Below are 56,774 nucleotides of genomic sequence, written 5' to 3' on the forward strand. Positions count from 1 at the left end.
AGCCGAAGCAGTTTCCCGGCCTCGAACGCGACCTCAAGGAGAAACTCCAGGATCGCGGCTGGTTGAGCCCGGCGGGTTCGAAGCTGGCGAAAAGCGAACTGGCCGTCGGCCAGGGCAAAGGCAAAGTGGTGCTGCAAACGTTCGAGAAGAGCAGCCTCGAACTGCTGGAAAAGGAAATGCCGCAAGTGCCGAAAATCCTGTTGCTGTGGGTGGGCGCCGGCAGCATCGAACCTAAATCCAAAGTGACCTTCGCCGAGTCGGGCGACAAGGACAAAGCCACTTATTACGCCAAGCAGGAACCGAAGGACAAAGCCGAATTCCAGCAATGGGTCGAGTACGCCAAGGCCCAGGGCGCGATCGGCACCGGCCCGTCGGCCGTGCTGACCAAGGGTGGCGATCAGAGCTATATGGACCTGGTGAAACCGTGGATGAACCAGTACACCCACGATCAGGGCCTGCTGGTGCACGTGTACACCGTCGACGATGCCGTGGATTACCAGAAAGTGACGGACGCCGGCGTCGACGGCATCTTCACCAACCGCGCCAGCGAACTGCTCAAGTTCTACAAGCGCCCGGCGGCGGCCAGCGTGGCGCAATTGCTGCAGAACAACGGGTATTAATTCGGGACCGAGGCGCCGCCATCGCGGGCAAGCCCGCTCCCACAGGTTTTGCATCAATCCTGTGGGAGCGGGCTTGCCCGCGATGGCGGCACTACTGCCTGCGGAGGAATTAAGGGTGAATTAAGTTGCCACAGTTAATCTGATCCCACTTAAACAGCACACCCAAGGAAAGAAGCTTATGAAAACCCTGACTGCTCTGTTCACTGCCGCTGCCCTGACCCTCACCGCTGGCCTGGCCCAGGCCGATGTTCGTGTCGACCAGATCCCTGAGCTGGTCAAAAGCGGCAAGATCAAACCGTTGGAAGAAATGAACCAGGCTGCTTTGAAACTGCATCCGGGTGCGACCATTACCGACACCGATCTGGACAACCACTTCAACGGCTACGAGTACGAAGTCGAACTGCGCACCGCTGAAGGCGTTGAATGGGACGTGGATTTCGATGCCACCACTGGCAAAGTCCTGAGCAACAAACAAGACACCTGATGCACGTACAAAAAAGCCGCACGATTTTCGGATCGTGCGGCTTTTTTGCGTCCTGCATCAGGCCGATGTACTGACCATCGATCCCGAGGTGCTGCTGCCCTCTTCTTGCAGCGCCGCCAACAACGCTGCCGTCGCTGTCTGCAACGACCCCGACGTCGTCGCGATCTGCGACTGGGCCGCGGCCACATCGGCAGCCTTGGCGTCTTCACTTTCCTGTTTGGTCTGGGCTGCTTGCAGTTGCTGCTGTTGCTCCTGCAACTGCTTTTGCAGCTCGGCGATCTGTTTGCGCAGGGCTTTCACCGCATCGGATTCTTCGCTGCTGCTGGAACTGCTGCTCGATGCGGGCGCGCCGCCAGCAGACACCTTGGTGCTATCGCCTGAGGCGTCGGCGGTTGCCGTGACGGAAGTGTCTTCGGTGCTGTCGCTGGAAGCGACTTTGCTCGAAGCGGTCGAGAGGGGCTGGGTGATCGAAACGGACGTGATGCTGACCATGGCTATTTTCCATTGAGGTGACGGGGATACGGTCATCATCGACATCACGTGCACGGACTTGAGATCGACTGTGTACCGACTCGGTAAGCAAACCGGTACACAGCCATTTCCACTAAGCGCCCAGGCGCGCCGTCACTTCATTCAACTGCCCCGACAACCCGTGCAGGTTGTAGCTGGCCGCTTCGGTACGCTGCACGTTGTCCAGGTTGGTACTGGCGATGCTGGTGATTTCGGTGAGGTTGCGCGAGATGTCTTCTGCCACCGACGTTTGCTCTTCGGCGGCGGTGGCGATCTGGCGGTTCATGTCGCGGATGGCTTCCACGGCATGGGTGATGCGCTCCAGCATGGCGCCGGCCTGGGTCACTTGCTCGACGCTTTCCTCACTGCGTGACTGGCCACTTTCAATGGCCTGGGCCGCGTCCACCGCACCGGTTTGCACGGTTTGAATGATCTGGTTGATCTCGATGATCGACGCCGCCGTGCGTTGGGCCAGGCTGCGCACTTCATCAGCCACTACCGCGAAACCGCGCCCGGCTTCACCGGCGCGGGCCGCTTCGATGGCCGCGTTGAGCGCCAGCAGGTTGGTCTGTTCGGCGATGCCACGAATCACTTCCAGCACCTTGCCGATGCGCCCGCTGTCGGTTTCCAGTTGGCGAATGACCGTCGCGGTGTTGGCGATTTCGCCACGCATCCGGGTGATGGTGTGGATGGTGCCCTGCATGACTTTTTCGCCCTGCTGGGCAGACTGGTCGGCGTCGTCGGCGGCACGTGCTGCATCGGCAGCGTGGCGCGCAACTTCCTGTGCGGTGGCGGACATTTCGTTCATCGCCGTGGCCACCTGATCGGTGCGGCTGAACTGCTCGTTGGTGCCACAGGCCATGAGGCTGGCGATCGCTTTCAGCTCACCGCTGGCGCTGTCCAGATCCTTGGCACTGACCTGCAAACGGCTGAAGGTGTCGGCGAGAAAATCGCGAAGTGTATTGGCGGCGGTCGCCAGTTTGCCCAGTTCATCCTGACGGGTGCTGGCCACGCGCTCGGCGAAGCGGCCCTGGCTGAGTTGCGCCACGTACTCAATCAGTTTGCGAATCGGTTCGACCAGGTTGCGGTTAACCAGCCACAGGCTGAACAAACCGATCAGCAGGCCCGAAGCGAGCATCACCACGATCCCCAGCAACACGGTGCGATCGGCGCTGGCGCTGATCAGCTTCGACTGCTCGACGCCCTGCTTGCGCAACTCGCTGACCAGTTCGCTCATCTGGTCGCTGGCCGCACGGTCCACGCCCTTGACCGAGGCATCACCGACCGTTGCATCGGCACCCGCCGCCACATAGGCATCGCGGCCCTTCTGGTAAGCCGTGCCCAACAGGCGATGCTCGTCACGCAAGCGTTCGATGCGGGTCTTGAGTTGCGGCTCGATGCCCTTCTGCCCGGCCAGTTCACCCAGGATGCCCTGCACATCGCGCTGCCGTTCTTCGAACTGCTTCCAGTATTTGTCCAGGTCCGCGGGTTGTTTGCCACGCAGCAGGACGTTTTTCCATTCCTGTACCTGCACCTTGAATTGCAGGTTGGCTTCATCAATCAATTGTGAAGTGTGCAGCGGGCCTTCGATCAGATTCGCGTAGCTCTGAACGCCGCTGGACAGAAAGTGAAAACACGCCAGGGCGATCAACAGCATCGCGACCAGACTGCCGCTCAGCAGGGCGAGAATTTGCGCTCTCAAGGACTTTTGCAAAAACATCGGAAGGTACTCATGACAGGAATGAGGCACGCCCGGGTAAGGCGTGAAAGAAGTCCGGACATCCCTGTCTGCGACCTTGGTTGATGGCCGAAGGCGCGCAACTTAACCTAAGCGTCATCGGCGTGCCAGAGCGGTTCTTGAGATTAATCCGACCATCGGTCGAGCAATCGTTTGCGTTATTTAACTGTCACAAAAACGTCATCCTGGCTTGCGAAGATGCGGCTCAAGTGAACCTGTGAAACCCGCGACAGGCGCCTCCTCACAGCGAGACCTCATGAACCACAGCATTGACCAAAGTCATCGCGACCCGGACCTGTTCGGACTGCTTTACGGTTTCAGTTTTCGCTCCGGCGAACGTGGTCGGGAGATTGATTCGGCCAAGGCGCTGCAATGCCTGCAACAACCGGACGACAGCGATGAATTCCTCTGGCTGCACCTGAACCTCGCCCACGCCGCGTGCGAACGCTGGATGAAAAACCATCTGGAATTGCCCGACGAGTTTTTTGAAGCCTTGCACGAAGGCTCCCGTTCGACGCGCATTGAGCATGTGGATTCGGCGTTGCTGGCCGTGGTCAACGATGTGGTGTTCAACCTCAGCAGCATGGTGTCTTCCGATGTTTCGACACTGTGGGTCTGCGCCCGCAGCCGCCTGATCATCAGCGCGCGGCTGCAGCCGCTGCATTCGGTGGATAAGTTACGTTCTTCGGTGAAGGCCGGTGAATGCTTTCGCTCACCGCTGGAATTGCTGGTGCATTTGCTGCGTGATCAGGGCGAGGTGCTGACGCAGATCGTGCGCAAGACCAGCCTCAGCGTCGATCAGATCGAGGATGAATTGCTGTCCTCGCGGCTATCGACCAATCGCGCCGAACTGGGCGCCAATCGCCGGGTGCTGGTGCGCCTGCAACGGCTGCTGGCGCTGGAGCCGGGATCGTTGCTGCGCCTGCTCAATCGGCCGCCCCAGTGGTTGCAGAAAGAGGACGTCAAGGAGCTGCGCAAGTCCACCGAGGAGTTTGCGCTGATCATCAACGACCTCACGGCGCTGGGCGAACGGATCAAGCTGTTGCAGGAAGAAATCGCCGCCAACCTCAACGAGCAGAGCAACCGCACGCTGTTCACCCTGACCGTGGTGACGGTGTTGGCATTGCCGATCAACATCATCGCCGGTTTTTTTGGCATGAACGTCGGCGGGGTGCCGCTTTCCGATGACCCGGAGGGGTTCTGGATACTGGTGGCATTGGTCGCGACGTTTACCGTGATTGCCGGGCGCTGGGCGTTTCGCAAGCGCCAGGATTATTAAGATCAACAGATCGCAGCCTGCGGCAGCTCCTACAGATGAATGCGTTCCCATGTAGGAGCTGCCGCAGGCTGCGATCTTTTGCCTTTGAGCATTCGGATCAACGGCCCCGCAAAAAACCCCAAACACTGACCCAACGCAGCCTCTCTGTAATATTTAGCAACGATCATGGGCGACACTCCTTCCTTGCTCAGGATTGTCCGGCATGGCTACTCCTTCCTTCACCGCCGTCCAGGCGCCCACCCGTAGCGCCACACCGCAGCTCGATAAAAAACCCGGCCTGCTGACCATCGTGATGTTCTTCGCCGTGCTGGGCAGCGGTCTGTTGTTCACCGCCTACAGCCTGATGCACGACATGAACGAACTCGGCACCGTGGTGACCACCTGGACGCCGTTTCTGCTGTTGGGCGTGGCGCTGCTGATTGCTCTCGGGTTTGAGTTCGTCAATGGTTTCCACGACACCGCCAATGCCGTGGCGACGGTGATTTACACCAATTCCTTGCCGCCGAATTTCGCGGTGGCCTGGTCCGGTTTTTTCAACTTCCTCGGGGTGTTGCTGTCCAGCGGTGCGGTGGCGTTCGGCATCATCGCTTTGCTGCCCGTGGAGTTGATTCTGCAAGTCGGTTCGTCCGCCGGCTTCGCCATGATTTTCGCCCTGCTGATCGCTGCGATCCTGTGGAACCTCGGCACCTGGTGGCTGGGCTTGCCGGCGTCTTCGTCGCACACGTTGATCGGTTCGATCATCGGCGTCGGCGTGGCCAATGCCCTGATGCACGGCCGCGATGGCACCAGCGGCGTGGACTGGGCGCAGGCGACCAAAGTCGGTTACGCGCTGCTGCTGTCGCCGCTGATCGGCTTTGCGTTTGCCGCGCTGTTGCTGCTGGCCCTGCGCGCGTTCGTCAAGAATCGTGCGCTGTACAAGGCCCCCAAGGGCGACACTCCGCCACCGTGGTGGATTCGCGGCATGTTGATCCTGACCTGCACCGGCGTGTCTTTCGCCCACGGCTCCAACGACGGGCAGAAAGGCATGGGCCTGATCATGCTGATCCTGGTGGGCACGCTGCCGATGGCCTACGCGCTGAACCGCACCATGCCGGCGGATCAAGCCTTGCAGTTCGCTGCCGTGGCCGAAGTCACGCAGCAAGCGCTGATGAAACACACGCCACTGCCGGCACCTGCCGATCCACGCCCGGTGCTGTCCGATTACATGCGCACCAAGGAAGCCACACCGCAACTGATCCCCGCCCTCGCCGCGCTGGCGGGCAATATCGGTAACGAAGTGAAGGGTTACGGCTCGCTGTCGAAAGTCCCGGCCGAGGCCATGGGCAACGTGCGCAACGACATGTACCTGACCAGCGAAACCATTCGCCTGATGGACAAAAACAAGGTCGGCAACTTCGACGCCGACACCACCGGCAAGCTGCAACTGTTCAAGCAACAGATCGACAACGCCACGCGGTTCATTCCGCTCTGGGTGAAAATCGCCGTGGCGATTGCGCTGGGGCTAGGCACCATGGTCGGCTGGAAACGCATCGTGGTGACGGTCGGCGAGAAGATCGGCAAGACCCACCTGACCTACGCCCAGGGTGCCTCGGCGGAAACCGTGGCCATGCTGACCATCGGCGCAGCGGACATGTTCGGCTTGCCGGTGTCGACCACTCATGTGCTGTCTTCGGGGGTCGCCGGGACCATGGTTGCCAATGGCGGCGGCTTGCAGATGAAGACCATCCGCAATCTGCTGATGGCCTGGGTGTTGACCTTGCCGGCCGCGATTGTGTTGTCGGGGAGTTTGTACTGGTTGTTCACCCGACTATTCTGAAGCGCCGCAATACCCTGTGGGAGCGAGCCTGCTCGCGATATCGGTTTCACATTCAACGATGATGTTGACTGTAGGACCGCTATCGCGAGCAGGCTCGCTCCCACAGGTTGTGCGGTGTCGGTTAGATCGATGATCGGATGACCTCCCCCAACCAATCCATGAACACCCTGACCCGCAACGGTAAATGCCGCTGCCGGGCATAGAGCAGTGAAACCTCCATGGGCGGCGGTTTGAACTGCGGCAACACCGCCACCAAATCACCGCTGAGAAAATGCATCTGCATGCCGATCCTCGGCGCCTGGATCAAACCGAAACCACCCAGGCACGCCGACTCATAACAGTCCGTGCTGTTGACCGTGACGCTGCCAGCCATCGGCACTCGATGCAGCGTGCCGTCCACCTCGTACTCAAAACCTTCCGAGCGCGAACCCAGTACGCCGACGTAATGAACCAGCCGGTGTTGCGCCAGGTCCTCGATCCGTTCAGGCACGCCATAGCGTTCCAGATAGGCCGGGCTGGCGCAGTTGACCATGACAAAATCGCACAAATGCCGGGCAACCACCGATTGATCCGGCTGCGCGCCGACCCGCACCACGCAATCAAACCCTTCGCTGAGCAAATCGACCCGGCGGTCGGTGCTGCTGATTTCGAGTTCCAGATTGGGGTGCAGCGCCATGAATTCGGGCAGGCGCGGCATCACCACGCGACGGGCCAGAATATTCGGCATGTCGATGCGAATTCGCCCGGTGAGCGACGCCGGGTCCTGGCGAAACAACCCTTCGATTTCGTCCATGTGCGACAGCAAATCCTTGCTGCGTTCGTACAACGCCACGCCGTCCTGCGTCGCCTGAACCTTGCGCGTGGTGCGTTGCAGCAACCGCGTACCCAACAGCGTTTCCAGGGCCTGTACATGCTCTGACACGGTAGACCGGGGCAAGCCCAGGCTTTCACCGGCGAGGGTAAAACTCGACATCTCACTGACACGAACGAACGTGCGCAGCAGTTCCAGTTTGTTCATGGGCGACCTTCTATTGTTCGTATTAACCGACCAGTGATTCCGATTTCAGTCTGTTTATCACTGTAGGACGGATAAATAAACTTCCTCCACACCATCACTCACTGTTCTTGAGGAAATCCCATGAACCGTAAAATCGCACTGATCACCGGCGCCAGCCGCGGCCTTGGCAAAAACGCAGCCCTGCATTTGGCGGCTCAAGGTATCGACATCATCGGCACCTACAACAGCAAGGCGGATGAGGCGCAAGCACTGGTCACGGAGATCGAAAGCCTCGGCGGTCGCGCCGCCATGCTGCAGCTCGATGTTGGCCAGAGTGAACGTTTCCCGGGCTTCGCCACGCAGGTTGCAGAGGTGTTGCGCAGCCATTTCGATCGCGAGCACTTCGACTTTTTGATCAACAACGCCGGCATCGGTGTGCATGCGAACTTCGTTGACACCAGCGTCGCCCAATTCGATTTGCTGATGAACATCCATTTGAAGGGGCCGTTTTTTCTGACGCAGAACCTGTTGCCGCTGATCGCTGACGGTGGGCGGATCCTCAACGTTTCCAGCGGTCTGACCCGCTTCAGCCTGCCGGGTTACGGCGCTTACGCAGCAATGAAAGGCGCGATGGAAGTGCTGACGCGCTATCAGGCCAAGGAACTCGGTGCGCGGGGCATTGCGGTGAATACGCTGGCGCCTGGCGCCATAGAAACCGATTTCGGCGGCGGTACGGTGCGCGACAACGCAGACGTGAACAAAATGGTCGCCAGCAATACCGCGTTGGGCCGCGTCGGTCGGCCGGACGATATCGGTGCCGCGATTGCATTGCTGTTGGCGCCGGGTGGCCAGTGGATCAACGGGCAGCGCATCGAGGCTTCGGGCGGGATGTTTTTGTAAACAGCTGCATTCGAGCGGGCTGACGATCAGCCCGCTCGACGTTTCAACTGCGCGACACCAAACCTTCAAGCACCGTCGACAGGGGCACCCTACCCTTGCGCGATTCGCCTTCAAACTCGATCCAGCCTTCGTTGAAGCCATCAATCATCTGCATCCGCGGCAGGGGATTACGCATGCCCTGACTGATGAACAACGCCTCCCACGTCTCACGAGGCACGCTTTGCATCCGCACCGTTTTACCCAGCAGTTCGCTGAAAGCGGCACCCAGTTGCTGCGGGGTAATACGCTGCGGGCCTTCCAGTTCAACGACGCGCTGTCCCTGCCACGATTGCTGCAGCAGCTCGGCGGCGACTCGCCCGACATCCGCCGTGGCGATCATCGGCACCGGTTTATCGAGGGGTTGCAGGAAGCTCGGGATCACCCCTGTTTTAACCGCAGGCTCGACATCCCACAGGGCGTTTTCCATGAACCAGGCGGGTCGCACAAAGGTGACAGGCAGGTCCAGCTCGCCCACCGCCTGCTCCAGCAATTGCAGTTGATTGAGCAAGTTCGGCGCAGTGGCCTGGGCGCCGATGGTCGACAGGCACACCACTCGACCCGGACGCGCCACTTCCAGTGCCTGACGAATGTTCTCCACCACGCGCCGTGTTTCGGGAAAACCCGGTGACGGGTCGAAGTTCGAAGGCATCATCACAAACACGCCTTGTACACCGGTGAATGCCTTTGCCATGGCCTCACGGTTATCGACATCGGCCACGGCCAGCTCGCAGCCCCGTTGTGCCCAGACCGCGCCTTTGTCGACATTGCGCACCACCGCGCGCACGGTCTGCCCGGCGGCCAACAGCGTACGGGCGACTTCGCCCCCCACTTGCCCGGTAATTCCCATCACTGCGTACATGAGCTGTTCTCCTGCTTGAAAACGACGATTGTCGCGATGGGCAGAATTATTCAGCGAAGGGCGAACATACTTCGATAGCATGAATGTCATTAGACAAATGATCCGGAGTCATCAATGAGCTTCGATGCGAGTCTCGCCAGCGGCATGGGCGTGTTCAGCGCGGTGGTCGATGGCGGCAGTTTCGTCAGGGCCGCCGAAGTATTGGAATTGAGTCCGTCCGGCGTCAGCCGGGCTATCGCCCGCCTGGAAAAACGCCTGGGCATTCGACTGTTCGACCGCACTACCCGCACGGTCACGCTTACCGATGAAGGCCGACGTTTCTACGGTGAAATTGCGCCACTGCTGGCCAGCCTCGAAGAAGCCGCCAACTCGGCATCGAGCAGCGCCACGCAAGTGAGGGGACGCCTGCGGGTCAACATGGACCCGTATTTCTCGCGGCTGATTCTGGGACCGGCGCTGGGACAATTCATGGCGCGCCATCCCGAGCTGTACCTGGAGTTGCAAACCCGCGACCAACTGGGTGACATGGTCGCGGACGGCTTTGACCTGGCGGTGCGTTTCGGTCATCCGGCGTCTTCGTCGCTGGTGGCGCGTAAACTGCTGGACGTGCGCGTACTGACCCTGGCCTCGCCAGCCTATCTGAAACGTTATGGACGACCGCTGACTCCGCAGGACATGGAAGACGAACGACATGTGTGCATGCAGTTCCGTGATCCGCTGACCGCTCGCCCGTTCGGCTGGGAATTCCATCGCCCGGGGCGACCGGTGCTGCATGTGCAGCCGCACTGCCGATTGCTGGTCAATGATGTCGGCACGCTGCACAGCGTCTGCGAAAGCGGCCAGGCCATCGCTCAAGTGCTGGACCTCGGTATTGCACCTGCCCTGAAGGAGGGCCGTCTGGTGGAATTGTTTCCCGACTGGCCTGACGAGCGTTTTCCGTTGTATGCCTTGTACCCGTCGCGGCACCTGCCGGCGGCCAAGGTCAGGGCGTTTCTGCAGTTTGTCACTGAACTGTGTCACTCACGGTAGATCAAGATCATAAGATCGCAGCCTTTGGCAGCGCCTACAGGGTTGAGTACAACCAGGATTTTTGCGGTTGGACTCGATCCTGGTAGGAGCTGCCGAAGGCTGCGATCTTTGCTTTTATCCTTCGTAAGAACTGCGCATCACCAGACGCTCACGCACCACGTCATACCCCCAGTGATAGACGTAGGTGTACGGCAGGAAAAACAGCAGCACACCAATGTCCAGCAGGAACGCTTGCCACAGGCTGATGCTCAGCCACCAGGCTACAAACGGCACGCCGAGCGCCACCAGGCCGCCTTCGAACAACAGCGCATGCGCCACGCGGACCCAGGCGTTACGGACAAGGGCGAAGCGTTTGAGCACGCGGTCGAACAGGCCGTTGAAGACCACGTTCCAGGCCAGGGCGAGCGCTGCGATGGCGAGGGTCGCCACCCCCATTTCAAGCATCGGTTTGTCCATGATCCAGGCCAGCAACGGGGTGCAGATCAGTATCGCCAGCAGTTCAAAACCGATGGCCTGGAAAATACGTTCAGTGATGGATTTGTTGATATTCATGGCCAGACTCCTGAGTGACTGTGGTTGCCATGGTCCGTCATCACACCGATACTTCATAACCAATAACCATCGATCAAGGCGATAGTTCATGGCTTCCCACGAAGTGCTGCTCGCATTCGTTCAAGCGGCGACCCAAGGCTCGTTTTCCGCTGCGGCACGCAAGCTTGGCCGCAGTCAGTCGACCATCAGTGCCGCCGTGGCCAGCCTGGAAATCGACCTGAACCTGACCTTGTTTGATCGCAGCAGTCGCAAGCCCAGCCTGACGCCGGCCGGGCACGTCATGCTGCAGCGAGCCGAGGAGATTCTGGCCGCCACCAGCCGACTGGAAATGACCGCCAGCCAATTGTCCCAAGGGGTTGAGGCGAAGCTGACGGTAGCGATTTCCGACACTTATCAGTCCGACCGGTTCGAGGCGGCGTTGACGACTTTCGAGCAGCGATATCCGGACCTGGAACTCGAATGCCTGATCGCCGAATGCGATGACCTGGTGGCGCTGGTGCAAAGCGGTCGCGCGCATGTCGCTTTCGCCGAGATGCAAGACAGCTATCCGCCGGACCTGGTCAGTTCGACGGTGGACGAGCGCACGGAGATTGCGCTGTTCGTCTCTCGTGAACATCCGTTGGCGGCGATGACCGGCATTGATCAGGAGGTGCTGCGGCAACATCGTGAGCTGCGTCTGGCGACCATCGTCAACCCGTACGAAAGCCGCGCGAAAGGCCGGGTCTGGTCGGCGCCGAGTTACTTGATGCTGCTGGAAATGGCCCAGGGCGGATTCGGCTGGGCACCCTTGCCCCGGTGGCTGGTGGGGCGGTTCGGTGCAGGGACGTTGCAGGAGTTGAATGTGCGCGGCTGGCCAAAACCGGTGTTCGTCGATGCGCTGTGGTCACGGCTGCATCCGCCGGGGCCGGCGGGGAGTTGGTTATTGAGCAAGATGTTGGAATGAAGGTCCTTCGGCCTTTATCGCGAGCAGGCTCGCTCCCACCGTTGATCTCGATTGCGCCATAGATCGAATGTGGGAGCGAGCCTGCTCGCGATGAGGCCGGCAAGATTACCTCACTCCAACGCTCGCAGCCTGGCCTCGATAAACCGCCGCTCCGGCACCTGCTGCGTCAACGCCAGCGCCCGTTCATACGCCGCCCGCGCCTCGTCCACCCGCCCCAACTGCCGACAAAACTCCGCCCGCGCCGAATATGCCAAGTGGTAATCCAGCAACTCCCCTCGTTCCAGAATCCCTTCAATCAACGTCAGCCCCGCCAACGGCCCATCCCGCTTGGCCAGCGCCGCCGCCCGGTTCAATTCAATGACCGGCGACGGCACGGCCCGCAGCAACACGTCATACAGACCGACGATCTGCGGCCAATCCGTCTCCTGCGCCGTCGGCGTTTCCGCATGCACCGCCGCGATCGCCGCTTGCAGGCAATACGGCCCGAATCGCCGAGTGTTCAGCGCTCGCTCCACCAGCGCGCAACCTTCGGCAATCATCCCGGCGTCCCACAACGAACGGTCCTGCTCATCCAACACAATCAGTTCGCCGCTCGCCGAGGTCCTGGCCGTGCGTCGCGATTCATGCAACAGCATCAGCGCCAGCAGCCCCATCACCTCCGGTTCCGGCAGCAATTCCATCAGCAATCGGCCCAGGCGAATCGCTTCGCGGGTCAGGTCTTCACGGGTCAGTTCAGTACCGATGGACGCTGAGTAACCTTCGTTGAACACCAGGTAAATCACCCGCAGTACGCTGTCGAGGCGTTCGGGCAGTTCGGCCAGGGTCGGCACTTGATAGGGGATTTTCGCGTCGCGGATTTTCGCCTTGGCCCGCACGATCCGCTGGGCAATGGTGGCCGGTGCCGAGAGAAAGGCTCGGGCGATTTCCTCTGTGGTCAGGTCGCAGACCTCCCGCAGGGTCAACGGCACCTGGGCGTCCGCCGCCAGCGCCGGGTGGCAGCAGGTGAAGATCAGGCGCAGGCGATCGTCTTCCACGTCTTCGTCACTCCAGTCGGCCTGCTCCAGCGCCTCCAGTTGAGCGATCAACATCGGCCGGGACGCGGCGAAGCGTGCGCGCCGACGCAGCACATCGATGGCCTTGAAGCGCCCGGTGGACACCAGCCAGGCACGCGGGTTGTCCGGCACACCGTCACGCTGCCAACGCTCGACCGCGACAAAGAACGCCTCGTGCAAGGCCTCTTCGGCAAGATCGAAATCGCCGAGCAAGCGGATCAGGGTCGCCAGGATCCGCCGCGAGTCTTCGCGGTAGACCTGCTCGACCCGAGCCGTCACCGACACGTCAGGCATCAGTCCGACATGCCTTCGGTCACCAGCGTCACCAGCCGATCCAGACTTTGCCCCCAACCGTCGTGAAACCCCATGGCCTCGTGGGACTGACGATCCTCTTCAGACCAGTGCATGGCACGGGCGGTGTACAGGGTTTTACCGTCCCGCTCTTCAAGCGTCACTTCGGCCGACATGAACGGTTTGCCCGAAGGAATCCAGCCGGGAATAAAGGCATCGGTGAAGACCAGCCGCTCAGGTGCAACGATCTCCAGGAAGACGCCCATGGTCGGATATTCGGCGCCGTCCGGCGCACGCATCAGGGTGCGAAACTGGCCGCCGACCCACAGGTCCATTTCGCACTCGGGGGTGGTCATGCCATGAGGACCCCACCACTGGACCAGCAAGGCGGGCTCGGTCCAGGCGCGGAAGATTTTGCTGCGCGGCGCCTCGATCAGACGGCTGATGGACAGCTCGAATTCGGCAGGTTGTTTTTTATAGGCCTGCGGGCTCATGGGGATCTCCTGTTTTTTTGATTGTTATTCAGGGATTCAACTGGCGAACGGGACGCACCTCGACACAGCCGACCCGGGCCGCCGGAATGTGGCCGGCGACCTGGATGGCTTCGTTGAGGTCCTTGGCATCGATCAGGTAGAAGCCGGCCAACTGCTCCTTGGTTTCGGCGAACGGGCCGTCGGTGATCGACATTTTGCCGTTGCGCATGCGCACGGTGGTCGCGGTCTGCACCGACTCCAGCGCCTCGGCCGCGACCATCCGGCCACTGCCCTGGATCGACTCGGCGTAGGCCATGCACTCCGCGTCCTTGAGGCTTTCGGGCAGCGAGTGCAGTTCGCGCTCGTCGCTGTAGACCAGGCATAAATACTTCATGGAAGCTCTCCGGATCGAACTGATCAACTATGGCTGCAGTTTGGCGTTTTGGCGCCACTTCCCGACGATCAGGGCTGCAGGTCGAACAGGGTCGCGCCGCTCGTCATGTCAAACGGGGCCGACCAGTGTTCGTGGACGATCTGCCACAGCCCCGCTACTTGGCGGTAGCATGCGGTGACGCGCATCCAGCAGGCCTGGGTTTCGCCCTTCTCATTGGTGCCGCCGCAATGGGCCAGCCAGTGGGCGAAGGCGATCTCCTGCGACGGCACGATGTCGATCTCGTGAAACTCGAAGATGTGCGGGCCGGGGCACATTTCCATGCATTCCTGCCAATGCACGCGGTAAGCGGCTTTACCCTTGAATTGCAGGGCCTTGACCGCGTCGAAGGAGACGATGTCATCGGCGTACAGGGCCATGACCTTGTCCACGTCCTTGGCGATGACCGCCTGGCGGTAGTTTTCGATCAGGTTATGGATTTGTGTCTGAGCGTTCATGGTGGTTTCTCCGTGGTTTTTGTTGTGAAGACACCCTTAGTCGACTGGCGAAACGGCAAATCGACAGCCGAAATAAAAATAATCCATGGACGCAAACTCGTTAGAATCCGAAACACATTTGTGTTGGAAAAAGGACACTCCAGTGACAACCCGACTCGTGCCTTACGAAAGCCTGAACGCGCGCCAGCGCCGCCAGGTCGAGGCCATCGAAGTGCACAAGGAACAAATCAAATTCTCCGGCGACATCCACGGTGCGCTGCACACCCTGCTGTCCAAACCCGGCCCTGGCGTCAAAGGATTTGCCCTGCTGGCCGAGGATATTCCCGTCGCGTTCCTGCTGCTCAAGCGCCCACCGGTGCTGCCCGCCTGGGCCGACGAACACAGTGCCACCCTGCATGCGCTGCAAGTCGATCACCGGGCGCAGGGCAAAGGTTATGGCAAGGCCTGCCTGCAAGCCCTGCCCGAGGTGGCGCGCCAGGCCTGGCCGGAAATAAAAGGGCTGGAATTATCGGTGGATGCGGATAACGAGGCGGCCATCGCGCTCTATGCAAAATTTGGCTGGGTCGACAGCGGCGAAGCCTACAAGGGCCGGATCGGTTACGAACGGCGCATGGGTCTGATTTTCTGAGGTGGTTATGCTCGACAGCATCGAAGCACTGGAAGCGATCTACGGCCAACCCCACGACCGCGCCGTGCGCAAGCAAATCCCTTTTCTGAACGAGGACTATCAGGCGATGGTCCGCGCCTCGCCGCTGGTGATCATCAGTTCGGTCGGCCCCGACGGCATGGACGGCTCACCGCGAGGTGACACGCCGGGTTTCGTGCGGATCATCGATGAGCGCACGTTGGCGATCCCGGATCGACCGGGCAACAACCGCGTGGACACGCTGCGCAACGTCGTGCTCGATTCGCGGGTGTCTCTGCTGTTCATCATTCCGGGGATCGGCGAGACGTTACGGGTCAACGGCACCGCAAAGATCAGCGCCGAGCCTGCGTTGCTGGAGAGCTTTGCGGTCAACGGCAAGCCGGCGCGCACGGTGATGCTGGTGACGGTGCAAGCGGCATATTTCCACTGTTCGAAAGCGATTGTCCGTTCGGACCTGTGGAACCCCGAGAAGCATCTGGAACGCTCGGCGCTGCCGACGGCGGGCGCGTTTCACAAGCGCCTGAACGACGGGCAATTCGATGCCAAGACGTATGACCGGGAAGCGCCGGCCCGAGTGCGTGACAGTCTTTATTAAGGCGTTTGTGCCGTTGTCTGGAGGGGTACGGCGGACACTTACTCACAAGATAGACACAATATTCCTACAAAATACGTAGCTCGCTACCTGTCAACGTGGCGAGCTAGCGTATATAAAAGCACCCCATTACACCTTGGCGAGCGAAGAAAGGTCCTTCACCCGCTTCAAGTGTTGACACAAGCGGATCCAATTACGCATTTTGTTTCATTTACGCAGGCTGGGGCTCAAGCGCAGCATATCCAACCCTGTATCGACCCAGCGCTCGGCTTCGGTGTGCAGTTGAAAACTGTCGGGCGCCAACAGCCACTGATACAGGATGCCATCGATATAGGCATGCAGGCTGATCGCCGCGCGGGCCGTGTCGAGGGTTTCCGGCAATTGACCGCGATTCACCGCATTCGTAAGGGCCAGGGCGATTCGCACATTGCAATCGAGGCTGGCCACTCGGCGTTGCTGGCGCAGGTCGCACATTTCATCGGTGAATTCGCACTTATGAAACAGAATTTCATTGATGCGGCGGGTTTTCGGGTCCAGGGCAACTTGATGAAACAAATGAATCAGCAGCTTGCGCATGCAACCCAACGGGTCGAGTTCATCTTCGCTTTCACTGGCCTTGGCCATTTCATCCAGCGGCTCATGCAACGTATCGAGCATGGCCTGCACCAGATCCGCCTTGTTGCTGAAATGCCAGTAGATGGCCCCGCGAGTCACGCCGGCCAGGGTCGCGATGTCCGCCAGTGTCGTGCGCGCCACGCCCCTTTCATAAAAGGCTTTTTCTGCCGCTTCGAGTATCTGGCTACGGGTTTCTTGAGCTTCCTCTTTGGTACGACGGACCATGGCAGTACAACCTCAATCAGGATGCTTCAGCGATGTCTGAATATCAGCTGAATAAAAGTGGGGTGAGCGCTCTTGGGCGTTGTCCCCGGCTTACAATTCGAAACCTTTGATCGGCTTTTGTAACGGTGTGGGTGCGCAGCCAAGGTATTTACAAACAACCATGAACGTAAGTATATTCCTTAGCAAGCTACTTATCCACTCAGCGCACATTTTTTACCCTTCCACATTTCTTGTGCGCATTTTGCGCGCCTGACCCGAGGATTTTCATGCAATTCAAGCCAGCTGTTACCGCTCTGGTCACTGCCGTCGCCCTGGCATCGCTGCTCAGCGGATGTAAAAAGGAAGAAGCGGCACCTGTCGCACCACCTCCTCAGGTCGGCGTCGTAACCCTGCAACCACAAGCCTTCACCCTGACGTCCGACCTTCCGGGCCGTACCAGCGCGTACCGCATTGCCGAAGTTCGTCCGCAGGTCAACGGCATCATTCTCAAGCGTCTGTTCAAGGAAGGCGGCGACGTCAAGGCCGGCCAGCAGCTGTATCAGATCGATCCAGCGGTTTATGAAGCCACGCTGAAAAGCGCCGAAGCCAACCTGCAACAGACCAAATCAATCTCGGATCGCTACAAGCAACTGGTCAACGAACAGGCTGTGAGCCGCCAGGAATACGACACGGCCCTGGCCAACCGTCTGCAATCGGAAGCCGCCCTGCAAAGCGCCCAGATCAATGTGCGCTACACCAAGGTTTACGCCCCGCTCTCCGGCCGCATCGGCCGTTCCACCGTGACCGAAGGTGCCCTGGTCACCAGCGGCCAGGCCGACGCGATGGCGGTGATCCAGCAACTCGACCCGATCTACGTCGACGTCACCCAGTCTTCCGTGGAGCTGCTTGAGTTGCGCCGCGAACTGGAAAGCGGTCGCCTGCAAAAATCCGGCGACAACGCTGCCGCGGTCAAGTTGACCCTTGAAGATGGCAGCCAGTACAAGCTGGACGGCAAGCTTGAGTTCTCCGAAGTCACGGTCGACCAGACCACCGGCTCCGTCATTCTGCGCGCAGTATTCCCCAACCCTGATCACACGCTGCTGCCAGGCATGTTCGTTCACGCCCGGTTGCAGGCTGGCGTGAACGCTGCCGCGATCCTGGCGCCGCAACAAGGTGTGACCCGCGACCTTAAAGGCATGCCGACCGCACTGGTCGTCGGCCCGGACAACAAGGTCGAACTGCGTCAGCTCAAGGCCAGCCGCACTGTGGGCAGCCAATGGCTGATCGAAGACGGTCTGAAGGCAGGCGATCGACTGATCACCGAAGGACTGCAATTCGTCAAACCTGGCATCGAAGTCAAGGCCAGTGAAGCGACTAACGTTGGCGCAAAGAACCCGGCCCCCGCACAGGCAGCTGACAAGGCTTCCAGCGGCAAAGGGGAGTAAACCATGTCGAAATTTTTTATCGACCGTCCGATTTTCGCCTGGGTAATTGCCCTGGTGATCATGCTGGTCGGGGCACTATCGATCCTCAAACTCCCGATCAACCAATACCCGAGCATTGCGCCTCCGGCCATTGCGATCCAGGTGACTTACCCAGGCGCGTCCGCACAAACCGTGCAGGACACCGTGGTGCAGGTGATCGAGCAACAGCTCAACGGTATCGATAACCTGCGTTATGTATCGTCGGAAAGTAACTCCGACGGCAGCATGACCATCACCGCGACCTTCGAGCAGGGCACCAACTCCGATACCGCACAGGTCCAGGTCCAGAACAAACTGAACCTGGCCACCCCGCTGCTGCCGCAAGAAGTGCAGCAGCAAGGGATCCGCGTCACCAAGGCAGTGAAAAACTTCCTGATGGTGATCGGCGTGGTTTCGCAAGACGGCAGCATGAACCGCGACGACCTGGCCAACTACATCGTGTCCAACATGCAGGACCCGATCTCGCGGACGGCGGGCGTCGGTGACTTCCAGGTCTTCGGCGCCCAGTACGCCATGCGGATCTGGCTCGACCCGGCCAAGCTGAACAACTACAACCTGACCCCGGGGGACGTGAAAACCGCCATCGCCGCGCAGAACGTCCAGGTCTCATCCGGTCAGCTCGGCGGCCTGCCCGCCCTGCCAGGCCAGCAACTGAACGCGACGATCATCGGCAAGACCCGCCTGCAGACCGCCGAACAGTTCAAGGCCATCCTGCTCAAGGTCAACAAGGACGGTTCGCAAGTTCGTGTCGGCGACGTGGCCGATGTCGGCCTCGGTGGTGAAAACTACTCCATCAGCGCCCAGTTCAACGGCAAGCCGGCCTCCGGTCTGGCGGTCAAACTGGCCAACGGCGCCAACGCCCTCGACACCGCCAAGGCACTGCGCAAGACCATCAACGACCTGAAGCCGTTCTTCCCGCAAGGGATGGAAGTGGTATTCCCGTACGACACCACCCCGGTGGTGACCGAGTCGATCAAGGGTGTGGTTGAAACCCTGGTAGAAGCGATCGTGCTGGTGTTCCTGGTGATGTTCCTGTTCCTGCAAAACTTCCGCGCCACTGTCATCACCACGATGACAGTACCGGTGGTATTGCTGGGTACGTTCGGGATCCTTGCGGCGTTCGGTTTCAGCATCAACACCCTGACCATGTTCGGCATGGTGCTGGCCATCGGCTTGCTGGTGGACGATGCCATCGTCGTGGTGGAAAACGTCGAACGGGTCATGAGCGAAGAAGGCCTGTCACCCAAGGAGGCCACCAAGAAATCCATGGGGCAGATCCAGGGTGCACTGGTCGGTATTGCCCTGGTGCTGTCGGCGGTACTGCTGCCGATGGCGTTCTTCAGCGGTTCTACCGGTGTGATCTACAAGCAGTTCTCGATCACCATCGTTTCGGCCATGGCCCTGTCGGTACTGGTTGCACTGATCTTCACCCCGGCCCTCTGCGCCACCATGCTCAAGGCGATCCCGAAAGGCGAGCACGGCACGCCCAAACGCGGCTTCTTTGGATGGTTCAACCGCAGCTTCGACCGTGGCGTCAAAAGCTACGAGCGCGGTGTCGGCAACATGCTCGCGAACAAGGCACCGTACCTGCTGGCCTACGTGATCATCCTGGTCGGCATGGTCTGGCTGTTCACCCGTATCCCGACAGCGTTCCTGCCGGAAGAAGACCAGGGCGTGCTGTTCGCTCAAGTGCAGACACCGGCAGGCTCCAGCGCCCAACGCACGCAAGTGGTGGTCGACCAGATGCGGGCCTACTTGCTGGAGAAGGAATCCGGCGCAGTGGCCTCGGTCTTCACCGTGAACGGCTTCAACTTCGCCGGTCGCGGCCAAAGCTCCGGTCTGGCGTTCATCATGCTCAAACCCTGGGGTGAGCGTGACGCCAACAACAGCGTGTTCGCCCTCGCGGCGCGGGCCCAGCAGCACTTCTTTACCTTCCGTGACGCGATGGTGTTCGCCTTCGCACCGCCGGCGGTTCTGGAGTTGGGCAACGCCACCGGTTTCGACGTGTTCCTGCAAGACCGTGCCGGTATCGGTCACGACAAGTTGATGGCGGCGCGCAACCAGTTCCTCGGGATGGCAGCGCAAAGCAAAGTGCTTTATCAGGTGCGTCCGAACGGCCTGAACGACGAACCGCAGTATCAGTTGGAAATCGATGACGAGAAGGCCAGCGCCCTGGGCCTCACCTTGACGGACATCAACAACACCTTGTCGACTGCCCTGGGCAGTAGCTACGTCAACGACTTCATCGACCGCGGTCGGGTGAAGAAGGTTTACGTGCAAGGTCAGCCTGGCTCACGCATGAGTCCGGAAGACATCAAGAAGTGGTATGTGCGCAACGCCAGCGGAACCATGGTGCCCTTCTCGGCCTTCGCCAAGGGTGAGTGGATTTACGGTCCACCGAAGCTGTCGCGTTACAACGGCGTAGAAGCGATGGAAATCCTCGGTGCCCCGGCGCCGGGCTACTCCACCGGTGAAGCCATGGCCGAAGTCGAAGCCATCGCCCAGAAACTGCCGGCCGGTGTCGGTATTTCCTGGACCGGTCTGTCGTACGAGGAACGTCTGTCCGGCTCACAAGCACCAGCGTTGTACGCGTTGTCGCTGCTGATGGTGTTCCTGTGTCTGGCAGCGTTGTACGAAAGCTGGTCGATCCCGATCGCGGTCATGCTGGTGGTGCCGCTGGGGATCATCGGCGCCTTGATGGCGACCAGCCTGCGCGGCCTGTCCAACGACGTGTACTTCCAGGTGGGGTTGTTGACAACCATCGGTCTGGCGGCGAAAAACGCCATTCTGATCGTCGAATTCGCCAAGGAATTGCATGAGCAAGGGCGGAGTCTGCGCGATGCCGCGATCGAAGCCTGCCGGATGCGTTTGCGACCGATCATCATGACCTCGCTCGCGTTCGTCCTCGGTGTGGTACCACTGGCTATTTCCACGGGCGCAGGTTCGGGTAGCCAACATGCGATCGGTACCGGGGTGATTGGCGGTATGCTCACGGCCACGATTCTGGCGATCTTCTGGGTCCCACTGTTCTTCGTCACCGTGTCGTCCATGGGCCAGCGCAAAAACGCCAACCAGGATGACGCTATTGAACCTTCTAAAGAGGCTGGCCAATGAGCAAGTCGCTACTCTCCATCGCAGTCGCCGCCTTCGTGCTGAGCGGTTGCTCGCTGATACCCGATTATCAGCAGCCTGAAGCTCCGGTGGCGGGCCAATACCCGCAAGGTCCGGCCTATTCGCCGGCCCAGGCGCCCAACCAGGCCGCCGCCGAACAGGGCTGGAAGCAGTTTTTCCATGACCCGGCGCTGCAGCAACTGATCCAGGTCGCCCTGGAAAACAACCGTGACCTGCGTGTCGCGGCCCTGAACATCGATGCCTTCGCGGCGCAGTACCGCATCCAGCGTGCGGACCTGTTCCCGGCCGTTTCGGCCAATGGCACCGGCAGTCGTCAGCGGGTTCCTGCACGGGCCTCGCAGACCGGTGAAGCGGGCATCACCAGCTCCTACTCCGCCACGGTCGGCATCAGCGCGTATGAACTCGACCTGTTCGGTCGCGTTCGCAGCCTGAGCGAAGAAGCGCTGCAGCAATACTTCGCCACGGAAGAAGGACGCCGCAGCACGCAGATCAGTCTGGTGGCCAACGTGGCCAATGCCTACCTGACCTGGCAGGCTGACAAAGAGCTGCGCAAACTGACTCAGGACACCCTCGGTGCGTTCGAGGAGAGCTTGAAGCTCACCGCGCGCAGTAACGAAGTCGGTGTGGCTTCGGCCCTGGACCTGGCCCAGTCGCGCACCTCGGTGGAAAACGCCCGCGCGCAACTGGCCCGCTACACCCGCCAGGTCGCCCAGGATGAAAACAGCCTGGTGCTGCTGCTCGGCACTGGCATTCCGGCCAACCTGCAAACCGCCAAGCCGCTGGCCGACGACCTGCTGAGCGACGTGCCGCCCGGTCTGCCATCGGACTTGCTGCAACGTCGTCCGGACATCCTCCAGGCCGAATACAACCTGAAAGCGGCCAACGCCAACATTGGCGCGGCACGGGCAGCGTTCTTCCCGAGCATCAGCCTGACGGCCAACGCCGGCTCCCTGAGTCCAGACCTGTCCGGCCTGTTCAAAGGCGGTTCGGGCACCTGGTTGTTCCAGCCGCAGATCAACCTGCCGATCTTCAACGCCGGCAGCCTGCGCGCCAGCCTGGATTACTCGAAAATCCAGAAAGACATCGGCGTGGCGAACTACGAGAAGTCCATTCAAACGGCCTTCCAGGAAGTCGCCGACGGCCTGGCCGCCCGCCAGACCTACACCGAGCAGTTGCAGGCTCAGCGTGATTTCGTCACCGCCAACCAGGACTACTACCGTCTGGCCGAGCGTCGTTACCGCATTGGTGTCGACAGCAACCTGACCTTCCTCGATGCCCAGCGTCAGCTGTTCAGTGCCCAACAGGCGCTGATCACCGACCGTCTGGCGCAGCTGGTCAGCCAGGTCAATCTGTACAAGGCACTGGGTGGTGGCTGGAACGAGCAGACCGCGAAAGCCGAACCGCTGAAAGAAGAAGCGCCGAAGCTGAAGTTGTTCTGATCGAACGGTAAACACAAGGAGCCCACCTTTTGGTGGGCTTTTTGTTGTCTTTGAAAAAGCGAAGATCAAAAGATCGCAGCCTTCGGCAGCTCCTACAGGTGTACGCGATTCCATGTAGGAGCTGCCGAAGGCTGCGATCTTTTGATCTTTTGCTGTTCGATAACCGCCCAAAACCCGCTTTGCCCGATTGAACCACCCAATCCATTCCCCGCACCATTCGTCGCACAAAACCAATAACAACAGGTTCGACACCATGCCCCCGCGCCCTGCCCTGTCCGGCTGATCCCGTTCGTTTCGCCCCGATTCCGCATCTTTGTCTGCAACCCCAGGTTGCGGCATCGCCCCGTTTCATCCCCAAGAATTAGAGAGACCCGAACCCATGACGCCTTCCACCGCGCAGTATTTCTTCCCCAGTCTGATCGCCATCGCTTTGGCCGCTGCGGCCCTGCCCGCCGTGGCCGAGGAGGCGGGTTTTGTCGAAGGCGCCAAGGTCAACCTGAACCTGCGCAACTTCTACATCAACCGCAACTTCACCAACCCGACCAAGGCTCAGGGCAAGGCTGAAGAATGGACGCAAAACTTCATCCTCGACGCGAAGTCCGGGTTCACTCAGGGCACCGTCGGGTTCGGCCTGGATGTGTTGGGGCTGTACTCGGTGAAACTCGACGGCGGCAAAGGCACCGGCGGTACACAGTTGCTGCCGCTGGACCACGACGGTCGCCCGACGGACAACTTCGGTCGCACCAACGTCGCGCTCAAGGCCAGGTTGTCCCAGACCGAAGTGAAGGTTGGTGAATGGATGCCGGTGCTGCCGATCCTGCGTTCTGACGACGGTCGTTCGCTGCCGCAAACCTTTCGTGGCGGCCAGATCACCTCGAAAGAAATCGATGGCCTGACGCTCTACGGCGGCCAGTTCCGCGCCAACAGCCCGCGCGACGACAGCAGCATGAGCGACATGACGATGACCGGCAAAGCCGCGTTCACCTCCGACCGCTTCAACTTCCAGGGCGGTGAATATACCTTCAACGACAAGCGCACCCAGATCGGCCTGTGGAACGCTGAACTCAAGGACATCTACAGCCAGCAATACGTCAACCTGATCCACAGCCAGCCCATCGGCGACTGGACCCTGGGCGCCAACCTCGGCGTCTTCTACGGCAAGGATGACGGCAGCGCCCGGGCAGGCGAGCTGGACAACAAGACCTGGTCAGGCATGTTCTCCGCCAAGTACGGCGGCAACACCTTCTATGTCGGCCTGCAAAAACTCACGGGCGACAGCGCGTGGATGCGGGTCAACGGCACCAGCGGCGGCACCCTGGCCAACGACAGCTACAACGCCAGCTACGACAACGCCAGGGAAAAATCCTGGCAGGTGCGCCACGACTACAACTTCGTCGCCCTCGGCATCCCTGGCCTGACCCTGATGAACCGCTACATCAGCGGCGACAACGTGCACACCGGCACCATCACCGATGGCAAGGAATGGGGCCGCGAAAGCGAACTGGGCTACACCGTGCAGAGCGGCGCGCTCAAGGACCTCAACGTCAAATGGCGCAACTCGACCATCCGCCGGGACTTCAGCAACAACGAGTTCGACGAGAACCGGTTGATCGTCAGCTATCCGATCAGCCTGCTGTAAACACAGATCAAATGTGGGAGCGAGCCTGCTCGCGATGGCTTAGTCACAGGCAGCACATGTGTTGACTGTCAGACCGCCATCGCGAGCAGGCTCGCTCCCACTGGGGGATCTTCGGTGAACACAAAACCTGCGTTCACACCGGACAACGGTGGGAGCGAGCCTGCTCGCGATGGCGTCAGCTCAGACACCACAAATCACCAGGATCACTCCCGCGATTCAACCCCCAACTCATCCCAAACCGACTCCGCCAAGTGGAATGTGGCGTTGGCCGCCGGGATGCCGCAGTAGATCGCGCTCTGCATGATCACTTCCTTGATCTCGCCGCGGGTCACGCCGTTGTTGGCCGCGGCGCGCAGGTGCAGTTTGAGTTCTTCGTTGCGGTTCATGCCGATCAGCATGGCGAGGGTGATCAGGCTGCGGGTGTGGCGTGGCAGGCCCGGGCGGGTCCAGATGTCGCCCCAGGCGTGGCGGGTGATCATTTCCTGAAACTCCGAGTTGAACTCCGTCAGGGCGGTCAGGCTACGGTCGACGTGGGCGTCGCCGAGCACTGCACGGCGAACTTTCAGGCCCTCGTCGTAGCGTTGTTTTTCGTCCACAACAATCCCCTCAATGAGCCGACAAAAACGCCAGCACCCGCTCGCTGAATTCAGCGCCGGCCTGGACATTGGACAGGTGCGCGGCGTAGAACTCGGCGTACTCGGCGCCCTGCACGTGCTCCTGGATGAAGTGCCCGCCGGACGGCGGCGTGACCGCGTCTTCGGTGCCGGCGATGACCAGCAGCGGCACCTTGATCGTAGACAACTGATCACGGAAATCGGCGTCGCGCACGGCGGCGCAGTTGGCCGCGTAACCCTCAGGCGAAGTGGTCGCGAGCATGTCGGTGATCTTCTTCGCCGACGCCGGATTGGCTTCGGCGAAGTCCGGGGTGAACCAGCGTGCAATCGACGCATCGCGCAGGGCGACCATGGCCGGCGACCCATCGCGCAGCACGGTTTCGATCCGTGGGTTCCACACCGACGGATCGCCGATTTTCGCCGCGGTGTTGCACACCACCAGTGTGTGCAGACGCTGGCCGGCGTTGATCCCCAGCCACTGGCCAATCAGCCCGCCCATGGACAGACCGCAGAAATGCACCTTATCGATGTGCAACGCATCCAGCAGCGCCAACACGTCGTGGCCCAGTTGCTCAATGCTGTAAGGCCCCGGCGTCACCAAGGATTTACCGTGACCACGGGTGTCGAAACGCAACACGCGAAAATGCTCGGTGAACGCCGCTATCTGCGCGTCCCACATGTGCAGGTCGGTACCCAACGAGTTAGACAGCACCAGCACCGGCGCATCAGCCGGTCCATCGAGTTGGTAATTCAGTTCGCCCTCGGCGAGTTGTACGAAAGCCACAGCAGTCTCCTTCAGGCAGTCAACGCAGAATGTTCAGCCACCGCTCGCTCGACCCAGGTATGGGCCTGACCGAGGTAATGGGCGGGGTCCAGCAGATGATCGAGTTCAGCGGCCGAGAGTTCGGCGGTCACTTGCGGTTCGTCGCCGAGGACGGCGCGCAGATGACGGTGTTCCGCCACCGCACGTTTGCAGCAGTGCTCCAACAGATGATGCGCCGTGTCGCGCCCCACCCGTTGGGCGAGGACGATGCTCACCGCTTCGGCCAGCACCAGGCCCTGGGTCAGATCAAGGTTGCGGACCATGCGATCGGCATCCACTTCCAGTCCATCCGTCACCAACAGCGCTTGTTGCAAGGCGCCTGACACCAGGCAGCAAATCTCCGGCAGGGTTTCCCACTCGGCATGCCACAGGCCCAGGCTGCGCTCATGCTCCTGCGGCATGGCGCTGAACAGTGTCGACAACAAACCCGGCACCCGGGTCGCCGCCCCGATCAGCACTGCCGCACCCACCGGGTTGCGTTTGTGCGGCATGGTCGAGGAACCACCCTTGCCCGGCGCCGACGGTTCGAACACTTCGGCGGCTTCGGTCTGCATCAACAGGCTGATGTCGCGACCGAGTTTGCCGAGGCTGCCTGCGATCAATCCGAGTACCGCGCCAAACTCCACCAGACGATCCCGTTGGGTGTGCCAAGGTTGTTCGGGCAACGCGAGTTGCAGCTCCTGCGCCAGCGCTTGGGCAATCGGCATCGCCTGCTCGCCGAGGGCCGCGAGGGTCCCCGACGCACCGCCGAATTGCAGCACCAGCAGTCGCGGTTTGAGTTCGCGCAGACGTTGGCGGCTGCGGGTCACCGCGCCCAGCCAACCGGCGATTTTCATACCGAGGGTGACCGGCGTCGCGTGTTGCAACCAGGTCCGCCCGGCCAGCGGCGTGGCGACATAACGCAAGGCCTGAGTCGCGAGGGTTTCCCCCAGTTGTGCCAGGTCGCTTTCGATCAGCGCCAGTGCCCGCCGCAGTTGCAGCACCAGGCCGGTGTCCATCACGTCCTGACTGGTCGCACCCAAATGCACATAGCGTTCGGCTTCAGCATTGTTTGTTGCGATCTGCTTGCCCAGTGCCTTGACCAGCGGAATCGCCGAATTGCCTGCGGTAGCAATCGCCTCGCCTAACGCAGCGAAGTCGTAATGCCCGGCCCGGCAGGCCGTTTCGATAGACGCCACAGCGGTCTGTGGTATCAAGCCAACCCGCGCCTCGGCCCGGGCCAGTGCCGCTTCGAAATCGAGCATGGCCTGAACCCGGCCCTGATCGCAGAACACTTCACGCATGTCGCGAGCAGTGAAATAAGCATCGAACAATTGATTGCCCGGTCGCTGGTTCATAAACAATCCCTTGGAGGCGTGGGCCGGTCAGGCCCACGGGTAAAGATCAAAGGTCGTGGTGCAAGTATTTCGCCTGTTTCGGCAGACGCAGGCTGAACAGGAACGCCACCGCCATCATCACCGTCACGTACCAGTAGAACGAGTTTTCCATGCCGACAGCCTTGAGGCTCAGCGCCACGTATTCCGCCGAACCGCCGAAGATCGCATTCGCCACCGCGTAAGCCAGGCCAACACCCAATGCGCGCACTTGCGGCGGGAACATTTCCGCTTTCACCAGTCCGCTGATGGAGGTGTAGAAACTCACGATCGCCAGCGCCAGGGTAATCAGCACAAAGGCCAGGAACGGGCTGCTGACGCTTTTCAGGCTCAACAGGATCGGCACGGTGAACAGCGTACCGAGGGCACCGAACCAGAGCATCGAGTTACGTCGACCGATCTTGTCCGCGAGCATGCCGAACAGCGGCTGCATGCACATATAAAGGAACAGCGCGCCGGTCATGATGTAGCTGGCGGTCTTGGCGTGCATGCCGGCGGTGTTCACCAGGTACTTCTGCATGTACGTGGTAAACGTGTAGAAAATCAGCGAACCACCAGCGGTGTAACCGAGCACGGTAATGAACGCAGCCTTGTGGTCACGGAACAACGCCATGATGCTGCCGGCGTCCTTGTTTTCGCGCATTTCCTTGCTGGTGGTTTCCTTCAACGAACGACGCAGGAACAACGAGATCAACGCGGCCACTGCGCCGACCACGAACGGGATCCGCCAGCCGTACGCACGCAGATCCTCTTCGGTGAGGAACTGTTGCAGGATCACCACCAGCGACACCGCCAGCAGTTGCCCGCCGATCAGCGTCACGTACTGGAACGAGGCGAAGAAACCGCGCTGGCCCTTGAGGGCGACTTCGCTCATGTAGGTCGCCGTGGTGCCGTACTCGCCGCCCACCGACAAGCCCTGCAGCAAGCGGGCGAACAGCAGCATGATCGGCGCCCAGACGCCGATGTCCTTGTAGGTCGGCAGGCACGCGATGAGCAACGAGCCGAAGCACATCATCAGAATCGAGATCAGCATCGAATTCTTGCGCCCGTGCTTGTCCGCCAAGCGGCCGAAGATCCAGCCGCCGATAGGCCGCATCAGGAACCCGGCGGCGAATACGCCAGCGGTGTTGACCAGCTGCACTGTCGGGTTATCGGACGGAAAAAAGGCCGGGGCGAAATAGATCGCGCAGAAGGCGTAGACGTAGAAATCGAACCATTCGACGAGATTGCCGGACGAGGCGCCGACAATCGCAAAGATCCTTTTGCTGCGCTCTTCGCCGGTGTAATGCGCTGTAGTAGCGGTGGTCGTTGTCATTGTTTTTCACTCTTTGGGGACTGTCAGAGTCTAGACACACTTTGCAACAATCCCGTTCCACAGTACCGAAACATCAAAAGATCGCAGCCTGCGGCAGCTCCTACAGAGTGCACGCCGAACCAATGTAGGAGCTGCCGCAGGCTGCGATCTTTTGACCTTGATCTCAATAATCGAAGAACACCGTCTCGGCCTCGGTGCCCTGCAGAATCACGTTCCACTGGTAAACACCCGAAGCATCCTGCTTCGCCAGCAACGTACTGCGGCGCTCGGCAGGCACGCATTCCAGCAGCGGGTCCGCCACGTTGGCCGGTTCACCATCAAAGTAGATGCGCGTCAGCAAGTGCTTCACCAACCCACGGGCAAACACCAGCACCACCAGATGCGGTGCCTGGGTCGTGCCCTTCAAGCCTTCCACCGTGCCCGGCTTGATCGTGGTGAACCGAAAGCGCCCTTCGGCATCCACCGGCACCCGGCCAAACCCTTCGAAATTCGGGTCCAGGGGTTTGTCCTGATCGTCTTCGGGGTGGTCGTACTTGCCGGCCGCATTGGCCTGCCAGACTTCCAGCATCGCGTCGTTGACGACATCGCCATTGCCATCAATCACTTGCCCGGTGATCGCCACGCGCTCGCCGAGGGTCTGTTCGACAGTCAGGTTTTCGCGGTTCAGCCAGGTCAGGCCAATGTGGTAATACGGCCCGACGGTGTGGGACGTGGTCGCGTTCAGCGTCATCTTATTTCTCCATCGGCGTGGCTTCGCGGCCGCGCAAAACGATGTCCCAGCGATAACCGAGGGCATAGGAAGGGATGGTTTTTTCCAGGTCGAAACGGGCGATCAGGCGCTCTTTGGCGCTCGTATCCGGTACGCAGTTGTAGATCGGGTCGTACGCCAGCAACGGGTCGCCCGGGAAATACATCTGCGTGACCAGCCGCGTCAGAATGCTCGGCCCGAACAGTGAGAAATGGATGTGCGCCGGGCGCCAGGCGTTGTGGTGGTTGCCCCACGGATAGGCGCCGGGCTTGATGGTCTGGAACTGATACCAGCCATCGGCGTCGGTCACGGTGCGGCCGGTGCCGGTGAAGTTCGGGTCCAGCGGTGCGTCGTGCAGGTCGCGAGCATGATTGTAGCGGCCGGCGGCGTTGGCCTGCCAGATCTCTACCAGGATTCCCGGCACGGGCAGTCCGTCTTCATCCAGCACGCGGCCGTGAATGATGATGCGCTCACCCAGTGGTTCGCCTGTGTGCTGGGCGGTCAGGTCGTTGTCTTTCTCATTAATGAGCTCGGCACCGATGGTCGGGCCGGTAATTTCCGACAACGAATGCGGCAAAAACACCAACGGCTTGGACGGCGAGCGACGGTTGGTGGATTGATAGGCCGGGTGCAGGTATTCGGGCTGAGTGCCCTCCTGTGGGCGGCGGTAACCAGGCTTGTCAGTCATGGGTTATTCCTCAGTTCTTATTAGTCACTTCTGTACGTCAGACGCGTTCGATCGCCAAGGCCAGACCCTGGCCGACGCCGACGCACATGGTCGCCAGACCTTTCTTGCCACCGGTCTTTTCCAGATGATGCAAAGCAGTCAGTACCAGACGCGCGCCACTCATGCCCAACGGATGCCCCAGGGCAATGGCGCCACCGTTCGGGTTGACCTGGGCCGCGTCGTCCGCCAGACCCAGTTCACGCAGCACCGCCAAACCCTGGCTGGCAAACGCTTCGTTGAGTTCGATCACGTCAAAATCGCTGACGGCCAGGCCGAGGCGTTCGGTCAATTTGCGCACCGCCGGCACCGGGCCGATCCCCATCACTCGTGGGGCAACACCGGCGCTGGCCATACCCAGCACTTTGGCGCGGGCAGTCAGGCCGTGTTTCTTCACCGCTTCGGCCGAGGCCAGGATCAGCGCCGCAGCACCGTCGTTCACACCGGAAGCATTGCCGGCAGTGACGGTTTTATCCGGGCCGTTGACCGGTTTCAGTTTGGCCAGGGTTTCCAGCGTGGTATCGGCGCGGGGATGTTCATCCTGGCTGACGACACTTTCACCTTTCTTGTGGGCAATCCGCACTTCAACGATTTCTTCAGCGAAAAAACCTGCGGCTTGCGCGGCTGCCGTCCGTTGCTGACTGCGCAGCGCGAAAGCGTCCTGATCCTCGCGGGAAACTTCGTAGTCGTCAGCCACGTTGTCGGCGGTCTGCGGCATCGCATCCACACCGTATTGGGCTTTCATCAACGGGTTGATAAAGCGCCAGCCAATGGTGGTGTCTTCGAGCTTCATGTTGCGCGAGAACGCGGCATCGGCCTTGCCCATCACGAACGGTGCGCGGGACATCGACTCGACACCGCCAGCAATCGCCAGCTCCATTTCACCGCTGGCGATGGCCCGGAATGCAGTGCCGATCGCATCCATACCCGAAGCACAGAGGCGATTGAGGGTGACGCCCGGAACGGTTTCCGGCAGGCCCGCCAGCAACAACGCCATGCGTGCCACGTTGCGGTTGTCTTCGCCGGCCTGGTTGGCGCAACCGAGGAACACCTCGTCCACCGCGTTCCAGTCCACCGACGGGTTGCGCGCCATCAAGGCTTTGATCGGTACCGCGGCCAGATCGTCGGCGCGAACCGCCGACAGGCCACCGCCAAAACGGCCGATAGGGGTGCGAATCGCATCGCAAATATAAACGTCACGCATCAGGCTTCTCCGGGTGCTTGGCCGTGGGCTGCCGCGGTGCGGGCTTCCAGATCCCTGAGCGCGGTCAATTCGACGACCGTCGGCTCGGCGGTGTTTTCAACAGTGTCGGCGAAGCGAATCGCCCAACCGGTGGCGGCGATCACTTGCTCGCGGGTCACGCCTGGATGCAGCGCGGTGACCACGAATTCATGGGTGTCGGCTTCCGGTTCCATGATGCACAGGTCGGTAATAATGCCGACAGGACCGGCCCCCGGCAGGCCCAGACGCTTGCGTGAATCACCGCCCTCGCCATGGCCGACCGAGGTGATGAAGTCGAGTTTGTCGACAAAGGAACGCGCCGATTGCTTGAGGATGATCAGGACGCTTTTGGCTGAGCCGGCGATCTCCGGCGCACCGCCGGCGCCCGGCAGGCGGACTTTCGGCTGATGGTAATCACCGACCACGGTGGTGTTGATATTGCCGAAACGGTCGACTTGCGCGGCGCCAAGGAAACCGACGTCGATGCGCCCGCCCTGCAACCAGTAGCGAAAAATCTCACCGGTCGGGACGACGGTGTCAGCCGTTTCTGCCAGCTCACCATCACCGATCGACAGCGGCAGTACGCTCGGCTTGGCACCGATCGGACCCGATTCGTAGATAAGGACTACGTCTGGCGAGGAAGTCAGACGTGCAAGGTTGGCGGCTTTCGACGGCAGGCCGATGCCAACGAAGCACACCGAGCCGTTCTTCAGCCGGCGGGCGGCAGCGACGGTCATCATTTCATTCGTGGTGTAAGTCATTACTTGGCCTCCGAAGCATCGGCCAGCTTGGCCTGGAACTCGCTGAAGTCAGCGCAGCCGTGGATGTACTCGTTGATCCACGCGGTGAAGGTTTCACGGTCGCGGGCAATCGGGTCCCAGGCTTGATAGAAACGGTTGTCGCGTTCGGTGTAACCGTGCGCGTAGGACGGATGCGCACCGCCAGGGACGTGGCAGACCGCGCTCAACGCCCAGGTCGGCAGCACGCAGGCGTTCATCGGTGCATTGAGGTCGTCGACGATTTCTTCGACGGTGACGATGCAACGCTTGGCAGCCAGGGCGGCTTCTTTCTGCACGCCGAGAATGCCCCAGAGCAACACGTTGCCCTTGCGGTCGGCCTTCTGTGCGTGAATCACGGTGATGTCCGGGCGTACCGAGGGCACGGCCGCCAGCACTTCGCCGGTGAATGGGCAGGTGACGGTTTTGATCAACGGGTTGACCTTCGGCAGGTCGGAACCGGCGTAGGCGCGCAGCACTGCGAACGGTAGGCCGGAAGCGCCAGCGACGTAGGCATTGGCCAGGTCCGCATGGCTGTGTTCTTCGATTTCCAGCGCATGTGGCCATTGCTTCTCGACAGCGTCCCGTAGACGGTGCAGCGAACCAACGCCCGGGTTACCGCCCCAGGAAAAAATCAGCTTGCGGGCACAACCGGCACCGATCAACTGGTCGTAGATCAAGTCAGGCGTCATCCGTACCAGCGTCAGATCTTTCTTGCCCTGACGAATGATTTCGTGACCCGCCGCCGTCGGGATCAGGTGAGTGAAGCCTTCGAGCGCGACCGTATCGCCGTCGTTAACGAATTGCTTCACCGCGTCGTGCAGCGAAAGGATTTCAGCCATGGGGCAGGCTCCCGTTTTGTGATGAACCGACAGTGGTAGAAAAAGGCGCGATGCGCAGCGCCGGAATGACTGAAGGTTAAGCCTGTGCAAAACGTCAAACAATCCGATAATCGACTGAGCGTTCGGTTATCGAACAGATTGTTGTCTGGCTATCGTTCTGTGTCGGCCCCAAAAAGATCGCAGCTTTCGGCAGCTCCTACTTGGAATGCGTACACCTGTAGGAGCTGCCGAAGGCTGCGATCTTTTCTACCAAGCCGCCATTTCAACCCGGCTCAGGTCGCATCCGCATGACTGACCATGCCCTTGATCACCACCGCCGTGGTCGCCAAGGCCGCCGGAATCACCAGCGCCGTCAGCACTTGCTCGAAATTCCAGCCCAGGCCCAACAGTGTTGCCCCCATCCACGCGCCGAGGATCGCGCCGAAGCGGCCAATCCCCAACATCCACGACACACCGGTCGCCCGCCCTTGCGTTGGATAAAACCGCGCCGCCAGCGAAGGCATCGCCGATTGCGCACCGTTGACACACATCCCGGCCACCAGCACCAGGGTCGCCAACAGCGTGATGTTGCCCAGGCTCTGCCCTACCGCGTAGGCAAATACCCCGGCCAGCAGATAGAAAGTGCCGATAACCTTGTGCGGATTGAACCGGTCCATGGCCCAGCCCACGCCCACCGCGCTCAATACCCCGCCGAACTGGAACAGCGCGCCGATGAACGCCGCCTGCTCCATGCTCGCGCCGCTGTCACGCATCAGGGTCGGCAGCCAACTGGTCAACAGGTAAACAATCACCAGCCCCATGAAGTAGGTCAGCCACAGCAACAAGGTGCCGGCGCTGTAGGTACCGGAGAAAATCACCGCGAACACGTTGCGCGCCTTCACGGTTTTCTGTTCCGGCACGCTGAAGCTTGAAGCCTGAGCGACGACGATCGGATCGATCGGTGCCAGGGTCTTGCGCACTTTGTCCGTGCCGCGATTGCGCACGACAAGGTAACGCGCCGATTCCGGCAGCCAGAACAGCAAAACCACGGCAAGGATCAAAGGCAGAATCCCGCCGATCAGCAGCAGACTGTGCCAACCGAACGCCGGAATCAGCTTGGCCGAGATAAACCCGCCACCGGCCATGCCAAGGTTGAAACCACAGAACATGCTGGTCACCAGCAGGGATTTCTTGCGCTCGGGGGTGTATTCCGACAGCAACGTCGTGGCGTTCGGCATCCCGGCACCAAGGCCCAGGCCGGTGAGGAAACGCAGCACCAGCAATTGATCGACATTGGTGCTGTAGGCCGATGCCAGGCTGAAAGCGCCAAACAACAACACCGCCCCGACCAGTACGACTTTTCGCCCGAACCTGTCAGCCAAGGGACCGGAGCCCAGTGCGCCGAAGACCATGCCGATCAGCGCGGCACTCATCACCGGACCGAGGCTGGCGCGATCGATGCCCCAATCCTGAGACAGCGCTGGCGCGATGAAGCCCATGGCCGCGGTGTCGAGGCCATCGAGAAAGACAATCAGGAAACACAGAATCACCACCCGCCATTGGTAGCGCGAAATGGGTTGAGCATTGATGAAGGACTGCACGTCGAGGCAGTTCCCTACAACAGACTGAGGCTGGTTCATTATTTTTATTCCACGCAAGAACGCAGTCGGGCAGGAGTCAGCCAAGGCTGACGCTGTCGCGACATTAGTGATCCTGGGGAAAGAGCGTCAATTCGCTAAACGCGACTCTGTGCGGTTATCGAACAGCTTAGGCGAAGAGCTGCGCACTGAGGTCGCGGCTGGCGCTCAGAAGGCCAGGCAGGAAACGTTGCTCCAGCTCGTTGCGGCTCACCCGTCCGGCGTGGGTACTGACGTTTAGCGCTGCCACCACTTGCCCGGAAGCGTCGTACACCGGAACGGCAATCGAGCGCAGGCCTTGCTCCAGTTCCTGATCGACGATGCACCAGCCTTGCTGCCGCACTTCTTGCAGGCATTCGAGCAACGCCTCGGGGGTATGCAAGGTACGACTGGTCTTGGCTTGCAACTCCGCATGGTCGAGGTATTCGCGCAGCGAAGTGTCGTCCAGCGCAGCGAGAAGAATCCGTCCCATTGAAGTGCAATAGGCCGGCAGGCGTCCGCCCACCGAAAGGTCGACGGAAATCAGACGCTGGGTGGTGGCGGAGCGGGCGATGTACAAAATGTCATCGCCTTCCAGGGTAGCCATGTTGCAGGCCTCGTGGAGTTGCTCGCTCATGCGGTCCAGATACGGCTGGGCAGATACCGCCAAGGGCGTTGACGATAAATAGGCATGGCCAAGGGTCAGCACTTTGGGCAGCAGCGAATAGGTGCGGCCGTCGGTGGTGGCGTAGCCGAGTTTGATCAGCGTGTGCAGGCAACGTCGCACAGCGGCGCGGGGAATTTCCGTTCGATGGCTGATCTGGGCGATGGTCAGGTGCCGTTTGCGCTCCTGGAACGCTTGCACCACGGCCAGGCCACGGGCCAGGGACGTCATAAAGTCCGGGTCGCCGGTCAGGGCCTGGATTCGCTTGGCTGGCGAGGCGACGATGGGCGGCGCCACTGAAGCGAAGGAATTGCGCATTTGATCGTTCATATCAGGTCCTTTTCCTACACGGATCAGCGGCTATTACAAGCGGCTCCCGGAGCGGCACACAAGCCAGGGGCAGCCAACACCGTGCGATTATCGAACCATTGACCGGTAATCGCAATTAGCCCCCTCGCAGCCACCCGCTATCGGGTCTGTTCGATCCTCCGCTACTACATGTTTTTAACATCCACTTGAACCCGGACTTAAAGCCCCCATGTACTGTCGTAACTTGTTCGACTTAATGGCGCCAGAAAGACATCGCTGCAAAGTGGGGTCACGGGCTCATAGTTACCCGTAAAAGTTGCAAGTAACAAAACAATCACACATCACGATCCATTTTTAACTCTTTGGCGATAGTCTTCTTCAAATCGACCGCTATAATGCAACTCAGTGGTGACCCGGTTTTTACTCGCCGATTCCGCCACCCGGCAGCGTGATGATCCATTGCCGCTGCCCGCAGCAAGCGCCTGACGCTCATTTCATATGCTCCGCCAACGCGCTCGCTGAAACAGGAAACTGATGCTGCGTCAGCTGTTTTGCTCTGGTGCCGTGGCCGCCTGCAACATGGAAGTATTGATCGCACTGCCGTAAAACGAAGCCTTCCCGGGCTTTGTCCTTTCGACGAACGTGGTCAATCGATTTGATGCAGCGCGTTTCACCAGGATTAATCTCAACTCAATCAGGTAGCACTGTGACGAAAGACGAACTGCGCGCGGAACTTGAGCGCCAGGAACAACGTTACAAGGAAGTTTACGGCGGGGAAGTCACCACCTACGCCGCTCAGCCCGAACCGGAACGCAAACCCTGGCGTAAACGCGCCACCGTTCAGGATCAGGCATTCACCCAGGAATTGCAGAAGATGGAAAAGGAACTCAAAGCCGAAGAGCCTTGACCGCCTCGGCCTGAATCCTTTCAAGGGGCCTGCGTCTGCACCCGTTAAAAGCGGGATGCATTGATGTTGCCATTCGTGCCCGCTACGAGCGGGCAGCGGCCACCTCATCGATCGGATGAGGCAAATGGCTCATGTCTGACCCTCTTCTCAGATATTTCACACAAGCGTTCAAGCCTCTCGGCCTTACGAGAGAAACCCTTGTGCCCGTGGGCTTTCCAAAGAAATTCAACGACTTGTAAAACCTGGCCAAAACCCGGAACCAGAGGGATTGCTACAAACTAATTCGTTGAAGAATGTTACCGATGAGCAGCAAGTGCATCGATTTTCAGTCTTTTCTGGCATAATCGCGCCCCCTTACGACCGGGTCAGAAAACCTTCATGATCGATTTATTCAGCGGACTGGATGCTTGGGTGCTTGTGAGCCTCTTGCTCGCCCTCGCCTTTGTCCTCGCCTTCGAGTTCATCAACGGCTTTCATGACACCGCTAACGCGGTTGCCACTGTTATCTACACCAAAGCCATGCCGCCTCATCTGGCGGTGTTCTTTTCCGGTGTGTTCAACTTTCTCGGCGTGCTGCTGGGCGGTGTCGGCGTGGCATATGCCATCGTTCACCTGCTGCCGGTAGAACTGCTGATCAATGTGAACACCGGTCACGGACTGGCCATGGTGTTCTCGCTGCTCGCCGCCGCCATCACCTGGAACCTGGGCACCTGGTACTTCGGTATCCCGGCCTCCAGCTCCCACACGCTGATCGGTTCGATCCTCGGGGTCGGCCTGGCCAACGCCTTGATCAACGATATTCCGTTGGCCGATGGCGTGAACTGGCAGAAAGCGATCGACATCGGTGCCTCCCTGGTGTTCTCGCCGATGGCGGGTTTCCTGGTCGCGGCCCTGATACTGATCGGCCTTAAATGGTGGCGTCCACTGTCGAAGATGCACAAGACACCGGAACAACGCCGCAAGATCGACGACAAGAAGCATCCGCCGTTCTGGAACCGCCTGGTGCTGGTGATTTCGGCCATGGCCGTGAGCTTCGTGCACGGTTCCAACGATGGCCAGAAAGGTATCGGCCTGATCATGCTGGTGCTGATCGGTATCGTCCCCGCGCAGTTCGTACTCGACCTGGGCAGCACGACTTACCAGATCGAACGGACTCGCGATGCGACCCTGCACCTGAGCCAGTTCTACAAGCGCAATGCCGACACGCTGGGTGAATACCTGGCCCTGGGCAAAAGTGTGGAAGGTGATCTGCCGGAGAAATTCCGTTGCAACCCGCAACAGACCGAACCGACCATCACCGCCCTGCTCGGCACCCTCAAGGGTGTAGAAGACTATCACTCGCTGCCGGCGGAAAGCCGCATCGAAGTGCGTCGCTACCTGCTCTGCCTGGACGACACGGCCAAGAAAGTCGGCAAGTTGCCTGGCCTCGCTGCCCGCGAAAAGGCTGACCTGGACAAACTGCGCAAAGACCTGACCACCACCACCGAATACGCCCCGTTCTGGGTGATCCTGGCGGTTGCACTGGCCTTGGGCCTGGGCACCATGGTGGGCTGGAAACGCGTGGTACTGACCATCGGCGAGAAGATCGGCAAGCAAGGCATGACTTACTCCCAAGGCATGTCGGCACAGATCACCACCGCGAGCCTGATCGGCATGGCCAACATCTTCAGCCTGCCGGTTTCCACTACTCATGTCCTGTCCTCAGGCGTGGCCGGCACCATGGTCGCCAACAAGAGCGGCCTGCAAGGCGGCACTGTCAGAACCATCCTGCTGGCCTGGGTCCTGACCCTGCCGGCGACCGTGGCTCTGTCGGCTGGCCTGTTCTGGCTGGCATCGAAAGCACTCGCCAGCTGATACACCGCCGCACAAAAAAGGCGCGTTCCGTAAGGTTCGCGCCTTTTTTATGGCCGTGATCTTCCTGGCACCACAAAACAAATGTGGGAGCGAGCCTGCTCGCGATGACGGAGTTCGGCGCGATGAAAATGTCGACCGATTAACCGCTATCGCGAGCAGGCTCGCTCCCACAGTGGTCTGCATACAACAATAGATTTTTGCAGGCAAAAAAAAGGGTAACCGAAGTTGCCCAAAATGCCTTGCGTGCTCATTGCTTCCAGAAAGTTCTACGGTTTGCGCTTATGTGAATCTTTCCAGATGAAGAATCCAAACCCTGCGAAAAACAGAACCATGAGGCCAACTGTCAGCACTCCGGCGATCACCACGTTGTCGAGAAACATGACCTGGTCTCCTGCTCTTGCCCTGTTGCGATGGGGCTAAGTTAACCAATCAGGCAGGAGATAAAATTGACCGGGATCAATATCGCCCAAGACTGGGCGCAAAGGAGGGGGAAAACTGATCTGCATCAATGGATGCGGGGGGTTTAACGTTTTTTCGGTTTGCTCTTCGGCTTCTTTTTCGCTTTACCCAACGGCATCGCCTGCTCAAACGCATGGCGCACTTCATTCAGGCGCTTTTCGTTGAGGTCATGAACCCGCTTGGCGCGTTCGGAGTTGAGGTCGATCAGCTTGTCGTCTTGGCTCATGGTGTTCAGTACATCGCGTGTGTGAAGTTCAACTGCCGCATCGCTCGGCAGGATTGCGCCAATAATGCGGTCTGGCGCCGGCGCTGACCAGCCACCCGCGCAACGGCGGCTTAACAAAATATGTACTCAAGCCGTTTTTTCACCGCACAATCGCGACGTTGCGATGGACCCAAAGGACCCCCACCGTGGAATTGCACCAGGATCTTCCACCCTTGATGGCCCTGCGCGCCTTCGAGGCCGTGGCTCGTCATTTGAGCTTCATCAAGGCCGCCGATGAGCTGTCGGTGACCCAAAGCGCAATCAGCCATCAGATACAGAAACTCGAGCAGTTCCTCAACCAGCGTCTGTTTATCCGCCGTACCCGGGCCATCGATCTGACGCCTGCAGGCGAAACCTACTACCGGCAGATTCAACCCGCCCTGGAATCCATCGCTTTGGCCACCCGCGAACTGCGGGTTAATGATCAGCAGGAAACCACCCTGCGCATCGGCCTCCTCGCATCGTTCGCCACCCTGTGGCTGGCACCGCGCCTGGCCGGTTTCAACACGCGCCACCCGCACATCCATGTAGAACTGCTGCCTTCGGTGCAACTGGCCGATGTCAGCGGCGGCGAAGTGGACCTGGCGATCCGTTATGGCAAGGGCGGCTGGCCCAAAGTCCAGGCGCGGCGCTTCATGGGGGAAAAGCTGACGCCCGTTTGCAGCCCGGCCTTCAAAGCGCAAGGAGTCGAAAAAGGCCCGCTGCTCATGGCCAAGTCCCATCAACCGTTCGAGTGGACAGACTGGAGCGCGCACAACGGCATCGACCTTGCTCACTACCCCAGCGTGATGCTTCACGACTACAACATCGTCGTCGAAGCCGCCGTGGCCGGCCAGGGCATCGCCATGGGTCGTCATCAGTTGATCGAACGCCGGCTCAAGGAAGGCGCGCTGGTAGAAGCCTTCGACACCCCGCCGTTCATCAGCGAGATCGGTTATTGGCTGGTCACGCCCGACCGCCCACCCAGCCATGCGGCAGAATGTTTCAGCCAATGGTTGTATGAAATGGCCGACGCATGAGCTATTTGAATACGTCGGATTAAATCTATCCGTTTGTCGCACCACTCAGGCCCCCACATGCTGAAGCCTCATTCAGGAGGACTCACCATGACCGACTCACTCACCCACCGCCTCCAGCAACTTGGCCTGACGCTGCCGACTCCGAGCCAGCCGATCGCCAATTACGTCAACCACGTCGTCAGCCAGAACCAGTTGTTCATTTCCGGGCAGATCCCGTTGCTGGACGGTAAACCGGCCTTCATCGGCCGCCTGGGCGAATCGATCTCCGAGGAAGAAGGGGCCAGCGCCGCCGAACTCGCCGCACTGAGTCTGCTTGCGCAATTGAGCGACGCCCTCGGCGATGACCTGTCGAAACTGGGGCGCATCATCCGCCTCGGTGTGTTCATTGCCAGCGCTCCGGACTTCCAGCGCCAAGGTGCGGTCGCCAACGGAGCGTCCAATCTGCTGGTCAATGCCCTCGGCGAGAAAGGCCGGCATGTGCGCACTGCCGTGGGCGTGTCCAGCCTGCCGGCCGGCGTGGCGGTGGAGATCGACGCGATCTTCGAGCTTCAGCCATGAACTCCGCCGAAGTGGAGCGTTTGCGGGCAGCAACACCGGGTTGCGCCAGCGTGATTCACTTCAACCACGCCGGCGCCTCGCTGCCCAGCCAGGCCACCCTCGACGCGATGATCGAACAATTGCGGCGCGAAGCCACCACTGGCCCGATGGAAGCCGCCGATCAGAGCGTGCAGGCCCGAGCCCGAAACGCGGCGGCCACCTTGCTTAATGCCGAGCCCGACGCCATCGCCTTCGCCAGCAGTGGTTCCGCGGCCTGGGGCATGGCATTTAATGCATTGGGACCGTGGCAGAACGGCGACCGGATTCTGGTCGGGCGCCATGAGTGGGGCGGTAATCTGGCCTGCATCGCCCGGGAGGTCAGCGCCGGGGCGCGTCTGGAGGTGATCCCCTGCGATGAGACAGGCGCCATCTCCGTGACCGCCCTCAAGCAAATGATTGACCCGAAGGTGAAGCTGATCTCGTTGACCTGGCTCCCGGCCAACAGCGGCCTGATCAACCCGGCCGAGGCCATCGGCGCCGTGGCGCAAGCGCACGGCATTCCCTACTTCATCGACGCTGGCCAGGCACTGGGGCAATTGCCCTGCGATGTGCAGGCGTTGAACTGCGATGTGCTCAAGGGTGCCGGGCGAAAATTCCTCCGCGGCCCGCGAGGTACGGCGCTGATGTACATCAAACCGGGGTTTCTCGAACGACTCGTCCCCGGCCAACTGGACGTACTGTCCGCGCCCTGGGATGGCGAAGGCTTCCCGCTGCGCAATGATGCGCGGCGGTTCGAAACCAGTGAAGTGTCGGTGGCGTTGCTGGCCGGTTTGGCCAATGCGCTGGAGGAGTTCAACCGGTTGGGTGCAACCCGTATTCGTCAGCGCATCGATGGGTTGTGCCGACGTCTGCGAGAGCGCCTGGGGACGGTCTGCGGGCTGGAGTTCCACAACCTTGGTCCGACGAACCTGCAATCGGGGCTGATCGCGTTCACGCTCAAGGGTTGGGACAGTTTTGACTTGAAGCAGCGGCTGTCACTGCGAGGGATCAACATCGGCGCCAATGGCGTGCCTTATACGCCGCTGGACATGCAGGCCCGTGGGCTGGAGAGCATCGCGCGGATAGCGGTCAGCTACCTCAACACCGAAGAAGAAATGGAGGTATTGCTGAACGCCCTCAACGAGTTGTCCGCCAACAAAGGCTAAATCTGAATGTCGACCCACAAACCCTGACGCGGCTGATCTTCCATCAACGGCGCTACCGGCACGGTGTTGTCGGCGTTGAGCTCATGACCGGGAATCGCCAGGTGTTCTTCAGGATCTTCATCGGCTTCACGGCGACGCCTTTCCCGCTCCTGCTTGCGACGCTGTTCCTCGCGCAGCTGAAAAGCCGCCTCTTCCGGATCGCGCTGCTGCAGGTCGATGGTGCTTTCGTTGGAGCTTTCCTGCACCGACACAACGGGCGGAATATCCGGGCGCTGGCGGATCGGGTCCTGCTGTGAGGTGATCGGCACGGCACTCAAGGGGAGCATCGGTGGCAGCATAATTATTTGTCTCCTGTCAGCAGGCTGTCGGCTGCGGGGATGGCGACTTGAGCCATCGGTCGCAAACTGTGACCCGATTGGCACTGTAGGAGCTGCCGAAGGCTGTCATCTTTATCGGACAACGCTGAGCTCAAGCGTTCCCCCAGATCAAAAGACCGCAGCCTTCGGCAGCTCCTACGCCGTAAACCTTTTGGTCTGGGGGCCCGATTCCGTTAAGATAGCCCGCTTTTTCAAGGTGGGAGTCAGGCAGCATGGCGCAGCAGTATCAACCGGGGCAACGCTGGATCAGTGACAGCGAAGCCGAGCTGGGTTTGGGCACCGTTCTGGCACAGGACGGCCGCTTGTTGACCGTGCTCTATCCGGCCACTGGCGACACTCGCCAGTACGCGCTACGGAATGCGCCCCTCACTCGTGTGCGGTTTTCTCCGGGTGACTCGATCACTCATTTCGAAGGCTGGAAACTGACCGTACAGGAAGTCGACGACGTCGACGGCCTGCTGGTTTACCACGGCCTCAACGCGCAGAACGAAGTGGTCACCCTGCCGGAAACCCAACTGTCGAACTTCATTCAGTTCCGTCTGGCCAGCGACCGTCTGTTCGCCGGCCAGATCGACCCGCTGGCCTGGTTCTCCCTGCGTTATCACACCCTGGAACACACCAGCCGCCAGTTGCAGTCCTCACTTTGGGGCCTGGGCGGCGTGCGTGCGCAACCGATCGCGCACCAGTTACACATCGCCCGTGAAGTCGCCGACCGCATTGCGCCGCGGGTTCTGCTGGCGGACGAAGTGGGTCTGGGCAAGACCATCGAAGCCGGCCTGGTGATCCATCGCCAACTGCTCTCGGGCCGCGCCAACCGTGTGCTGATCCTGGTGCCGGAGAACCTGCAGCACCAGTGGCTGGTGGAGATGCGCCGCCGCTTCAACCTGCAAGTCGCGCTGTTCGACGAAGAACGCTTCATCGAAAGCGATGCTGCCAACCCGTTCGAAGACACCCAGCTCGCGCTGGTTGCCCTGGAGTGGCTGGTGGAGGACGAGAAGGCCCAGGACGCGCTGTTCGCGGCCGGCTGGGACCTGATGGTCGTCGACGAAGCGCACCACCTGGTGTGGCACGAAGACAAGGTCAGCCCCGAGTACTCGCTGGTCGAGCAACTGGCCGAAGTCATTCCCGGCGTATTGCTGCTGACCGCGACCCCGGAACAACTGGGCCAGGACAGCCACTTCGCGCGTCTGCGCCTGCTCGATCCGAACCGTTTCCATGACCTGCACGCCTTCCGCGCCGAAAGCGAAAACTATCGCCCGGTGGCCGAAGCCGTTCAGGAGCTGTTGGACAAAGGGCGGCTGTCCCCTGAAGCGCACAAGACCATCCACGGTTTCCTCGGCAACGAAGGTGAAGCCCTGCTGACTGCGGTCAACGATGGCGACACCGAAGCCAGTGCCCGCCTGGTCCGCGAACTGCTGGACCGCCACGGCACCGGCCGCGTGCTGTTCCGCAACACCCGCGCCGCCGTGCAGGGTTTCCCGGAGCGCAAACTGCACCCGTACCCGCTGCCGTGCCCGGACGAATACCTCGAACTGCCGCTGGGCGATCACGCCGAGTTGTACCCGGAAGTCAGCTTCCAGGCCCAGCCGGACGCCAACGAAGAAGAACGCTGGTGGAAATTCGACCCGCGCGTCGAGTGGCTGATCGATACGCTGAAGATGCTCAAGCGCACCAAAGTGCTGGTGATCTGCGCCCACGCCGAAACCGCCATGGACCTGGAAGATGCCCTGCGCGTGCGTTCCGGTATTCCGGCCACGGTGTTCCACGAAGGCATGAACATCCTTGAGCGTGACCGCGCCGCCGCCTACTTCGCCGACGAAGAATTTGGCGCGCAAGTGCTGATCTGCTCGGAAATCGGCAGTGAAGGTCGTAACTTCCAGTTCTCCCATCACCTGGTGCTGTTCGATCTGCCATCGCACCCGGACCTGCTGGAGCAGCGTATCGGTCGTCTGGACCGGATAGGCCAGAAGCACATTATCGAAGTGCACGTGCCGTACCTGGAAACCAGCCCGCAAGAGCGTCTGTTCCAGTGGTACCACGAAGCCCTGAACGCGTTCCTCAACACCTGCCCGACCGGCAACGCCTTGCAGCATCAGTTCGGCCCGCGCCTGCTGCCGCTGTTGGAAAACGCCGACGATGGCGAGTGGCAAGCGCTGATCGACGAAGCCCGCGCCGAGCGTGAACGTCTGGAAGCCGAGCTGCACACCGGCCGTGACCGCTTGCTGGAACTCAACTCCGGTGGTGCCGGTGAAGGCGATGCGCTGGTTGAGGACATCCTTGAGCAAGACGATCAGTTCGCGCTGCCGATCTACATGGAAACCCTGTTCGACGCCTTCGGCATCGACAGCGAAGACCATTCGGAAAACGCGCTGATCCTCAAACCGAGCGAAAAAATGCTCGACGCCAGCTTCCCGCTGGGCGACGACGAAGGCGTGACCATCACGTACGACCGCAACCAGGCGCTGTCTCGCGAAGACATGCAGTTCATCACCTGGGAGCACCCGATGGTTCAGGGCGGCATGGACCTGGTCTTGTCCGGCTCCATGGGCAACACCGCCGTGGCACTGATCAAGAACAAGGCGCTGAAGCCTGGCACCGTGTTGCTGGAACTGCTTTACGTCAGTGAAGTGGTTGCGCCGCGCTCGCTGCAACTGGGCCGTTACCTGCCGCCGGCCGCCCTGCGCTGCCTGCTCGATGCCAATGGCAACGACCTGTCGGGCCGGGTGTCGTTCGAAACCTTGAACGATCAACTGGAAAGCGTGCCGCGTGCCAGCGCCAACAAGTTCGTCCAGGCCCAGCGCGATCAGCTGACGCCACGGATCAACGCAGGCGAAGAGAAAATCTTCCCGCGCCACGCCGAGCGTGTGGCTGAGGCGCAGCGTCGCCTGGCCGCCGATACCGATGAAGAACTGGCACGCCTGACCGCGTTGCAAGCGGTCAACCCGACTGTGCGCGACAGCGAGCTGGTTGCCCTGCGCAAGCAGCGCGAGCAAGGTTTGGCCATGCTCGACAAGGCTGCGCTGCGACTGGAAGCGATTCGGGTGTTGGTGGCGGGTTAAGCACCCTGCTCCACGGTTAGAAACAAGAAGGCCCGCAGTGATGCGGGCCTTCTTGCATTCTATAGGTATGCGGCGATAGCGATGACGCCAAGATCGCAGCCTTCGGCAGCTCCTACATTTGGATCGCGCGCACCTGTAGGAGCTGCCGAAGGCTGCGATCTTTTGATCTTAAGCTGTTGCCGCTGCAACCCCAGGCTCACCCACTGCCACCAGCCCCTCTTTCATCCGCTTCGCATCCTTCACAAAACACCGCGAAGCCAGGAACAGAAACACCATCGTCAGGAACAGCGCCACCGGGATCAGGTACATCGCGTCATGCAACCCGACCGCCTTGAACGCCTCGGTCATTTGCTCGGCGCCGGCCTCCAGCATGGCCGTATGGGCAAAGTGATCGGACAGAGCGCCCACCACCACCGGCCCCAACCCACCGCCCAGCAAATACAACCCGGCAAAGAAAAGCGCCATGGCCGTCGCCCGCAGGCGTGGCTCGACCACGTCCTGAATCGCCGTGTACACACAGGTATAGAAGTTGTAGGCAAACAACCAGCCCAGACTGAACACCGCGACAAACACCCCGATCTCGATCCGCCCGGCATGCAACGCCCAAGCGGTGCACACCGTCGAGATGATCAGGCTGAACGCCGCAAACAGCAGTCGCCCATTGGCCACCCGCTGGTGAATCTTGTCCGCGACCCAGCCCCCCAACGTCAGGCCGAACAACCCGGTCACACCGACGATCACCCCGGTCGCCACTGCGGCTTCCTGCAACGGCATCAGGAAATAGCGCTGCAGCATCGGCACCAGAAACGAGTTACAGGCATAGGTCGCGAAGTTGAAACACAGCCCCGCCATCACCAGCCACAGGAACGTCGGTACCGCCAATACCCGGCGAATCGGCCGGTCTACGCGTTCCTGCGAGACTTGCACGCTTTCCGCGGCGCCGCGTTTCGGTTCCTTGATGTAGAACATGAAGACGGCCAGGATCAGCCCCGGTACCGCGGCGATGAAGAACGGCGCGCGCCAGCTGTCGAAGGCCTTGACCATCGCACCGATGGTAAAGAACGCCAGCAGCAAGCCCAGCGGCAGACCGAGCATGAAAATGCCCATCGCCCGCGCGCGGCGGTGGGCCGGAAACAGGTCGCCGATCAGCGAGTTGGCGGCCGGTGCGTAACTGGCTTCACCAATGCCGATGCCCATGCGCACGATCAGGAACGCCCAGAAACTGCCCACCATCCCGTTGACCGCGGTCAGGCCGCTCCACGCCGCCAGCCCCCAACCCATCAATTTGCTGCGCGAACCGGTATCGGCCATCCGCCCCAGGGGCAGGCCGGCAATCGCGTAGACGATGGTGAAAGCCGTTCCGATGATCCCCAGCTGAAAGTCACTGAGGTGCCATTCCATGCGGATCGGTTCGATGATGATGGCCGGGATGGTGCGGTCGAAAAAGTTGAACAGGTTGGCCAGGAACAACAGGAACAGAATGCGCCAGGCATTCGCCGCTTGGGTCGAGTTCTGCATGGGTCCGTCTCTTTTTATTGTTTTTGGGGCGTCACTGTCCCCGGAACCTGCAATCTAGTCAGGCGCGCGGCAGCTGTCTGTAATTATTCGTAAGGCTGATATCAACCCATCGCAAGCTCGGCTCCCACCGGTTGTCGCTTGTGCCCGAAAATACCTTTCGCCCCCTCTTCCAAAGCCCGATGCGAAGCCTAGAATAGCGGCCTTGTCCGCCCTACCGTGTCCCCCATTCCTCCTTTGACTATCGCCCATGTCCGAAGCCAGTCCGTGTCTGAATTGCGGTGCCTGCTGTTCTCATTTTCGCGTGTCTTTTTTCTGGGGTGAGTGCACCTCGGCCGGGGGGACGGTGCCCGACGAGCTTGTCGAGCCCATCAGCCCCAGTCGCGTCGCCATGCTCGGCACAGACTGCAAACCCACCCGCTGCATCGGGCTGGTCGGCGAAGTGGGCAGTACCGTACAGTGCTCGATTTACGACCAGCGCTCCAGCACCTGCCGAGAGTTCGACGCCTCCTGGGCCAATGGCGAGGCGAACGTGGATTGCGATGCGGCCAGGGCAGCGTTCGGGTTGCCAGCCCTGCAACCCGAGATCGAAATGCCATATGAGCAGATCGCCTAAGGCTTATCGCCAATCGCTATCGCACTAATACCAAAATCATTGACACCAATGTGCCACTACCGCTTGCGCTCTTGGTATGCCCTCTATACTCCAAAGCATTCGCCAGCATTTATGGCGTCAGCCAGGATGATCAGACGGGGCATGCTATGGAGTGGCTTGGTTTGCATTTCATTACCGAGCTACCAGTGAGCGGGCAGGTAATACTCAATCACACATATGACCCTTTTCTGGTGCTGCTGGCCTACCTGGTCGCCTGTGCAGGCAGCTTTGCCACACTGGACATGGCCGAGCGGGTCGGCCATGCGGAAAAAGCCTCCTCTCAACGGCTATGGCGCTGGGTCGGTGCCGGATGCCTGGCGGGCGGTATCTGGGCCATGCATTTCATTGGCATGCTGGCGTTTCAGGTGCCTGTCGAGATTCATTACGAACTGCCCATCACGCTTATCTCTCTGTTGATCGCCCTGCTCGCCTCGTGGCTGACGATGCACACCCTCAGCCATCCTCGCCTGAACTTCCGGCAATACCTCCAGGCTTCGATCTGCATAGGGCTGGGCATCGCCGCCATGCATTACGTGGGCATGACGGCGATGCGTTCAAACGCGTTGACCTACTACCAACCCACGCTGTTCGCTCTCTCCATCGTGATCGCCATTGGCGCCAGCCTCGCCGCCCTGTTGCTGTCGAGTCATCTGCGCGAGGGCACCGGCCTGCTCCATCAACTGCTCAAATACAGCGCCAGCCTGGTGCTTGGGGCAGGCATTATCAGCATGCACTTCACCGGCATGGCCGCTTTCAACCTGGTGCTGCCCACCGGCAGCCTGCAGACCCTGCCCGGCGAAAACAATCACCTGCAACTGGGGCTGACCGTCGCGGTCATGACGCTGCTGATCATCGGCAGCAGCGTCAGTGCGGCACTGGCGGACAAAAAACTGCAAAACAAGGAGCGCGATCTGCAACGGGTCAACGCCCTGCTCAGTCAGCTGGACCAGGCGCGCATGTCGTTGCAACAGGTGGCGCATTACGATGCCTTGACCAACCTGATCAACCGTCGCGGCTTCAATCAGATCTTCGCCGAGAAGCTCATCGAGAAGACCAATGAAGGCGGCAGGCTGGCGGTGCTGTTCCTGGACATCGACCATTTCAAGCGAATTAACGACAGCCTTGGCCATGACGCCGGCGACGAATTGCTCAAAGTCCTGGCCAGCCACATCAAGGGCGCGGTGCGCAGCCACGAAGACGTGGTGGCGCGCTTCGGCGGCGACGAGTTCTGCATCCTCATCGGCCTGCACGATCGCGAAGAGGCGCGACACATGGCCCAGCGCATCATGCTGAAAATGAAGGAGCCCATCGAGCTGTCCGGGCGACGCATGGTCATGACCACCAGCATCGGCATCAGCCTGTTTCCAGAAGACGGCAAAACCTGTGAAGAACTGCTGAAAAACGCCGACCTGGCGCTGTATCAGTCCAAAGGCAGCGGCCGTAACGGCCTGAACTTCTTCAGTTCAAACCTGAAAACCCGCGCCACGCTTGAGCTGCAACTCGAAGAAGAACTGCGCCACGCCCTGCGTGAAAACACCGGATTGATGCTCTGTTACCAGCCAATCTATGACCTGAAAACCGGTCAGGTCAGCAAGCTTGAAGCGCTGGTTCGCTGGCAACATCCGGTCCACGGCTTGCTGACACCGGAACGGTTCATTGCTATCGCCGAGGCCAACGGGCTGATTGCCGAACTGGACAATTGGGTGCTGCGCAAAGCGTGCGAGGATTTGGGCGAGTTGTCGCGCCAGGGCTGCGAAGACCTCAAGATCGCCGTGAACTGCTCGCCCCTGAACCTGGCGCGAGAAGAACTGGCCGACGAAATCGAACACGCACTGCGGGTCGCCGGGGTGGCGCCGCAGCGGCTGGAACTGGAAGTGACCGAAAACGCGCTGATGGACAACCTCGCCCATACGCTGGTGCTGTTGCGCCAGATTCGTGCCCTCGGCGTGTCGCTGTCGATCGATGACTTCGGCACCGGTTATTCATCCTTGGCCTACCTCAAGCGCCTGCCGCTGAACACGCTGAAGATCGACCGCTCGTTTATCCAGGACATTCCCAAGGCCACCCAGGACATGGAGATCGTTCAGGCGATCATCGTCATGGCCCACACCCTGCATTTGCAGGTCGTCACCGAAGGTGTGGAAACCTTCGAGCAATACGATTTTCTCGAGCGCCACGGCTGTGATTTCGTTCAGGGCTACCTGCTCAGTCGTCCGGTACCGCTGGCTGAATTGCGTCCGGTGCTGAACGAAATCAACCAGCGCAAACACTCGCACAGCGTCAGTCCGTTGAGCCTGGCTCGCGGTACAACCGCACTAACGTCGACGGATCTTTTTCCAGGAAGCCCTGGCTCCCATGCAGTCGCATCAGCTGTGCGGCCAATCCACTGATCGGCGTGGCCGAGCCCTGTTCACGGGAAAATTTCACCGCCGTGTCGAGATCCTTGAGCAGCGTCCGTACGTGCCATTTCACCGGTTCGAAACGACTGTCGGCCATTTGCGGCGCCAGGATCTGCAAGGGTCTGGAATCGGCAAAACCACCGGCCAGGGCTTCGGCGATCAGGCTGGCGTCAACACCGGAACGTTCGGCCAACGCCACAACTTCGGCGATCACCAGCGCGTTGCAGGCGACGATCATCTGATTGCAAGCCTTGGTCACCTGCCCCGCCCCAACGGCGCCCATGTGCGTCACTCGCTGGCCGAGGCTCAGCAGTACCGGCCTGACCCGTTCGAGGTCCGCTGATTCGCCGCCCACCATAATGGCCAGGCTACCGGCCTCGGCACCGACAACCCCACCGGATACCGGCGCATCCAGCCAGCTCATACCGGTTTTGCCGACAAGTTCTGCGGCCATTTCCCGCGTCGCGGTCGGTTCCAGGCTGGAAAAATCCACCAGCAATTGACCTTTTTTCGCCCCTTCGGCGATGCCTGCTGTGCCAAACACCACCTCTCGCACCACCGACGTGTCCGCCAGACACAACATCACCATGTCGGCGTGCTGGCACAGTTCGGCCGGCGCGGCAACTTGTCGCGCGCCAGCCTCAACCAGTGGCGCGCACTTGGCCGGGTTGCGGTTCCATACGGTCAGCGGATAGCCCGCCGCCAGCAGGCGCCGGCACATTGGCAGGCCCATCAGGCCGATCCCGGCAAACCCCAACGAAGGTGGCGTTGACATCATTTAGCCTTCTTTTTCATTAAAGATCCGTGAATATTGGCCGATTCATCATGACTTAGGAAAGGATTCCCCCGAGCGACGCTCAGGCCAAGGCACTGACGCTTGGGCTAAATACGCGCTGATAAAAGACGCGAGTTCCCATTCCGTGATGGTTCGACGACAGCTTGTCGCCCGACCAACCAGTCCAGGTATATGGCGCACAATGACTTCTAAAAACAATCCGACCACTGCGATATCCGATCTGACGCTCCCCGCGGCGAACAGCCCCGCACCGTCGAAGTCATTGACGCCGTCGCGCCCGTTGGCAACTCAGCAATACCTGTACTTCACGGAAACCAACACCGATCGCATCCTCGATAACCTCGACGGCCTGCGCGACATGGTGTTCCCGCGTCCACCGCATCTGGAAGGCGATGCGGAACAGCACAACGCTCAGGAGTTCCCGTCTGTGTGCCTGATTGGCCTGGGCCGCTGCGGGTCGAACATCGCGCTGGACGTCGCGGAGTTGGTGTACAACGCCCGCAAGTTCTACCTCAACGAATTCAACAACGAAGACCGTCCGTCGCCGGACAAGCGCTACGCCGAAAAGGGCTACAGCCCGGCGCAGTGGATCCGCAACAACCTGCGCCTGGGACACAACAAGGCCAGCAAACCGGTGTTCCTGGTAGAACCGCTGGTCATGCTCGGCGACCTCGACAAAGACATCGCCGGTCGCATCCGTTTCTCGCGCAAGGGCGAAAAAAGCGGCTTCCTGCGCGACTACAGCAAAATGAAAATCATGGACTTGTCGGAAGTCCACGCCGGTGGCGCCGGTAACGCGCCGATTCTCGGCCAGTACCTGGCCAAGATCATCCTGAACAAGGACACCCAGCGTTTCTCCAGCCCTGACTGGAAGATGATTCACTCGTACCTGATCGACAGCTGCGGCATCAAGGCCAACCAGTCGCGCCTGTACTTCTCGATCTTCAGTGCCGGCGGCGGTACCGGCTCGGGCATGGCTTCGGAATTCGGGCTGGCCCAGCAGCACTCGTACATGAACAAGACGTTCGACACCAAGCCGATGGACGAGCATGACGGCAAGAGCGGTCATTCCTTTGTCTTCGAGCCGATCTTCACCAGCGGCATTTGCGTACTGCCGAACATTTCCGATCACCGCAGTGAAATGTCCGAGGCGCTGCACATCAACGCCGGTCGCCTGCTGTGCAAATACCTGTCGGAAGAATGGGACTTCTCCTACAACTTCGCTAACGAAGACAGCAGCGAAGCCAGCGTCATGGGCCGTATCCGCCCATGGAACGCCATGATGCTGATCTCCAACGACATCATGCGTTACGCCGAAGAAAGCGATGACGGCAACATCCAGAACATCGACGTCAACGCGATGGAAAAGCACGCGAACCAGTACATCTCGCAGCAGATCTTCAACATTCTGACGGCGCAGGCGGTCACGACCGACTACGACCAGAACTATTTCCGTCGTGCCGGCATCGACATCGGCGAAACCATTCGCCTCGACGCCAACGACCTGTTCATGAGCCTGGCCGGCCCGGTGGCGATTGCCTACGCCGAGTCCGTGGTGCCGGAAACCCCGCCGCCGAGCAACGACAAGTTCAAGGTGTTCGAGAAAGAGCCGCAGCGCCTGAACATCGACGACCTGTTCTTCCGCTCCATCGACTTGCCGCACTTCAACAAAGTCACCCAGGCCATCGAAGGCATCAGCCTGCTGCCGATCGAGTCCAAGCGCTATCGCGCCTCCCTGGAGCAATACAAGAATTCGGGCTATGACGCCGCCGCGTTGCACGACCTGCACTTCTTCAAGAACTGCTCATCGGTGGTGTCGATTGTTTCGCTGCCTAAAGACTACAAGCTGTCCTACATGGACCTGAACCGGTTGAAGACCCACCTCAACAGCCTGTTCCCCAACACCACGCTCAAGCGCTATGCGCTGGTGATCGGTGCCTCGGCCAACTTGTCGCTGACCACCCTGATCGCCAAGAGCCCGTGCCTGTCGGACGACTTCCTGACGCTGATCGTGGCGTTCATCAAGCGTTGCTTTGCGAAAAACCCGTACCGCTTCGACGAGACGCTGGATAACTCGATCCTGGACTTCATCATCAATGAAGAGTTCGACGAAGGCCTGATCGACGATCTGCTGAACGAGTTCGAAAACCCGGCGAAAATCCTCGATACCAACTGGTACGCGATCAAACCGATGTACGAGAAGAAGTACCGCGAGCTGATCAACGACAAGGACAAGTTCGTCTCGATCAATGACATTCGTCTGTCGCGCGATTGCGTGAAGAAGGCAATCAAGTACCTGCGCGAGATCTACCGTCACCGGATTGGCAAGACCAAGGTTATTTCGCTTAATAACCACACCGGTAAAACCTTCTAAAATCGCATCGACCCCATTCGCGAGCAGGCTCGCTCCCACAAGGTCATCACTAGACCCTGTGGGAGCGAGCCTGCTCGCGAAGGCGGCAGTAGATTCACGACAAATCCAACATTCAGAAACAATTAAGCAGCCAGTCGGCTGCTCAATAAACTGTTCCCGTTACGTTTACGTCACCCTCGCCAAGACCCTTCTGTGGCCTTTCTCCACGGCCACATGCCATCACGCTACTCGGCTACACACTTTCCTCTGCGAAAACCTAGCACCAATAAAGTGCACGCATTCAACTCGTCGCCCTTTCCTGGATCAGAATCCACGGCGAAACGACCACTGCCCACAGCTCCGGATCACGCTCAAAAAGATCCAGCGCCCGCGTTTCAGACAGCTTGGCGAGTTTGTCGGCGGCCAGCCAGGCAGCCACTTTCTCGCCTTCATCCGTCGCCACGGCTTCTGCGGCGGCGATCAAATCCAGACCGGGGTCGACCCACAATAGGGCACCCTTGGCGAAGAACGGCTCCAGCTCCTTCCAGGTAATAGATGCGGTTTCACCAAGCAGCTTGGCATAGAGGGTGCTAGGTTCTTGAGTCATGGGTCCTGTCCGGAAAAGAAATCGACGCGAATGATAACGTCGGTGGTCCGGCAGAAAAACCCGGATGCAAATGAGTTACCGATTGAAAAGAGCAGGAAAGCCAAGGATTGCTGTTAGTTCAGCTATAACCCCCGCCGCCATTCTGTCTTTTTCTTTCAATAAAGCGACACCCCCAAGATTTGCCCCCTGGCGCCAGCTTCCCAGGCTAACAATCGGCGCTCTACACTGTACCGGTACAGTTGCCGGGGGCATTTTCCGGAAGGTATCGCAGATATCTGACCCGGTTCTGCCGCTACGGCGCCAGGACTATAAAAACTACAACAGTAAGAGTGGAGCACTATGACTAAGGCTACTAAGCAGATTTCCAAACTGTTTGCCGCTATGGTTCTGGCCGGGGTTGCCAGCCATTCGTTCGCAGCTGACACCATCAAGATCGGCATCGCCGGCCCTAAAACCGGCCCTGTAGCCCAATACGGCGACATGCAGTTCAGTGGCGCCAAAATGGCCATCGAACAAATCAACGCCAAGGGCGGCGTAGACGGCAAGAAGCTCGAAGCCGTTGAATACGATGACGCCTGTGATCCAAAACAAGCGGTTGCTGTCGCGAACAAGGTCGTCAACGACGGCGTCAAGTTCGTGGTCGGCCACCTGTGCTCCAGCTCCACTCAACCGGCTTCGGACATCTACGAAGACGAAGGCGTGATCATGATCACCCCGGCTGCCACCAGCCCGGACATCACCACCCGTGGTTACAAAATGGTGTTCCGCACCATCGGTCTGGACAGCGCCCAGGGCCCTGCCGCCGGTAACTACATTGCCGACTTCGTAAAACCGAAAATCGTTGCCGTTCTGCACGACAAACAGCAATACGGTGAAGGCATCGCCACCGCCGTGAAGAAAACGCTGGAAGGCAAAAACGTCAAGGTTGCCGTGTTCGAAGGCATCAACGCTGGCGACAAAGACTTCTCGTCGATGATCTCCAAGCTCAAGCAAGCCAACGTCGACTTCGTCTACTACGGCGGCTACCACCCGGAGCTGGGTCTGATCCTGCGTCAATCCCAGGAAAAAGGCCTGAAAGCCAAGTTCATGGGTCCGGAAGGCGTGGGTAACGACTCGATTTCGCAGATCGCCAAAGATGCTTCCGAAGGTCTGCTGGTGACCCTGCCGAAATCCTTCGACCAGGATCCAGCCAACATTGCCCTGGCTGACGCATTCAAAGCGAAGAAAGAAGACCCGAGCGGTCCGTTCGTGTTCCCGGCCTACTCGGCTGTGAAAGTGATCGCCGACGGTATCACCGCTGCCAAGTCCGAAGACACTGCCAAAGTGGCTGAAGCCATCCACAAAGGCACGTTCAAGACTCCAACCGGCGACCTGAGCTTCGACGACAAGGGCGACCTGAAAGACTTCAAATTTGTGGTTTACGAGTGGCACTTCGGCAAACCTAAAACTGAAGCAAAACCTCAGTAAGGCGTTGCCTGACTGACTGCCAACAAAGCCCACGGCGTGCCGTGGGCTTTGTTTTACGAATGTACTGGGCCGCGCTGGCGTGATCCGCCAGTCTCCCCACCTGAAAATCTCAAAACCGTCATCAGCGGTTCGCTGGCAAACCTCGAATTCGAAGTGGATACAGATCCACGGGGCTCGAGCGGGAAAATGACTCCACCAGTGAAATGCGTATCAGGTTTTTAGGAGCGCTGTAATGCCTGACATCTATCACTTCTTCCAACAGCTGGTTAATGGCCTGACCATTGGCAGCACGTATGCCCTGATCGCCATCGGCTATACGATGGTTTACGGCATCATTGGAATGATCAACTTCGCCCACGGCGAGGTGTACATGATCGGCTCTTACGTGGCGTTCATCGCCATCGCCGGGCTTGCCATGCTGGGACTCGACAGCGTGCCGCTGTTGATGACTGCCGCTTTCCTGGCAACCATCGTTGTTACCAGTGCCTACGGTTACAGCATCGAACGGATCGCCTACCGCCCCTTGCGTGGCAGCAACCGTCTGATCCCGCTGATTTCCGCCATCGGCATGTCGATCTTCCTGCAGAACACGGTTCTGCTGGCGCAAGACTCCAAGGACAAATCCATCCCCAACCTGATCCCCGGTAACTTCTCCATCGGGCCAGGTGGCGCACATGAAGTGCTGATTTCCTACATGCAAATCGTGGTGTTCGTGGTGACCCTGGTCGCCATGCTCGGCCTGACGCTGTTCATCTCCCGCTCTCGCCTGGGTCGCGCCTGCCGCGCCTGTGCCGAAGACATCAAGATGGCCAACCTGCTGGGTATCAACACCAACAACATCATCGCCCTGACCTTCGTCATCGGTGCCGCACTGGCGGCCATCGCGGCCGTGCTGCTGAGCATGCAATACGGCGTGATCAACCCGAACGCCGGTTTCCTGGTCGGCCTCAAGGCCTTCACCGCAGCGGTACTGGGCGGTATCGGCAGCATTCCCGGCGCCATGCTTGGCGGGATCGTGCTTGGGGTGGCGGAAGCCTTTGGCGCCGATATCTTCGGTGACCAGTACAAGGACGTCGTGGCGTTCGGTCTATTGGTCCTGGTGTTGTTGTTCCGGCCAACCGGCCTGTTGGGCCGTCCGGAGGTTGAGAAAGTATGACTAGGAATCTTAAACAGGCGTTGTTCAGCGCCTTGCTGGTGTGGGCCGTGGCCTACCCGGTACTCGGTCTGAAACTGACCATCGTCGGCATCAACCTCGAAGTCCATGGCACCAGTAACACCACGCTTATCACCATCGCCGTGTGCTCGGTGCTGATGTTCCTGCGGGTGCTGTTCGATCAGCAGATCAGCTCGGCCTGGCGCTCGTCGCCAAACATGCCGCTGATTCCGGCCAAGGCCAGCAACTTCCTGACCCTGCCGACCACCCAGCGCTGGATCATCATTGCGTTGATCGCCGGTGCGCTGGTGTGGCCGTTCTTCGGCTCTCGCGGGGCGGTGGATATCGCCACCCTGGTGCTGATCTACGTGATGCTCGGCCTGGGCCTGAACATCGTGGTCGGCCTCGCCGGCCTGCTCGACCTTGGCTACGTCGGTTTCTACGCCGTCGGTGCCTACAGTTATGCACTGCTGTCGCATTACTACGGCCTGAGCTTCTGGATCTGCCTGCCAATCGCCGGTCTGACGGCGGCCACCTTCGGCTTCCTGCTCGGTTTCCCGGTGCTGCGTCTGCGCGGTGACTACCTGGCGATCGTGACCCTGGGCTTCGGTGAAATCATTCGCCTGTTCCTGCGTAACCTGACTGGCCTCACCGGTGGCCCGAACGGTATCAGCAACATCGAGAAACCGACGTTCTTCGGCCTGACCTTCGAACGTAAAGCCGCCGAAGGCATGCAGACCTTCCACGAGTACTTCGGCCTGGCCTACAACTCGATCAACAAGGTGATTTTCCTGTACCTGGTTGCGTTGTTCCTGGCACTGGCTGCGCTGTTCGTCATCAACCGCCTGCTGCGCATGCCGTTGGGCCGCGCGTGGGAAGCGCTGCGTGAAGACGAAATCGCCTGCCGTGCACTGGGCCTCA

At 60.1% G+C, this 56,774-nt stretch carries 52 protein-coding genes (2 of these 52 running past the window's edge); 25 read left to right on the top strand and 27 right to left on the bottom strand.

The features are described 5' to 3' along the window. Together ACYZUD_RS16110 and ACYZUD_RS16115 are read left to right on the top strand one after the other, a co-directional pair. On the top strand, positions 1-620 hold the 3' portion of the coding sequence (locus ACYZUD_RS16110; protein ID WP_462024872.1) for a glycerophosphodiester phosphodiesterase. The gene continues 508 nt to the left of window position 1, outside the view; the window shows 620 of its 1,128 coding nt (coding positions 509-1,128); its start codon lies beyond the left edge, outside the window; the stop codon is at positions 618-620. Between the two features lie 178 nt (positions 621-798). Next, positions 799-1,104, top strand: a complete 306-nt coding sequence (locus tag ACYZUD_RS16115) for a PepSY domain-containing protein (RefSeq protein WP_462024873.1) — start codon at positions 799-801, stop codon at positions 1,102-1,104. A 57-nt stretch (positions 1,105-1,161) separates the two neighbouring features. Here the strand turns inward: ACYZUD_RS16115 and ACYZUD_RS16120 are convergent, their stop codons facing one another. Beyond that, positions 1,162-1,596 (bottom strand): hypothetical protein, encoded by a 435-nt coding sequence (locus tag ACYZUD_RS16120; protein WP_462024874.1) that lies wholly within the window; start codon positions 1,594-1,596, stop codon positions 1,162-1,164. Positions 1,597-1,708: 112 nt separating this feature from the next. After that, positions 1,709-3,334, bottom strand: a complete 1,626-nt coding sequence (locus ACYZUD_RS16125) for a methyl-accepting chemotaxis protein (RefSeq protein WP_462024875.1) — start codon at positions 3,332-3,334, stop codon at positions 1,709-1,711. Between the two features lie 274 nt (positions 3,335-3,608). Here ACYZUD_RS16125 and ACYZUD_RS16130 point away from each other — a divergent pair, with 274 nt between their 5' ends. Next, positions 3,609-4,631, top strand: coding sequence for a transporter (locus ACYZUD_RS16130; RefSeq protein ID WP_462024876.1), 1,023 nt, complete (start codon positions 3,609-3,611; stop codon positions 4,629-4,631). Positions 4,632-4,833: 202 nt separating this feature from the next. After that, on the top strand, positions 4,834-6,447 hold the full coding sequence (locus ACYZUD_RS16135; protein ID WP_462024877.1) for an inorganic phosphate transporter: 1,614 nt from the start codon (positions 4,834-4,836) through the stop codon (positions 6,445-6,447). Positions 6,448-6,568: 121 nt separating this feature from the next. Here ACYZUD_RS16135 and ACYZUD_RS16140 read toward each other — a convergent pair whose 3' ends face one another. Next, positions 6,569-7,465 carry a LysR family transcriptional regulator gene (locus tag ACYZUD_RS16140; protein WP_462024878.1) on the bottom strand — a complete coding sequence of 299 codons (897 nt, stop codon included), beginning with the start codon at positions 7,463-7,465 and terminating at the stop codon, positions 6,569-6,571. A 120-nt stretch (positions 7,466-7,585) separates the two neighbouring features. Here ACYZUD_RS16140 and ACYZUD_RS16145 point away from each other — a divergent pair, with 120 nt between their 5' ends. Continuing rightward, a complete protein-coding gene (locus ACYZUD_RS16145) occupies positions 7,586-8,344 on the top strand; it encodes an SDR family NAD(P)-dependent oxidoreductase (protein WP_462024879.1) in 759 nt (252 codons plus the stop codon). Between the two features lie 43 nt (positions 8,345-8,387). Here the strand turns inward: ACYZUD_RS16145 and ACYZUD_RS16150 are convergent, their stop codons facing one another. Further along, complete coding sequence (locus tag ACYZUD_RS16150) at positions 8,388-9,242, bottom strand: NmrA family NAD(P)-binding protein (RefSeq protein ID WP_462024880.1); 855 nt, start codon at positions 9,240-9,242, stop codon at positions 8,388-8,390. Between the two features lie 114 nt (positions 9,243-9,356). Between ACYZUD_RS16150 and ACYZUD_RS16155 the strand changes: the two genes are divergently transcribed. Further along, positions 9,357-10,271, top strand: a complete 915-nt coding sequence (locus ACYZUD_RS16155; protein WP_462024881.1) for a LysR substrate-binding domain-containing protein — start codon at positions 9,357-9,359, stop codon at positions 10,269-10,271. Positions 10,272-10,385: 114 nt separating this feature from the next. On the opposite strand, the gene ACYZUD_RS16160 is transcribed toward ACYZUD_RS16155, so the two are convergent. Next, positions 10,386-10,823 carry a multidrug/biocide efflux PACE transporter gene (locus tag ACYZUD_RS16160; protein WP_462024882.1) on the bottom strand — a complete coding sequence of 146 codons (438 nt, stop codon included), beginning with the start codon at positions 10,821-10,823 and terminating at the stop codon, positions 10,386-10,388. Between the two features lie 88 nt (positions 10,824-10,911). On the opposite strand from ACYZUD_RS16160, the gene ACYZUD_RS16165 reads away from it, so the two are divergent. Further along, complete coding sequence (locus ACYZUD_RS16165) at positions 10,912-11,766, top strand: LysR family transcriptional regulator (protein WP_462024883.1); 855 nt, start codon at positions 10,912-10,914, stop codon at positions 11,764-11,766. Positions 11,767-11,876: 110 nt separating this feature from the next. Here the strand turns inward: ACYZUD_RS16165 and ACYZUD_RS16170 are convergent, their stop codons facing one another. From ACYZUD_RS16170 to ACYZUD_RS16185, 4 genes are all read right to left on the bottom strand, one after another. Further along, complete coding sequence (locus tag ACYZUD_RS16170) at positions 11,877-13,112, bottom strand: RNA polymerase sigma factor (protein ID WP_462024884.1); 1,236 nt, start codon at positions 13,110-13,112, stop codon at positions 11,877-11,879. Next, the gene (locus tag ACYZUD_RS16175) at positions 13,112-13,603 is read right to left on the bottom strand and encodes an SRPBCC family protein (RefSeq protein WP_462024885.1); all 492 of its coding nucleotides are present in this window, start codon (positions 13,601-13,603) and stop codon (positions 13,112-13,114) included. The genes ACYZUD_RS16170 and ACYZUD_RS16175 overlap by 1 nt, the downstream gene beginning before the upstream one ends. Positions 13,604-13,631: 28 nt before the next feature. Next, the gene (locus ACYZUD_RS16180) at positions 13,632-13,976 is read right to left on the bottom strand and encodes a YciI family protein (protein ID WP_462024886.1); all 345 of its coding nucleotides are present in this window, start codon (positions 13,974-13,976) and stop codon (positions 13,632-13,634) included. 68 nt (positions 13,977-14,044) lie between these two features. Beyond that, positions 14,045-14,470 (bottom strand): YybH family protein, encoded by a 426-nt coding sequence (locus ACYZUD_RS16185; protein WP_462024887.1) that lies wholly within the window; start codon positions 14,468-14,470, stop codon positions 14,045-14,047. A 142-nt stretch (positions 14,471-14,612) separates the two neighbouring features. On the opposite strand from ACYZUD_RS16185, the gene ACYZUD_RS16190 reads away from it, so the two are divergent. Together ACYZUD_RS16190 and ACYZUD_RS16195 are read left to right on the top strand one after the other, a co-directional pair. Further along, positions 14,613-15,098 carry a GNAT family N-acetyltransferase gene (locus ACYZUD_RS16190; protein ID WP_462024888.1) on the top strand — a complete coding sequence of 162 codons (486 nt, stop codon included), beginning with the start codon at positions 14,613-14,615 and terminating at the stop codon, positions 15,096-15,098. A gap of 7 nt (positions 15,099-15,105) precedes the next feature. Beyond that, a complete protein-coding gene (locus tag ACYZUD_RS16195) occupies positions 15,106-15,711 on the top strand; it encodes a pyridoxamine 5'-phosphate oxidase family protein (protein WP_462024889.1) in 606 nt (201 codons plus the stop codon). Positions 15,712-15,915: 204 nt separating this feature from the next. Here the strand turns inward: ACYZUD_RS16195 and emhR are convergent, their stop codons facing one another. Then, on the bottom strand, positions 15,916-16,548 hold the full coding sequence (gene emhR, locus ACYZUD_RS16200; protein ID WP_462024890.1) for an efflux system transcriptional repressor EmhR: 633 nt from the start codon (positions 16,546-16,548) through the stop codon (positions 15,916-15,918). Between the two features lie 266 nt (positions 16,549-16,814). Here emhR and emhA point away from each other — a divergent pair, with 266 nt between their 5' ends. From emhA to ACYZUD_RS16220, 4 genes are all read left to right on the top strand, one after another. Further along, complete coding sequence (emhA, locus tag ACYZUD_RS16205) at positions 16,815-17,972, top strand: efflux RND transporter periplasmic adaptor subunit EmhA (protein WP_462024891.1); 1,158 nt, start codon at positions 16,815-16,817, stop codon at positions 17,970-17,972. A 3-nt stretch (positions 17,973-17,975) separates the two neighbouring features. Then, complete coding sequence (gene emhB / locus ACYZUD_RS16210) at positions 17,976-21,125, top strand: efflux RND transporter permease subunit EmhB (RefSeq protein ID WP_462024892.1); 3,150 nt, start codon at positions 17,976-17,978, stop codon at positions 21,123-21,125. After that, the gene (gene emhC, locus ACYZUD_RS16215; RefSeq protein WP_462024893.1) at positions 21,122-22,582 is read left to right on the top strand and encodes an efflux RND transporter outer membrane subunit EmhC; all 1,461 of its coding nucleotides are present in this window, start codon (positions 21,122-21,124) and stop codon (positions 22,580-22,582) included. Before emhB ends, emhC begins: the two co-directional genes overlap by 4 nt. A 379-nt stretch (positions 22,583-22,961) precedes the next feature. After that, entirely contained in the window at positions 22,962-24,221 is a 1,260-nt protein-coding gene (locus ACYZUD_RS16220; protein WP_462024894.1) for an OprD family porin, read from the top strand. A gap of 203 nt (positions 24,222-24,424) precedes the next feature. Here the strand turns inward: ACYZUD_RS16220 and pcaC are convergent, their stop codons facing one another. The 11 genes from pcaC to pcaR form a co-directional block, all read right to left on the bottom strand. Further along, positions 24,425-24,817: a 4-carboxymuconolactone decarboxylase gene (gene pcaC, locus ACYZUD_RS16225; RefSeq protein ID WP_462024895.1), complete on the bottom strand. Its 393-nt coding sequence runs from the start codon at positions 24,815-24,817 to the stop codon at positions 24,425-24,427. A gap of 10 nt (positions 24,818-24,827) precedes the next feature. After that, positions 24,828-25,619 (bottom strand): 3-oxoadipate enol-lactonase, encoded by a 792-nt coding sequence (gene pcaD / locus ACYZUD_RS16230; RefSeq protein WP_462024896.1) that lies wholly within the window; start codon positions 25,617-25,619, stop codon positions 24,828-24,830. Between the two features lie 11 nt (positions 25,620-25,630). Further along, positions 25,631-26,995: a 3-carboxy-cis,cis-muconate cycloisomerase gene (locus tag ACYZUD_RS16235; protein ID WP_462024897.1), complete on the bottom strand. Its 1,365-nt coding sequence runs from the start codon at positions 26,993-26,995 to the stop codon at positions 25,631-25,633. A gap of 46 nt (positions 26,996-27,041) precedes the next feature. Then, positions 27,042-28,346 carry an MFS family transporter gene (locus tag ACYZUD_RS16240; protein WP_462024898.1) on the bottom strand — a complete coding sequence of 435 codons (1,305 nt, stop codon included), beginning with the start codon at positions 28,344-28,346 and terminating at the stop codon, positions 27,042-27,044. Positions 28,347-28,509: 163 nt separating this feature from the next. Beyond that, complete coding sequence (gene pcaG, locus ACYZUD_RS16245; protein ID WP_462024899.1) at positions 28,510-29,076, bottom strand: protocatechuate 3,4-dioxygenase subunit alpha; 567 nt, start codon at positions 29,074-29,076, stop codon at positions 28,510-28,512. Position 29,077: 1 nt separating this feature from the next. Then, positions 29,078-29,782 carry a protocatechuate 3,4-dioxygenase subunit beta gene (gene pcaH, locus ACYZUD_RS16250; protein WP_462024900.1) on the bottom strand — a complete coding sequence of 235 codons (705 nt, stop codon included), beginning with the start codon at positions 29,780-29,782 and terminating at the stop codon, positions 29,078-29,080. A gap of 37 nt (positions 29,783-29,819) precedes the next feature. Then, the gene (pcaF, locus tag ACYZUD_RS16255) at positions 29,820-31,025 is read right to left on the bottom strand and encodes a 3-oxoadipyl-CoA thiolase (RefSeq protein ID WP_462025051.1); all 1,206 of its coding nucleotides are present in this window, start codon (positions 31,023-31,025) and stop codon (positions 29,820-29,822) included. Next, positions 31,022-31,801 carry a CoA-transferase subunit beta gene (locus ACYZUD_RS16260; protein WP_462024901.1) on the bottom strand — a complete coding sequence of 260 codons (780 nt, stop codon included), beginning with the start codon at positions 31,799-31,801 and terminating at the stop codon, positions 31,022-31,024. The genes pcaF and ACYZUD_RS16260 overlap by 4 nt, the downstream gene beginning before the upstream one ends. Continuing rightward, positions 31,801-32,658, bottom strand: coding sequence for a CoA transferase subunit A (locus ACYZUD_RS16265; RefSeq protein ID WP_462024902.1), 858 nt, complete (start codon positions 32,656-32,658; stop codon positions 31,801-31,803). Before ACYZUD_RS16265 ends, ACYZUD_RS16260 begins: the two co-directional genes overlap by 1 nt. A 272-nt stretch (positions 32,659-32,930) precedes the next feature. After that, complete coding sequence (locus tag ACYZUD_RS16270) at positions 32,931-34,277, bottom strand: aromatic acid/H+ symport family MFS transporter (RefSeq protein ID WP_462024903.1); 1,347 nt, start codon at positions 34,275-34,277, stop codon at positions 32,931-32,933. 127 nt (positions 34,278-34,404) lie between these two features. Beyond that, positions 34,405-35,247 (bottom strand): pca regulon transcriptional regulator PcaR, encoded by an 843-nt coding sequence (gene pcaR, locus ACYZUD_RS16275; protein WP_008074568.1) that lies wholly within the window; start codon positions 35,245-35,247, stop codon positions 34,405-34,407. A gap of 685 nt (positions 35,248-35,932) precedes the next feature. Between pcaR and ACYZUD_RS16280 the strand changes: the two genes are divergently transcribed. Further along, positions 35,933-36,133: a hypothetical protein gene (locus ACYZUD_RS16280; RefSeq protein WP_007935837.1), complete on the top strand. Its 201-nt coding sequence runs from the start codon at positions 35,933-35,935 to the stop codon at positions 36,131-36,133. A gap of 378 nt (positions 36,134-36,511) precedes the next feature. Further along, entirely contained in the window at positions 36,512-37,987 is a 1,476-nt protein-coding gene (locus tag ACYZUD_RS16285) for an inorganic phosphate transporter (RefSeq protein ID WP_462024904.1), read from the top strand. 266 nt (positions 37,988-38,253) lie between these two features. Here the strand turns inward: ACYZUD_RS16285 and ccoM are convergent, their stop codons facing one another. Both ccoM and ACYZUD_RS16295 read right to left on the bottom strand, forming a co-directional pair. Next, entirely contained in the window at positions 38,254-38,367 is a 114-nt protein-coding gene (gene ccoM, locus ACYZUD_RS16290; protein ID WP_318183103.1) for a cytochrome c oxidase subunit CcoM, read from the bottom strand. Between the two features lie 143 nt (positions 38,368-38,510). Then, positions 38,511-38,672 (bottom strand): hypothetical protein, encoded by a 162-nt coding sequence (locus ACYZUD_RS16295; protein WP_462024905.1) that lies wholly within the window; start codon positions 38,670-38,672, stop codon positions 38,511-38,513. 185 nt (positions 38,673-38,857) lie between these two features. On the opposite strand from ACYZUD_RS16295, the gene ACYZUD_RS16300 reads away from it, so the two are divergent. The 3 genes from ACYZUD_RS16300 to ACYZUD_RS16310 all read left to right on the top strand — a co-directional run bounded on the left by ACYZUD_RS16300 (position 38,858) and on the right by ACYZUD_RS16310 (position 41,472). Next, a complete protein-coding gene (locus tag ACYZUD_RS16300; RefSeq protein ID WP_462024906.1) occupies positions 38,858-39,730 on the top strand; it encodes a LysR substrate-binding domain-containing protein in 873 nt (290 codons plus the stop codon). Between the two features lie 87 nt (positions 39,731-39,817). After that, complete coding sequence (locus ACYZUD_RS16305; RefSeq protein WP_462024907.1) at positions 39,818-40,288, top strand: RidA family protein; 471 nt, start codon at positions 39,818-39,820, stop codon at positions 40,286-40,288. Beyond that, positions 40,285-41,472: an aminotransferase class V-fold PLP-dependent enzyme gene (locus ACYZUD_RS16310; protein ID WP_462024908.1), complete on the top strand. Its 1,188-nt coding sequence runs from the start codon at positions 40,285-40,287 to the stop codon at positions 41,470-41,472. Before ACYZUD_RS16305 ends, ACYZUD_RS16310 begins: the two co-directional genes overlap by 4 nt. Here ACYZUD_RS16310 and ACYZUD_RS16315 read toward each other — a convergent pair. After that, complete coding sequence (locus ACYZUD_RS16315; protein ID WP_462024909.1) at positions 41,469-41,810, bottom strand: aspartate-semialdehyde dehydrogenase; 342 nt, start codon at positions 41,808-41,810, stop codon at positions 41,469-41,471. The two genes, ACYZUD_RS16310 and ACYZUD_RS16315, sit on opposite strands and share 4 nt — an antisense overlap. Before the next feature lie 251 nt (positions 41,811-42,061). Between ACYZUD_RS16315 and rapA the strand changes: the two genes are divergently transcribed. Beyond that, positions 42,062-44,908, top strand: coding sequence for an RNA polymerase-associated protein RapA (rapA, locus tag ACYZUD_RS16320; RefSeq protein WP_462024910.1), 2,847 nt, complete (start codon positions 42,062-42,064; stop codon positions 44,906-44,908). A 168-nt stretch (positions 44,909-45,076) separates the two neighbouring features. Here the strand turns inward: rapA and ACYZUD_RS16325 are convergent, their stop codons facing one another. Further along, the gene (locus ACYZUD_RS16325; RefSeq protein ID WP_462024911.1) at positions 45,077-46,426 is read right to left on the bottom strand and encodes a spinster family MFS transporter; all 1,350 of its coding nucleotides are present in this window, start codon (positions 46,424-46,426) and stop codon (positions 45,077-45,079) included. 247 nt (positions 46,427-46,673) lie between these two features. Here ACYZUD_RS16325 and ACYZUD_RS16330 point away from each other — a divergent pair, with 247 nt between their 5' ends. Together ACYZUD_RS16330 and ACYZUD_RS16335 are read left to right on the top strand one after the other, a co-directional pair. After that, the gene (locus ACYZUD_RS16330) at positions 46,674-47,039 is read left to right on the top strand and encodes a YkgJ family cysteine cluster protein (protein WP_462024912.1); all 366 of its coding nucleotides are present in this window, start codon (positions 46,674-46,676) and stop codon (positions 47,037-47,039) included. Positions 47,040-47,185: 146 nt separating this feature from the next. Beyond that, positions 47,186-49,468: a putative bifunctional diguanylate cyclase/phosphodiesterase gene (locus tag ACYZUD_RS16335; RefSeq protein WP_462024913.1), complete on the top strand. Its 2,283-nt coding sequence runs from the start codon at positions 47,186-47,188 to the stop codon at positions 49,466-49,468. On the opposite strand, the gene ACYZUD_RS16340 is transcribed toward ACYZUD_RS16335, so the two are convergent. Continuing rightward, on the bottom strand, positions 49,359-50,255 hold the full coding sequence (locus ACYZUD_RS16340; protein ID WP_462024914.1) for an NAD(P)-dependent oxidoreductase: 897 nt from the start codon (positions 50,253-50,255) through the stop codon (positions 49,359-49,361). The two genes, ACYZUD_RS16335 and ACYZUD_RS16340, sit on opposite strands and share 110 nt — an antisense overlap. 199 nt (positions 50,256-50,454) lie before the next feature. On the opposite strand from ACYZUD_RS16340, the gene ACYZUD_RS16345 reads away from it, so the two are divergent. Further along, complete coding sequence (locus ACYZUD_RS16345; RefSeq protein WP_462024915.1) at positions 50,455-52,647, top strand: hypothetical protein; 2,193 nt, start codon at positions 50,455-50,457, stop codon at positions 52,645-52,647. 280 nt (positions 52,648-52,927) lie between these two features. On the opposite strand, the gene ACYZUD_RS16350 is transcribed toward ACYZUD_RS16345, so the two are convergent. Next, the gene (locus tag ACYZUD_RS16350; RefSeq protein ID WP_462024916.1) at positions 52,928-53,233 is read right to left on the bottom strand and encodes a DUF2288 domain-containing protein; all 306 of its coding nucleotides are present in this window, start codon (positions 53,231-53,233) and stop codon (positions 52,928-52,930) included. Positions 53,234-53,572: 339 nt separating this feature from the next. On the opposite strand from ACYZUD_RS16350, the gene ACYZUD_RS16355 reads away from it, so the two are divergent. The 3 genes from ACYZUD_RS16355 to ACYZUD_RS16365 form a co-directional block, all read left to right on the top strand. Next, a complete protein-coding gene (locus tag ACYZUD_RS16355; protein WP_462024917.1) occupies positions 53,573-54,700 on the top strand; it encodes a branched-chain amino acid ABC transporter substrate-binding protein in 1,128 nt (375 codons plus the stop codon). Between the two features lie 232 nt (positions 54,701-54,932). Continuing rightward, a complete protein-coding gene (gene livH / locus ACYZUD_RS16360) occupies positions 54,933-55,856 on the top strand; it encodes a high-affinity branched-chain amino acid ABC transporter permease LivH (RefSeq protein WP_074874152.1) in 924 nt (307 codons plus the stop codon). Further along, positions 55,853-56,774 carry the 5' portion of a high-affinity branched-chain amino acid ABC transporter permease LivM gene (locus ACYZUD_RS16365; RefSeq protein ID WP_462024918.1) on the top strand. 335 nt of this gene lie beyond the right edge of the window, so 922 of the gene's 1,257 nt are visible here — the first part of the coding sequence; the start codon lies at positions 55,853-55,855; the stop codon falls past the right edge of the window. Before livH ends, ACYZUD_RS16365 begins: the two co-directional genes overlap by 4 nt.

This window comes from Pseudomonas sp. XS1P51 (genome assembly GCF_054897845.1).

Coding starts and splice junctions, on each gene's coding strand:
- emhA (WP_462024891.1), top strand. CDS start 16,815: ATGCAATTCAAGCCAGCTGTTACCGCTCTGGTCACTGCCGTCGCCCTG.
- ACYZUD_RS16355 (WP_462024917.1), top strand. CDS start 53,573: ATGACTAAGGCTACTAAGCAGATTTCCAAACTGTTTGCCGCTATGGTT.
- ACYZUD_RS16185 (WP_462024887.1), bottom strand. CDS start 14,470: ATGAACGCTCAGACACAAATCCATAACCTGATCGAAAACTACCGCCAG.
- livH (WP_074874152.1), top strand. CDS start 54,933: ATGCCTGACATCTATCACTTCTTCCAACAGCTGGTTAATGGCCTGACC.
- ACYZUD_RS16305 (WP_462024907.1), top strand. CDS start 39,818: ATGACCGACTCACTCACCCACCGCCTCCAGCAACTTGGCCTGACGCTG.
- ACYZUD_RS16195 (WP_462024889.1), top strand. CDS start 15,106: ATGCTCGACAGCATCGAAGCACTGGAAGCGATCTACGGCCAACCCCAC.
- ACYZUD_RS16130 (WP_462024876.1), top strand. CDS start 3,609: ATGAACCACAGCATTGACCAAAGTCATCGCGACCCGGACCTGTTCGGA.
- ACYZUD_RS16340 (WP_462024914.1), bottom strand. CDS start 50,255: ATGATGTCAACGCCACCTTCGTTGGGGTTTGCCGGGATCGGCCTGATG.
- ACYZUD_RS16140 (WP_462024878.1), bottom strand. CDS start 7,465: ATGAACAAACTGGAACTGCTGCGCACGTTCGTTCGTGTCAGTGAGATG.
- ACYZUD_RS16240 (WP_462024898.1), bottom strand. CDS start 28,346: ATGACAACGACCACCGCTACTACAGCGCATTACACCGGCGAAGAGCGC.
- pcaG (WP_462024899.1), bottom strand. CDS start 29,076: ATGACGCTGAACGCGACCACGTCCCACACCGTCGGGCCGTATTACCAC.
- ACYZUD_RS16145 (WP_462024879.1), top strand. CDS start 7,586: ATGAACCGTAAAATCGCACTGATCACCGGCGCCAGCCGCGGCCTTGGC.
- ACYZUD_RS16155 (WP_462024881.1), top strand. CDS start 9,357: ATGAGCTTCGATGCGAGTCTCGCCAGCGGCATGGGCGTGTTCAGCGCG.
- ccoM (WP_318183103.1), bottom strand. CDS start 38,367: ATGTTTCTCGACAACGTGGTGATCGCCGGAGTGCTGACAGTTGGCCTC.
- ACYZUD_RS16150 (WP_462024880.1), bottom strand. CDS start 9,242: ATGTACGCAGTGATGGGAATTACCGGGCAAGTGGGGGGCGAAGTCGCC.
- emhR (WP_462024890.1), bottom strand. CDS start 16,548: ATGGTCCGTCGTACCAAAGAGGAAGCTCAAGAAACCCGTAGCCAGATA.
- ACYZUD_RS16295 (WP_462024905.1), bottom strand. CDS start 38,672: ATGAGCCAAGACGACAAGCTGATCGACCTCAACTCCGAACGCGCCAAG.
- ACYZUD_RS16120 (WP_462024874.1), bottom strand. CDS start 1,596: ATGGTCAGCATCACGTCCGTTTCGATCACCCAGCCCCTCTCGACCGCT.
- ACYZUD_RS16335 (WP_462024913.1), top strand. CDS start 47,186: ATGGAGTGGCTTGGTTTGCATTTCATTACCGAGCTACCAGTGAGCGGG.
- ACYZUD_RS16260 (WP_462024901.1), bottom strand. CDS start 31,801: ATGACTTACACCACGAATGAAATGATGACCGTCGCTGCCGCCCGCCGG.
- ACYZUD_RS16350 (WP_462024916.1), bottom strand. CDS start 53,233: ATGACTCAAGAACCTAGCACCCTCTATGCCAAGCTGCTTGGTGAAACC.
- emhB (WP_462024892.1), top strand. CDS start 17,976: ATGTCGAAATTTTTTATCGACCGTCCGATTTTCGCCTGGGTAATTGCC.
- ACYZUD_RS16180 (WP_462024886.1), bottom strand. CDS start 13,976: ATGAAGTATTTATGCCTGGTCTACAGCGACGAGCGCGAACTGCACTCG.
- ACYZUD_RS16345 (WP_462024915.1), top strand. CDS start 50,455: ATGACTTCTAAAAACAATCCGACCACTGCGATATCCGATCTGACGCTC.
- ACYZUD_RS16135 (WP_462024877.1), top strand. CDS start 4,834: ATGGCTACTCCTTCCTTCACCGCCGTCCAGGCGCCCACCCGTAGCGCC.
- ACYZUD_RS16265 (WP_462024902.1), bottom strand. CDS start 32,658: ATGGCTGAAATCCTTTCGCTGCACGACGCGGTGAAGCAATTCGTTAAC.
- ACYZUD_RS16115 (WP_462024873.1), top strand. CDS start 799: ATGAAAACCCTGACTGCTCTGTTCACTGCCGCTGCCCTGACCCTCACC.
- pcaH (WP_462024900.1), bottom strand. CDS start 29,782: ATGACTGACAAGCCTGGTTACCGCCGCCCACAGGAGGGCACTCAGCCC.
- ACYZUD_RS16160 (WP_462024882.1), bottom strand. CDS start 10,823: ATGAATATCAACAAATCCATCACTGAACGTATTTTCCAGGCCATCGGT.
- ACYZUD_RS16165 (WP_462024883.1), top strand. CDS start 10,912: ATGGCTTCCCACGAAGTGCTGCTCGCATTCGTTCAAGCGGCGACCCAA.
- ACYZUD_RS16235 (WP_462024897.1), bottom strand. CDS start 26,995: ATGAACCAGCGACCGGGCAATCAATTGTTCGATGCTTATTTCACTGCT.
- pcaR (WP_008074568.1), bottom strand. CDS start 35,247: ATGAACGATCAAATGCGCAATTCCTTCGCTTCAGTGGCGCCGCCCATC.
- ACYZUD_RS16310 (WP_462024908.1), top strand. CDS start 40,285: ATGAACTCCGCCGAAGTGGAGCGTTTGCGGGCAGCAACACCGGGTTGC.
- ACYZUD_RS16330 (WP_462024912.1), top strand. CDS start 46,674: ATGTCCGAAGCCAGTCCGTGTCTGAATTGCGGTGCCTGCTGTTCTCAT.
- ACYZUD_RS16285 (WP_462024904.1), top strand. CDS start 36,512: ATGATCGATTTATTCAGCGGACTGGATGCTTGGGTGCTTGTGAGCCTC.
- ACYZUD_RS16175 (WP_462024885.1), bottom strand. CDS start 13,603: ATGAGCCCGCAGGCCTATAAAAAACAACCTGCCGAATTCGAGCTGTCC.
- ACYZUD_RS16270 (WP_462024903.1), bottom strand. CDS start 34,277: ATGAACCAGCCTCAGTCTGTTGTAGGGAACTGCCTCGACGTGCAGTCC.
- ACYZUD_RS16220 (WP_462024894.1), top strand. CDS start 22,962: ATGACGCCTTCCACCGCGCAGTATTTCTTCCCCAGTCTGATCGCCATC.
- ACYZUD_RS16315 (WP_462024909.1), bottom strand. CDS start 41,810: ATGCTGCCACCGATGCTCCCCTTGAGTGCCGTGCCGATCACCTCACAG.
- ACYZUD_RS16325 (WP_462024911.1), bottom strand. CDS start 46,426: ATGCAGAACTCGACCCAAGCGGCGAATGCCTGGCGCATTCTGTTCCTG.
- ACYZUD_RS16170 (WP_462024884.1), bottom strand. CDS start 13,112: ATGCCTGACGTGTCGGTGACGGCTCGGGTCGAGCAGGTCTACCGCGAA.
- ACYZUD_RS16125 (WP_462024875.1), bottom strand. CDS start 3,334: ATGTTTTTGCAAAAGTCCTTGAGAGCGCAAATTCTCGCCCTGCTGAGC.
- emhC (WP_462024893.1), top strand. CDS start 21,122: ATGAGCAAGTCGCTACTCTCCATCGCAGTCGCCGCCTTCGTGCTGAGC.
- rapA (WP_462024910.1), top strand. CDS start 42,062: ATGGCGCAGCAGTATCAACCGGGGCAACGCTGGATCAGTGACAGCGAA.